The sequence below is a fragment of the Pseudomonas rustica genome (assembly GCF_018336155.1).
Classification (GTDB): domain Bacteria; phylum Pseudomonadota; class Gammaproteobacteria; order Pseudomonadales; family Pseudomonadaceae; genus Aquipseudomonas; species Aquipseudomonas rustica.
The window spans coordinates 173015-230237 of record NZ_JAGYHF010000008.1 but is presented as its reverse complement, the minus strand read 5'-3'; the positions used below and the strand labels follow the sequence as shown (position 1 = coordinate 230237).

At 54.7% G+C, this 57223-nt stretch carries 56 protein-coding genes and 1 pseudogene (2 of these 57 cut by a window edge); 43 read left to right on the top strand and 14 right to left on the bottom strand.

The genetic code is table 11. The features are described 5' to 3' along the window. Positions 1 to 197 carry the beginning of a sigma-70 family RNA polymerase sigma factor gene (locus tag KFS80_RS17485; RefSeq protein ID WP_053125292.1) on the bottom strand. 310 nt of this gene lie to the left of the window's left edge, so only the first 197 of its 507 coding nucleotides appear in the window; the start codon lies at positions 195 to 197; the stop codon falls past the left edge of the window. A gap of 571 nt (positions 198 to 768) precedes the next feature. Here KFS80_RS17485 and mnmG point away from each other — a divergent pair. The 22 genes from mnmG (at position 769) to KFS80_RS17375 (ending at position 25507) form a co-directional block, all read left to right on the top strand. After that, on the top strand, positions 769 to 2667 hold the full coding sequence (gene mnmG / locus KFS80_RS17480) for a tRNA uridine-5-carboxymethylaminomethyl(34) synthesis enzyme MnmG (RefSeq protein ID WP_212545427.1): 1899 nt from the start codon (positions 769 to 771) through the stop codon (positions 2665 to 2667). Then, positions 2664 to 3308 carry a 16S rRNA (guanine(527)-N(7))-methyltransferase RsmG gene (gene rsmG / locus KFS80_RS17475; RefSeq protein ID WP_007911906.1) on the top strand — a complete coding sequence of 215 codons (645 nt, stop codon included), beginning with the start codon at positions 2664 to 2666 and terminating at the stop codon, positions 3306 to 3308. Before mnmG ends, rsmG begins: the two co-directional genes overlap by 4 nt. An 18-nt stretch (positions 3309 to 3326) precedes the next feature. Continuing rightward, positions 3327 to 4124 (top strand): ParA family protein, encoded by a 798-nt coding sequence (locus tag KFS80_RS17470; protein ID WP_007911909.1) that lies wholly within the window; start codon positions 3327 to 3329, stop codon positions 4122 to 4124. Between the two features lie 9 nt (positions 4125 to 4133). Beyond that, positions 4134 to 5006, top strand: coding sequence for a ParB/RepB/Spo0J family partition protein (locus tag KFS80_RS17465; protein WP_008084408.1), 873 nt, complete (start codon positions 4134 to 4136; stop codon positions 5004 to 5006). 148 nt (positions 5007 to 5154) lie between these two features. After that, entirely contained in the window at positions 5155 to 5562 is a 408-nt protein-coding gene (locus KFS80_RS17460; protein WP_008084411.1) for a F0F1 ATP synthase subunit I, read from the top strand. Between the two features lie 16 nt (positions 5563 to 5578). Next, a complete protein-coding gene (gene atpB / locus KFS80_RS17455; protein WP_053125288.1) occupies positions 5579 to 6448 on the top strand; it encodes a F0F1 ATP synthase subunit A in 870 nt (289 codons plus the stop codon). A 133-nt stretch (positions 6449 to 6581) separates the two neighbouring features. Then, positions 6582 to 6839 carry a F0F1 ATP synthase subunit C gene (gene atpE, locus KFS80_RS17450; RefSeq protein WP_003097235.1) on the top strand — a complete coding sequence of 86 codons (258 nt, stop codon included), beginning with the start codon at positions 6582 to 6584 and terminating at the stop codon, positions 6837 to 6839. A gap of 58 nt (positions 6840 to 6897) precedes the next feature. Then, on the top strand, positions 6898 to 7368 hold the full coding sequence (locus tag KFS80_RS17445; protein ID WP_003229781.1) for a F0F1 ATP synthase subunit B: 471 nt from the start codon (positions 6898 to 6900) through the stop codon (positions 7366 to 7368). A 12-nt stretch (positions 7369 to 7380) separates the two neighbouring features. After that, entirely contained in the window at positions 7381 to 7917 is a 537-nt protein-coding gene (locus KFS80_RS17440; RefSeq protein ID WP_053125286.1) for a F0F1 ATP synthase subunit delta, read from the top strand. A 21-nt stretch (positions 7918 to 7938) separates the two neighbouring features. Then, positions 7939 to 9483 (top strand): F0F1 ATP synthase subunit alpha, encoded by a 1545-nt coding sequence (gene atpA, locus KFS80_RS17435; protein WP_007911958.1) that lies wholly within the window; start codon positions 7939 to 7941, stop codon positions 9481 to 9483. 50 nt (positions 9484 to 9533) lie between these two features. Next, positions 9534 to 10394, top strand: coding sequence for a F0F1 ATP synthase subunit gamma (atpG, locus tag KFS80_RS17430; RefSeq protein WP_007911960.1), 861 nt, complete (start codon positions 9534 to 9536; stop codon positions 10392 to 10394). 27 nt (positions 10395 to 10421) lie between these two features. Continuing rightward, positions 10422 to 11801 carry a F0F1 ATP synthase subunit beta gene (gene atpD, locus KFS80_RS17425; protein ID WP_016984062.1) on the top strand — a complete coding sequence of 460 codons (1380 nt, stop codon included), beginning with the start codon at positions 10422 to 10424 and terminating at the stop codon, positions 11799 to 11801. Between the two features lie 45 nt (positions 11802 to 11846). Then, positions 11847 to 12272: a F0F1 ATP synthase subunit epsilon gene (locus KFS80_RS17420; protein ID WP_053125284.1), complete on the top strand. Its 426-nt coding sequence runs from the start codon at positions 11847 to 11849 to the stop codon at positions 12270 to 12272. A gap of 116 nt (positions 12273 to 12388) precedes the next feature. Next, positions 12389 to 13756, top strand: a complete 1368-nt coding sequence (gene glmU / locus KFS80_RS17415; RefSeq protein WP_212545426.1) for a bifunctional UDP-N-acetylglucosamine diphosphorylase/glucosamine-1-phosphate N-acetyltransferase GlmU — start codon at positions 12389 to 12391, stop codon at positions 13754 to 13756. Positions 13757 to 13919: 163 nt separating this feature from the next. Continuing rightward, a complete protein-coding gene (locus KFS80_RS17410) occupies positions 13920 to 14696 on the top strand; it encodes a DeoR/GlpR family DNA-binding transcription regulator (protein ID WP_129386909.1) in 777 nt (258 codons plus the stop codon). A gap of 2 nt (positions 14697 to 14698) precedes the next feature. Further along, a complete protein-coding gene (gene glmS / locus KFS80_RS17405) occupies positions 14699 to 16531 on the top strand; it encodes a glutamine--fructose-6-phosphate transaminase (isomerizing) (RefSeq protein WP_159813293.1) in 1833 nt (610 codons plus the stop codon). Between the two features lie 281 nt (positions 16532 to 16812). Beyond that, on the top strand, positions 16813 to 17667 hold the full coding sequence (locus KFS80_RS17400; protein WP_024014928.1) for a TnsA endonuclease N-terminal domain-containing protein: 855 nt from the start codon (positions 16813 to 16815) through the stop codon (positions 17665 to 17667). Continuing rightward, on the top strand, positions 17664 to 19832 hold the full coding sequence (locus KFS80_RS17395) for a Mu transposase C-terminal domain-containing protein (protein ID WP_158830528.1): 2169 nt from the start codon (positions 17664 to 17666) through the stop codon (positions 19830 to 19832). The genes KFS80_RS17400 and KFS80_RS17395 overlap by 4 nt, the downstream gene beginning before the upstream one ends. Further along, a complete protein-coding gene (locus tag KFS80_RS17390) occupies positions 19829 to 21289 on the top strand; it encodes an ATP-binding protein (RefSeq protein WP_019816907.1) in 1461 nt (486 codons plus the stop codon). Before KFS80_RS17395 ends, KFS80_RS17390 begins: the two co-directional genes overlap by 4 nt. Before the next feature lie 17 nt (positions 21290 to 21306). Then, the gene (locus tag KFS80_RS17385) at positions 21307 to 22974 is read left to right on the top strand and encodes a TnsD family Tn7-like transposition protein (RefSeq protein ID WP_158830529.1); all 1668 of its coding nucleotides are present in this window, start codon (positions 21307 to 21309) and stop codon (positions 22972 to 22974) included. 381 nt (positions 22975 to 23355) lie between these two features. Next, positions 23356 to 24987 carry a TniQ family protein gene (locus KFS80_RS17380; RefSeq protein WP_243753519.1) on the top strand — a complete coding sequence of 544 codons (1632 nt, stop codon included), beginning with the start codon at positions 23356 to 23358 and terminating at the stop codon, positions 24985 to 24987. A 187-nt stretch (positions 24988 to 25174) separates the two neighbouring features. Further along, positions 25175 to 25507: a DUF2790 domain-containing protein gene (locus KFS80_RS17375; protein WP_032872197.1), complete on the top strand. Its 333-nt coding sequence runs from the start codon at positions 25175 to 25177 to the stop codon at positions 25505 to 25507. Between the two features lie 305 nt (positions 25508 to 25812). Here the strand turns inward: KFS80_RS17375 and KFS80_RS17370 are convergent, their stop codons facing one another. From KFS80_RS17370 to KFS80_RS17345, 6 genes and pseudogenes are all read right to left on the bottom strand, one after another. Next, positions 25813 to 26280 (bottom strand): DUF411 domain-containing protein, encoded by a 468-nt coding sequence (locus KFS80_RS17370; protein WP_032872163.1) that lies wholly within the window; start codon positions 26278 to 26280, stop codon positions 25813 to 25815. Then, positions 26270 to 27073 (bottom strand): annotated as a pseudogene (locus tag KFS80_RS17365) (c-type cytochrome). Before KFS80_RS17365 ends, KFS80_RS17370 begins: the two are co-directional and overlap by 11 nt. Positions 27074 to 27082: 9 nt before the next feature. After that, the gene (locus tag KFS80_RS17360) at positions 27083 to 28057 is read right to left on the bottom strand and encodes a copper resistance protein B (protein WP_019816897.1); all 975 of its coding nucleotides are present in this window, start codon (positions 28055 to 28057) and stop codon (positions 27083 to 27085) included. Then, positions 28029 to 28277 (bottom strand): hypothetical protein, encoded by a 249-nt coding sequence (locus KFS80_RS17355; RefSeq protein ID WP_131670796.1) that lies wholly within the window; start codon positions 28275 to 28277, stop codon positions 28029 to 28031. The genes KFS80_RS17360 and KFS80_RS17355 overlap by 29 nt, the downstream gene beginning before the upstream one ends. Positions 28278 to 28289: 12 nt before the next feature. Beyond that, positions 28290 to 30266 carry a copper resistance system multicopper oxidase gene (locus KFS80_RS17350; protein WP_158830531.1) on the bottom strand — a complete coding sequence of 659 codons (1977 nt, stop codon included), beginning with the start codon at positions 30264 to 30266 and terminating at the stop codon, positions 28290 to 28292. A 177-nt stretch (positions 30267 to 30443) separates the two neighbouring features. Next, positions 30444 to 30650, bottom strand: a complete 207-nt coding sequence (locus KFS80_RS17345; protein WP_019816895.1) for a co-regulatory protein PtrA N-terminal domain-containing protein — start codon at positions 30648 to 30650, stop codon at positions 30444 to 30446. A 383-nt stretch (positions 30651 to 31033) separates the two neighbouring features. Here KFS80_RS17345 and flgB point away from each other — a divergent pair, with 383 nt between their 5' ends. Beyond that, positions 31034 to 31447, top strand: coding sequence for a flagellar basal body rod protein FlgB (gene flgB, locus KFS80_RS17340; protein WP_019816894.1), 414 nt, complete (start codon positions 31034 to 31036; stop codon positions 31445 to 31447). Positions 31448 to 31557: 110 nt separating this feature from the next. On the opposite strand, the gene KFS80_RS17335 is transcribed toward flgB, so the two are convergent. Then, positions 31558 to 31758 (bottom strand): heavy-metal-associated domain-containing protein, encoded by a 201-nt coding sequence (locus tag KFS80_RS17335; protein ID WP_019816893.1) that lies wholly within the window; start codon positions 31756 to 31758, stop codon positions 31558 to 31560. 361 nt (positions 31759 to 32119) lie between these two features. On the opposite strand from KFS80_RS17335, the gene KFS80_RS17330 reads away from it, so the two are divergent. From KFS80_RS17330 to KFS80_RS17315, 4 genes are read left to right on the top strand one after another with little or no spacing between them, the layout of a single operon-like run. Continuing rightward, positions 32120 to 32395: a metal/formaldehyde-sensitive transcriptional repressor gene (locus KFS80_RS17330; protein ID WP_019816892.1), complete on the top strand. Its 276-nt coding sequence runs from the start codon at positions 32120 to 32122 to the stop codon at positions 32393 to 32395. Positions 32396 to 32415: 20 nt separating this feature from the next. After that, on the top strand, positions 32416 to 33336 hold the full coding sequence (dmeF, locus tag KFS80_RS17325) for a CDF family Co(II)/Ni(II) efflux transporter DmeF (RefSeq protein WP_212545425.1): 921 nt from the start codon (positions 32416 to 32418) through the stop codon (positions 33334 to 33336). Between the two features lie 39 nt (positions 33337 to 33375). Then, the gene (locus tag KFS80_RS17320; RefSeq protein WP_045061253.1) at positions 33376 to 33747 is read left to right on the top strand and encodes a hypothetical protein; all 372 of its coding nucleotides are present in this window, start codon (positions 33376 to 33378) and stop codon (positions 33745 to 33747) included. A 2-nt stretch (positions 33748 to 33749) separates the two neighbouring features. Further along, the gene (locus tag KFS80_RS17315) at positions 33750 to 33950 is read left to right on the top strand and encodes a DUF1289 domain-containing protein (protein ID WP_019816980.1); all 201 of its coding nucleotides are present in this window, start codon (positions 33750 to 33752) and stop codon (positions 33948 to 33950) included. Between the two features lie 20 nt (positions 33951 to 33970). On the opposite strand, the gene KFS80_RS17310 is transcribed toward KFS80_RS17315, so the two are convergent. The 3 genes from KFS80_RS17310 to KFS80_RS17300 form a co-directional block, all read right to left on the bottom strand. Next, complete coding sequence (locus KFS80_RS17310) at positions 33971 to 36328, bottom strand: heavy metal translocating P-type ATPase (RefSeq protein WP_212545424.1); 2358 nt, start codon at positions 36326 to 36328, stop codon at positions 33971 to 33973. 181 nt (positions 36329 to 36509) lie between these two features. Then, positions 36510 to 37043 (bottom strand): cupredoxin domain-containing protein, encoded by a 534-nt coding sequence (locus tag KFS80_RS17305; protein ID WP_019816982.1) that lies wholly within the window; start codon positions 37041 to 37043, stop codon positions 36510 to 36512. A 157-nt stretch (positions 37044 to 37200) separates the two neighbouring features. After that, a complete protein-coding gene (locus KFS80_RS17300; protein ID WP_024616841.1) occupies positions 37201 to 37554 on the bottom strand; it encodes a co-regulatory protein PtrA N-terminal domain-containing protein in 354 nt (117 codons plus the stop codon). Between the two features lie 204 nt (positions 37555 to 37758). On the opposite strand from KFS80_RS17300, the gene KFS80_RS17295 reads away from it, so the two are divergent. The 12 genes from KFS80_RS17295 to KFS80_RS17245 all read left to right on the top strand — a co-directional run bounded on the left by KFS80_RS17295 (position 37759) and on the right by KFS80_RS17245 (position 52929). After that, entirely contained in the window at positions 37759 to 38445 is a 687-nt protein-coding gene (locus KFS80_RS17295; RefSeq protein WP_019816984.1) for a heavy metal response regulator transcription factor, read from the top strand. Beyond that, positions 38445 to 39833, top strand: a complete 1389-nt coding sequence (locus tag KFS80_RS17290) for a heavy metal sensor histidine kinase (protein WP_070411942.1) — start codon at positions 38445 to 38447, stop codon at positions 39831 to 39833. Before KFS80_RS17295 ends, KFS80_RS17290 begins: the two co-directional genes overlap by 1 nt. 360 nt (positions 39834 to 40193) lie before the next feature. Then, entirely contained in the window at positions 40194 to 40577 is a 384-nt protein-coding gene (copC, locus tag KFS80_RS17285; RefSeq protein ID WP_074759363.1) for a copper homeostasis periplasmic binding protein CopC, read from the top strand. A 3-nt stretch (positions 40578 to 40580) separates the two neighbouring features. Further along, positions 40581 to 41519, top strand: coding sequence for a copper homeostasis membrane protein CopD (gene copD / locus KFS80_RS17280; protein WP_158830534.1), 939 nt, complete (start codon positions 40581 to 40583; stop codon positions 41517 to 41519). Between the two features lie 73 nt (positions 41520 to 41592). Then, on the top strand, positions 41593 to 41934 hold the full coding sequence (locus KFS80_RS27000; protein WP_074759366.1) for a hypothetical protein: 342 nt from the start codon (positions 41593 to 41595) through the stop codon (positions 41932 to 41934). 100 nt (positions 41935 to 42034) lie between these two features. Beyond that, complete coding sequence (locus KFS80_RS17275; protein ID WP_034115515.1) at positions 42035 to 43291, top strand: TolC family protein; 1257 nt, start codon at positions 42035 to 42037, stop codon at positions 43289 to 43291. Further along, positions 43288 to 44772, top strand: coding sequence for an efflux RND transporter periplasmic adaptor subunit (locus KFS80_RS17270; protein ID WP_034115514.1), 1485 nt, complete (start codon positions 43288 to 43290; stop codon positions 44770 to 44772). Before KFS80_RS17275 ends, KFS80_RS17270 begins: the two co-directional genes overlap by 4 nt. Next, positions 44769 to 47912, top strand: a complete 3144-nt coding sequence (locus KFS80_RS17265; protein ID WP_034115513.1) for an efflux RND transporter permease subunit — start codon at positions 44769 to 44771, stop codon at positions 47910 to 47912. The genes KFS80_RS17270 and KFS80_RS17265 overlap by 4 nt, the downstream gene beginning before the upstream one ends. A gap of 352 nt (positions 47913 to 48264) precedes the next feature. Next, positions 48265 to 49431, top strand: coding sequence for an SAVED domain-containing protein (locus KFS80_RS17260; RefSeq protein ID WP_212545423.1), 1167 nt, complete (start codon positions 48265 to 48267; stop codon positions 49429 to 49431). Further along, on the top strand, positions 49432 to 50682 hold the full coding sequence (locus KFS80_RS17255; RefSeq protein ID WP_158830535.1) for a nucleotidyltransferase domain-containing protein: 1251 nt from the start codon (positions 49432 to 49434) through the stop codon (positions 50680 to 50682). Further along, on the top strand, positions 50666 to 52450 hold the full coding sequence (locus KFS80_RS17250; protein ID WP_086794037.1) for a ThiF family adenylyltransferase: 1785 nt from the start codon (positions 50666 to 50668) through the stop codon (positions 52448 to 52450). Before KFS80_RS17255 ends, KFS80_RS17250 begins: the two co-directional genes overlap by 17 nt. Further along, positions 52447 to 52929, top strand: a complete 483-nt coding sequence (locus KFS80_RS17245) for a Mov34/MPN/PAD-1 family protein (protein WP_034115605.1) — start codon at positions 52447 to 52449, stop codon at positions 52927 to 52929. The genes KFS80_RS17250 and KFS80_RS17245 overlap by 4 nt, the downstream gene beginning before the upstream one ends. Positions 52930 to 52957: 28 nt before the next feature. Here the strand turns inward: KFS80_RS17245 and KFS80_RS17240 are convergent, their stop codons facing one another. Continuing rightward, positions 52958 to 53506 carry a 3'-5' exonuclease gene (locus KFS80_RS17240; protein WP_158830536.1) on the bottom strand — a complete coding sequence of 183 codons (549 nt, stop codon included), beginning with the start codon at positions 53504 to 53506 and terminating at the stop codon, positions 52958 to 52960. 227 nt (positions 53507 to 53733) lie between these two features. Here KFS80_RS17240 and KFS80_RS17235 point away from each other — a divergent pair, with 227 nt between their 5' ends. Continuing rightward, a complete protein-coding gene (locus tag KFS80_RS17235) occupies positions 53734 to 54366 on the top strand; it encodes an antitoxin Xre/MbcA/ParS toxin-binding domain-containing protein (protein ID WP_080963325.1) in 633 nt (210 codons plus the stop codon). Between the two features lie 288 nt (positions 54367 to 54654). Here KFS80_RS17235 and KFS80_RS17230 read toward each other — a convergent pair whose 3' ends face one another. Continuing rightward, on the bottom strand, positions 54655 to 55062 hold the full coding sequence (locus tag KFS80_RS17230; protein ID WP_042562261.1) for a MerR family transcriptional regulator: 408 nt from the start codon (positions 55060 to 55062) through the stop codon (positions 54655 to 54657). A 95-nt stretch (positions 55063 to 55157) separates the two neighbouring features. Between KFS80_RS17230 and KFS80_RS17225 the strand changes: the two genes are divergently transcribed. Further along, complete coding sequence (locus tag KFS80_RS17225; protein ID WP_042561910.1) at positions 55158 to 55598, top strand: disulfide bond formation protein B; 441 nt, start codon at positions 55158 to 55160, stop codon at positions 55596 to 55598. Beyond that, the gene (locus tag KFS80_RS17220; RefSeq protein WP_042561909.1) at positions 55595 to 56239 is read left to right on the top strand and encodes a DsbA family protein; all 645 of its coding nucleotides are present in this window, start codon (positions 55595 to 55597) and stop codon (positions 56237 to 56239) included. Before KFS80_RS17225 ends, KFS80_RS17220 begins: the two co-directional genes overlap by 4 nt. Before the next feature lie 81 nt (positions 56240 to 56320). On the opposite strand, the gene KFS80_RS26995 is transcribed toward KFS80_RS17220, so the two are convergent. Then, positions 56321 to 56845 carry a hypothetical protein gene (locus KFS80_RS26995; RefSeq protein ID WP_162184570.1) on the bottom strand — a complete coding sequence of 175 codons (525 nt, stop codon included), beginning with the start codon at positions 56843 to 56845 and terminating at the stop codon, positions 56321 to 56323. Here KFS80_RS26995 and KFS80_RS17215 point away from each other — a divergent pair. Then, positions 56787 to 57223 carry the start of a heavy metal translocating P-type ATPase gene (locus tag KFS80_RS17215; RefSeq protein ID WP_158830574.1) on the top strand. The gene runs 1657 nt beyond the window's last position, so 437 of the gene's 2094 nt are visible here — the first part of the coding sequence; it begins with the start codon at positions 56787 to 56789; the stop codon falls past the right edge of the window. The two genes, KFS80_RS26995 and KFS80_RS17215, sit on opposite strands and share 59 nt — an antisense overlap.

Sequence of the window (57223 nt, the reverse complement as noted above, 5' to 3'; positions counted from 1 at the left end):
GCAATGGTCGCCAGATAATCCCGTGGCTCGCGAATCTGTGCGGCATTGCGCGCCGCCAGAATACGCACGAACGTGTCATGCGCGACATCGGCGGCATCGCAGGCGTCATGCAATTTTCCCTTGAGCCACCCGTATAGCCACGAATGGTGTTGCTCGTAGATTTGCTCGATCGCAGCAGTGTGGGCGGGTAAGGACATAGGAAAATTGGGCGAGTTAATGATAATGCCTATTATTAGCCTTCGTTACGTTCTCTCACAATAGCCCTCGCACTTCCCTCCATCGGCTTCTTTGTCGCCAGCGAACCCTCGTTGGCGATTTTTCTTGCGCCTCGAAAACGCCGTTTTATCGATTTTCTGTGGATTAAGCCCTGTGAATAACTGCCACTAAGGGCAGTTGATAACAGGGCTTCAAAACTGGATATAACCCCCTCTGTGGATAACCACCCCTTTCATCCACAGGCTTAAACCGGTTATCCAAGGCCCTCATTGGCACATGAACACAGGGTTTTGAATCTCTGTACATATTGAATATAAAGGCCTGTAGCGATCTATCCACAGAAAGTAGGCTCAGTAGAAATAAACATAAAAACAAAGGTTTTATAAATTTCTCTCTTTTTTATTCTTTTAACCTTGAGTTCTCCACAGCTGGTTAAATTTTGTGCAAAGGGTTCTTTAGGAAGGGCGAAGTCCCTATACTTGTCGACCAGGTTCAAAAACCTGATCTCAAACTATTCCTGAATTACCTACTTAAGCAGGCACGAGGTGCGTGGTGGATTTCCCTTCCCGTTTTGAAGTGATCGTCATCGGCGGCGGTCATGCCGGTACCGAGGCAGCACTGGCCTCAGCACGTATGGGGGCAAAAACCCTGTTGCTGACGCATAACGTGGAAACCCTCGGTGCCATGAGTTGCAACCCGGCCATCGGTGGCATTGGCAAAAGCCATCTGGTCAAGGAAATCGACGCCCTCGGCGGCGCGATGGCCACGGCTACCGATAAGGGCGGCATCCAGTTTCGCGTGTTGAACAGCCGCAAAGGCCCAGCCGTACGGGCGACCCGTGCGCAAGCTGACCGGATTTTGTATAAAGCCGCTGTCCGCGAAATTCTGGAAAACCAGCCCAACCTGTGGATATTTCAACAAGCTGCTGATGACCTGATCGTCGAGCAGGAACAAGTCCGTGGTGTTGTCACGCAAATGGGTCTGCGGTTCTTCGCCGATTCCGTGGTGTTGACCACCGGTACGTTCCTCGGTGGACTTATCCACATCGGTTTGCAGAATTTTTCCGGCGGCCGTGCCGGTGATCCGCCGTCGATCGCCCTGGCACACCGTCTGCGTGAAATGCCACTGCGTGTCGGTCGCCTGAAAACCGGCACACCGCCACGTATCGACGGCAAGTCTGTGGATTTCTCGGTAATGACCGAGCAACCCGGTGATACGCCGATCCCGGTGATGTCGTTCATGGGCAACAAAGAACAGCATCCACGCCAGGTCAGCTGCTGGATTACACACACCAACGCCCGCACCCACGAAATCATTGCCGCGAACCTCGATCGTTCGCCGATGTATTCCGCTGCCGGTGAAATCGAAGGCATCGGCCCGCGCTATTGCCCGTCGATCGAAGACAAGATCCACCGCTTTGCCGACAAGGAAAGCCATCAGGTGTTTATCGAACCGGAAGGTTTGACCACCCATGAGCTGTATCCGAACGGGATATCCACAAGCTTGCCGTTCGACGTGCAATTGCAGATCGTGCAATCGATTCGCGGCATGGAAAACGCACACATCGTGCGTCCGGGTTATGCGATCGAGTACGACTACTTCGATCCGCGCGATCTGAAGTACAGCCTCGAGACCAAAGTCATCGGCGGTCTGTTCTTCGCCGGGCAAATCAACGGCACCACCGGTTACGAAGAAGCCGGCGCCCAAGGTTTGCTCGCTGGTGCGAACGCGGCACTGCGTGCCAAGGGCAAAGAAGCCTGGTGCCCGCGTCGCGATGAAGCGTACATCGGTGTGTTGGTCGACGACCTGATCACCCTCGGTACCCAAGAGCCGTACCGTATGTTCACTTCCCGTGCCGAATACCGCCTGATCCTGCGCGAGGACAACGCCGACCTGCGTCTGACCGAAAAAGGTCGCGAGCTCGGTCTGGTCGATGACGCGCGTTGGGCGGCCTTCTGCAAGAAACGCGAAAGCATCGAACTCGAAGAGCAGCGCCTGAAAAGCACCTGGGTTCGCCCGAATACTCAGCAGGGCGATGCGATTGCCGAAAAATTCGGTACGCCGCTGACTCACGAATACAACTTGCTCAACCTCTTGAGCCGTCCGGAAATCGACTACGCTGGTCTGGTCGAAGTGACCGGCAACGGCGCCGAAGATCCACAGGTTGCCGAGCAGGTTGAAATCAAGACCAAATACGCCGGTTACATCGACCGTCAACAGGACGAAATCGCCCGTCTGCGCGCCAGCGAAGACACGAAATTGCCTGTGGATATCGATTACACCAACATTTCCGGTCTCTCCAAGGAGATCCAGAGCAAGCTCGGCGCGACTCGACCAGAGACGCTAGGCCAGGCTTCGCGGATCCCTGGCGTGACCCCGGCAGCGATTTCGCTGTTGATGATTCATTTGAAAAAACGCGGCGCGGGCCGTCAGTTGGAGCAAAGCGCTTGAGTTCTAAGGTCACTTCGCAACACGCCGAAGAGTTATCCACAGGAGCCCGCGAGCTCGGTGTCAATCTCACTGAAACCCAGCACGAATTGCTGCTGGGTTATCTGGCCCTGTTGATCAAATGGAACCAGGCCTACAACCTGACCGCTGTGCGTGATCCGGACGAAATGGTTTCGCGCCACTTGCTCGATAGTCTCAGCGTGATGTCGTTCATCGAAAACGGTCGCTGGCTCGACGTCGGCAGCGGCGGCGGCATGCCGGGGATCCCGTTAGCGATCCTGTACCCGGACTCGCAAGTGACCTGTCTGGACAGCAACGGCAAGAAAACCCGCTTCCTGACTCAGGTCAAACTCGAACTCAAACTGGATAACCTGCAAGTTATCCACAGTCGTGTCGAAGCGTTCCAGCCTGCGCAACCGTTCAACGGGATCATTTCCCGGGCGTTCAGCAGCATGGAGAACTTCACCAACTGGACTCGCCATCTCGGCGATGCCGATACACGCTGGCTGGCAATGAAGGGCGTTCATCCGGCTGATGAGCTGGTAGCATTGCCGGCAGACTTCAAACTCGATAGCGAACACGCCCTGGCCGTACCCGGTTGCCAAGGCCAACGCCATCTGCTGATACTGCGCCGCACGGCATGATTGGGAACATAAGCAAGAATGGCTAAGGTATTCGCGATAGCGAACCAAAAGGGTGGTGTGGGCAAGACCACCACCTGCATCAACCTCGCAGCATCCCTGGTCGCGACCAAGCGCCGGGTGCTGTTGATCGATCTCGATCCACAAGGCAACGCCACCATGGGTAGCGGTGTGGATAAACACGGCCTGGAAAACTCGGTTTACGACCTGCTGATCGGCGAATGCGATCTGGCCCAGGCCATGCACTATTCCGAGCACGGCGGTTATCAACTGCTGCCGGCCAACCGCGATTTGACCGCGGCAGAAGTGGTGCTGCTGGAAATGCAGATGAAGGAAAGCCGTCTGCGCAGTGCGCTGGCGCCGATCCGTGAAAACTACGATTACATTTTGATCGACTGCCCGCCGTCGCTGTCGATGCTGACTCTGAACGCATTGGTCGCTGCTGACGGGGTGATTATCCCCATGCAGTGCGAGTACTTTGCGCTCGAAGGTCTCAGCGACCTTGTGGATAACATCAAGCGCATCGCCGAATTGCTCAATCCGAACCTGAAAGTCGAAGGCCTGCTGCGCACCATGTACGACCCGCGCCTGAGCCTGATGAACGATGTTTCGGCGCAGCTCAAGGAACACTTTGGCGAGCAGCTTTACGACACGGTGATCCCGCGCAACATCCGTCTGGCCGAAGCGCCAAGCTACGGCATGCCGGCGCTGGCCTACGACAAGCAATCGCGTGGCGCCCTGGCTTATCTGGCCCTGGCTGGCGAGATGGTTCGCCGTCAGCGCAAAAATTCACGCATCGCCGCCGCTCAGGCAACTTAAGGAATCCCCATGGCCGTCAAGAAACGAGGTCTCGGACGTGGACTGGATGCACTGCTGAGTGGTCCGACTGTCAGCGCGCTGGAAGAACAAGCCGCGCAAGCTGACACCCGTGAGCTGCAGCACCTGCCGCTGGATCTGCTCCAGCGCGGCAAATACCAGCCGCGTCGGGACATGGATCCGCAGGCGCTGGAAGAACTGGCGCTGTCGATCAAGGCACAAGGCGTGATGCAGCCGATCGTGGTGCGCCCGATTGGCGGTGGCCGTTTTGAAATCATCGCCGGTGAACGTCGCTGGCGCGCGAGCCAGCAAGCCGGGCAGGAAACCATTCCGGCGATGGTGCGCGACGTACCCGATGAAACCGCAATCGCCATTGCGCTGATCGAGAACATCCAGCGCGAAGACCTCAATCCGATCGAAGAAGCGGTGGCCTTGCAGCGTTTGCAGCAGGAATTCCAGTTGACTCAGCAGCAGGTTGCCGAGGCTGTGGGTAAATCCCGCGTCACTGTGGCTAACCTGTTGCGGCTTATTGCGCTGCCGGAGGTCATCAAGACGATGCTGTCCCACGGCGACCTGGAAATGGGTCATGCCCGTGCTTTGCTCGGTTTGCCCGAGAATCAGCAGGTTGAAGGGGCGCGACATGTTGTCGCACGCGGCCTGACTGTGCGCCAAACTGAAGCACTGGTTCGCCAGTGGTTGAGTGGCAAACCGGAGCCTGTGGAAGCCAGCAAACCCGACCCGGATATCGCCCGCCTCGAACAGCGTCTGGCCGAGCGCCTAGGCTCTGCGGTGCAGATTCGCCACGGGAAGAAGGGAAAGGGTCAGTTGGTGATCGGTTATAACTCGCTCGATGAGCTTCAAGGTGTGCTCGCACACATCCGCTGAAACATTTCCTCATGTAGCGCGCAGTCGGAAATCACTACCTGACAGTTGAATAGGGGCAGAACCGCCCCTATACTCTGCGCGCATTTTGTCGGCACAAATTATGCCAAGTTATTGAATTCTGGCAGCCGACCATTGGAGAGCAATAGTGATGGAAACCCGCAAGCCAAACCGCCTGCCGTTCCATCGCCTGGCGGTATTTCCGGTGTTAATGGCTCAATTTGTCATTTTGCTCATTGCCGCTTTGGCGCTCTGGCAATGGCACGGAGTCGTTGCCGGATACTCGGGACTTTGCGGAGGCCTGATAGCCTTGCTGCCCAATGTTTATTTCGCTCATAAGGCATTTCGGTTTTCCGGCGCCCGAGCAGCCCAGTCCATCGTCCGGTCTTTTTATGCCGGCGAGGCAGGCAAACTGATTTTGACAGCAGTGCTTTTTGCGCTGGTGTTTGCAGGTGTGAAGCCGCTGGCGCCGATAGCTGTATTCGGCGTGTTCGTGCTGACTCAGTCGGTCAGCTGGTTCGCTCCCCTGCTGATGAGAACAAGACTTTCGAGACCTTAGGGCGTTTGAGGCAACCATGGCAGAAACAACCGCTTCGGGCTATATCCAGCACCACTTGCAGAACCTGACCTTCGGTCAGCTACCTAACGGCGGCTGGGGCTTTGCCCACACCGCAGCAGAAGCCAAAGAAATGGGCTTCTGGGCTTTCCACGTCGATACTCTCGGCTGGTCGGTCGCGTTGGGTCTGATCTTCGTTTTTCTTTTCCGCATGGCGGCCAAGAAAGCGACTTCGGGTCAGCCGGGTGCTTTGCAGAACTTCGTTGAAGTATTGGTCGAATTCGTCGATGGCAGCGTGAAAGACAGCTTCCATGGCCGTAGCCCGGTGATCGCACCGCTGGCACTGACCATCTTCGTCTGGGTGTTCCTGATGAACGCCGTCGACCTGATCCCGGTCGACTGGATTCCTCAGCTGGCCATCCTGATCTCCGGTGACCACCACATCCCGTTCCGCGCCGTGTCGACTACCGACCCGAACGCAACTCTGGGCATGGCGTTGTCGGTTTTCGCACTGATCATTTTCTACAGCATCAAGGTCAAGGGCATCGGCGGCTTCATCGGCGAACTGACCCTGCACCCGTTCGGCAGCAAGAACATCTTTGTTCAGGCCCTGCTGATCCCGGTGAACTTCCTGCTGGAATTCGTGACCCTGATCGCTAAACCGATCTCTCTGGCTCTGCGTCTGTTCGGCAACATGTATGCCGGTGAGCTGGTGTTCATTCTGATCGCTGTGATGTTCGGCAGCGGTCTGCTCTGGCTGAGCGGCCTGGGCGTTGTTCTGCAGTGGGCTTGGGCTGTGTTCCACATCCTGATCATCACCCTGCAGGCGTTCATCTTCATGATGCTGACCATCGTCTACCTGTCGATGGCGCACGAAGAAAACCATTAAGACCAGTCTCGACTAGTCTGATGTCCTTCCCGGTCAAACGGGAAGGGGCTCTTCACAGGGCACCTGAAACGATTTGTTTTACCGCTTTAATCTAAAAAACCTAAACCATACGACGTAAAAGTCGGGAGGAAAGATGGAAACTGTAGTTGGTCTAACCGCTATCGCTGTTGCACTGTTGATCGGCCTGGGCGCACTGGGTACCGCAATTGGTTTCGGCCTGCTGGGCGGCAAGTTCCTGGAAGGCGCAGCGCGTCAGCCAGAAATGGTTCCAATGCTGCAAGTTAAAATGTTCATCGTTGCCGGTCTGCTCGACGCCGTAACCATGATCGGTGTTGGTATCGCGCTGTTCTTCACCTTCGCGAACCCGTTCGTTGGTCAGATCGCTGGCTAATTACTCGGATATTCCGGGTAATTTGGTGTGATGGACAACGTAACTGCGAGGTGTTGGCGTGAACATTAATGCGACCCTGATTGGCCAGTCCGTTGCGTTCCTGATTTTTGTACTGTTCTGCATGAAGTATGTATGGCCTCCGGTCATCGCTGCTTTGCACGAACGTCAAAAGAAGATCGCTGATGGTCTGGACGCTGCCAGCCGTGCAGCTCGCGACCTGGAGTTGGCCCAAGAAAAAGCGGGTCAGCAACTGCGCGAAGCGAAAGCTCAGGCAGCTGAAATCATCGAGCAAGCCAAGAAACGCGGTAACCAGATTGTCGAAGAGGCCGTTGAAAAGGCCCGTGTCGACGCTGACCGTGTGAAGGTTCAGGCTCAAGCCGAGATCGAACAGGAACTGAACAGTGTCAAAGACAAGCTGCGCGCCCAAGTGGGTTTGCTGGCTGTCGGCGGCGCCGAGAAGATCCTGGGTGCCACAATCGATCAAAACGCGCACGCAGAGCTGGTTAACCAACTGGCTGCTGAAATCTAAGCGAGGGCGATCATGGCAGAACTGACCACGTTGGCCCGACCTTACGCTAAGGCGGCCTTCGAGCACGCTCAGGCCCACCAGCAACTGGCCAATTGGTCAGCCATGCTCGGCCTGGCTGCAGCGGTGTCACAAGATGACACCATGCAGCGCGTGCTCAAGGCCCCGCGACTGACGAGCGCAGAAAAGGCCGCCACGTTTATTGACGTGTGCGGCGACAAGTTTGATGCCAAGGCACAGAACTTCATCAACGTCGTTGCCGAAAACGACCGTCTCCCGCTTCTGCCGGAGATTGCCGCTCTTTTCGACCTGTACAAGGCCGAACAAGAGAAGTCGGTAGACGTTGAAGTGACCAGTGCTTTCGCATTGAACCAAGAACAGCAAGACAAACTCGCCAAGGTTCTCAGTGCACGACTCAACCGGGAAGTGCGCCTGCAAGTCGAGGAAGATAAAGCCCTTATTGGGGGTGTTGTCATCCGCGCCGGCGACCTGGTTATCGATGGCTCGATTCGCGGCAAAATCGCGAAACTTGCCGAAGCATTGAAATCTTGAGTTTGAAGGGGCAGCAGAGCAATGCAGCAACTCAATCCTTCCGAAATAAGTGAAATTATCAAGGGCCGCATCGACAAGCTCGATGTGACCTCCCAAGCCCGTAACGAAGGCACTGTCGTCAGCGTATCTGACGGCATCGTGCGGATTCACGGTCTGGCCGACGTAATGTACGGCGAGATGATCGAGTTTCCGGGCGGCGTCTACGGTATGGCCCTCAACCTGGAGCAAGACTCCGTAGGTGCCGTTGTATTGGGCGCTTACCAGTCTCTGGCTGAAGGCATGAGCGCCAAGTGCACCGGCCGCATCCTCGAAGTTCCTGTTGGTAAGGAACTGCTGGGTCGCGTAGTCGACGCACTGGGTAACCCTGTTGACGGCAAAGGTCCACTGGGCAACACCTTGACCGACGCGGTCGAGAAAGTTGCACCGGGCGTGATCTGGCGTAAGTCGGTAGACCAGCCTGTACAGACTGGCTACAAGGCTGTCGATGCCATGATTCCTGTCGGCCGTGGCCAGCGTGAGCTGATCATCGGTGACCGTCAGATCGGTAAAACCGCTCTGGCGATCGACGCGATCATCAACCAGAAAGACAGCGGCATTTTCTGCGTCTACGTAGCTATTGGTCAGAAGCAATCGACCATCGCCAACGTAGTTCGCAAGCTGGAAGAAAACGGCGCCCTGGCCAACACGATCATCGTGGCTGCCAGTGCTTCGGAATCTCCTGCGCTGCAATTCCTGGCACCGTATTCCGGTTGCACCATGGGTGAATTCTTCCGCGACCGCGGTGAAGACGCGCTGATCGTTTATGACGATCTGTCCAAGCAAGCAGTGGCTTACCGCCAGATTTCCCTGCTGCTGCGCCGTCCACCAGGCCGTGAAGCTTACCCAGGCGACGTGTTCTATCTCCACTCCCGTCTGCTGGAGCGCGCATCCCGCGTTTCGGAAGAATACGTAGAGAAGTTCACCAACGGCGCAGTGACCGGCAAAACCGGTTCCCTGACCGCACTGCCGATCATCGAAACCCAGGCTGGCGACGTTTCCGCGTTCGTTCCGACCAACGTGATTTCCATCACCGACGGTCAGATCTTCCTGGAATCGGCCATGTTCAACTCGGGCATCCGCCCTGCAGTGAACGCCGGTGTTTCGGTATCCCGTGTGGGTGGTGCCGCTCAGACCAAGATCATCAAGAAGCTTTCCGGTGGTATCCGTACCGCTCTGGCTCAGTACCGTGAACTGGCGGCATTCGCCCAGTTCGCTTCTGACCTGGACGAAGCGACCCGTAAGCAACTTGAGCATGGTCAGCGCGTTACCGAGCTGATGAAGCAGAAGCAATACGCACCAATGTCGATCGCTGACATGGCGCTGTCGCTGTATGCCGCTGAGCGTGGGTTCCTGACTGACATTGAAATCGCCAAGATCGGCAGCTTCGAACAAGCGCTGATCGCTTTCTTCAACCGCGATCACGCCGATTTGATGGCCAAGATCAACGTTAAAGGTGACTTCAATGACGAAATCGACGCTGGCATGAAAGCCGGTATCGAGAAGTTCAAGGCCACCCAAACCTGGTAAGCCGCAGCGGGAGCCGCGAGGCTCCCGCTTGCTAACCTGATAGGTGTTACATGGCAGGCGCAAAAGAGATTCGCAGTAAGATTGCGAGCATCAAAAGCACGCAAAAGATTACCAGCGCCATGGAAAAAGTGGCGGTCAGCAAAATGCGCAAGGCACAAATGCGCATGGCTGCTAGCCGTCCTTATGCGGAGCGTATCCGCCAGGTTATTGGGCATCTGGCCAACGCCAACCCGGAATACCGCCACCCGTTCATGATCGACCGCGAAATCAAGCGCGTTGGTTATGTCGTAGTGAGCAGTGACCGTGGTCTGTGCGGCGGCTTGAATACCAACCTGTTCAAGGCCCTGGTCAAGGACATGGCGGTAAACCGCGAAAACGGCGTCGAGATTGATCTGTGTGTCGTTGGTAGCAAGGGTGCGGCCTTTTTCCGTAACTTCGGCGGTAACGTCGTTGCAGCTATCAGCCACCTGGGTGAAGAGCCGTCGATCAATGACTTGATCGGCAGCGTCAAGGTGATGCTGGATGCCTACCTGGACGGCCGTATTGACCGCCTGTCCGTGGTGTCCAACAAGTTCATCAACACCATGACGCAACAGCCTACCGTGGAGCAGTTGATTCCACTGGTGGCCACCCCGGATCAGGATCTCAAGCACCACTGGGACTATCTCTACGAACCGGATGCCAAAGAGCTGCTTGACGGCTTGATGGTCCGCTACGTTGAGTCGCAGGTCTACCAGGCGGTGGTCGAGAACAACGCGGCTGAACAAGCTGCGCGGATGATCGCGATGAAGAACGCTACCGACAACGCCGGTGATTTGATCAGCGATTTGCAGCTGATCTACAACAAGGCGCGTCAGGCTGCGATCACCCAAGAGATCTCGGAAATCGTCGGCGGCGCTGCCGCGGTTTAACGGTTCAAATATTCAGAGGATCCAGCTATGAGTAGCGGACGTATCGTTCAAATCATCGGCGCCGTTATCGACGTGGAATTTCCACGCGACAGCGTACCGAGCATCTACAACGCTTTGAAAGTCAAAAGCGATGCCGGCACCACTCTGGAAGTTCAGCAGCAGCTGGGCGACGGCGTGGTTCGTACCATTGCGATGGGTTCCACCGAGGGCTTGAAGCGCGGTCTGGAAGTTACCGATTCTGGCGCAGCCATCTCCGTACCGGTCGGTAAAGCGACCCTGGGCCGGATCATGGACGTCCTCGGTAACCCGATCGACGAAGCTGGCCCGATCGACACCGAAGAGCGTTGGGGCATTCACCGTCCAGCGCCTTCGTTCGCTGAACAGGCAGGCGGCAACGACCTGCTGGAAACCGGCATCAAGGTTATCGACCTGGTTTGCCCGTTTGCCAAAGGCGGTAAAGTCGGTCTGTTCGGTGGTGCCGGTGTAGGCAAAACCGTAAACATGATGGAACTGATCCGTAACATCGCCATCGAGCACAGCGGTTATTCCGTGTTCGCCGGTGTGGGTGAGCGTACTCGTGAGGGTAACGACTTCTACCACGAGATGAAGGACTCCAACGTTCTGGACAAAGTGGCACTGGTTTACGGTCAGATGAACGAGCCGCCGGGTAACCGTCTGCGCGTAGCACTGACCGGCCTGACCATGGCCGAGAAGTTCCGTGACGAAGGTAACGACGTTCTGCTGTTCGTCGACAACATCTATCGTTACACCCTGGCCGGTACTGAAGTATCCGCACTGCTGGGCCGTATGCCTTCGGCAGTAGGTTACCAGCCGACCCTGGCTGAAGAGATGGGCGTTCTGCAAGAACGTATCACTTCGACCAAGGAAGGTTCGATCACTTCGATCCAAGCGGTATACGTACCTGCGGATGACTTGACCGACCCGTCGCCAGCGACCACCTTCGCCCACTTGGACGCCACCGTCGTTCTGTCCCGTGACATCGCTTCCCTGGGTATCTACCCAGCGGTAGATCCACTGGATTCGACTTCGCGCCAGCTGGATCCGAACGTAATCGGCCAGGACCACTACGACACCGCTCGCGGCGTTCAGTACGTTCTGCAACGTTACAAAGAGCTGAAGGACATCATCGCGATCCTGGGTATGGACGAGCTGTCGGAAGCCGACAAGCAGTTGGTAAACCGTGCTCGTAAGATCCAGCGCTTCTTGTCGCAGCCGTTCTTCGTGGCTGAAGTCTTCACCGGTGCTTCGGGTAAATACGTTTCCCTGAAAGACACCATTGCTGGCTTCAAAGGCATCCTCAACGGTGACTACGACCACCTGCCAGAACAAGCGTTCTACATGGTTGGCGGCATCGAAGAAGCGATCGAGAAAGCCAAGAAACTGTAATCCCGGCGCCCGGCAACGGGCGCTAATTTAGGTTGAGGCAATCAGATGGCTATGACAGTCCATTGCGATATCGTCAGCGCGGAAGGGGAAATCTTTTCCGGCCTGGTCGAGATGGTGATTGCGCACGGTGCACTGGGTGATCTTGGTATCGCTCTGGGTCACGCGCCGCTGATCACTAATCTGAAGCCAGGTCCGATCCGCCTGATCAAGCAAGGCGGGGAAGCCGAGGTGTTCTACATCTCCGGTGGTTTCCTCGAGGTTCAGCCGAACATGGTCAAAGTGCTTGCCGATACCGTGCAACGTGCTGCCGACCTGGATGAAGCTCAGGCTCAAGCAGCTCTCAAGGCTGCCGAGCATGCTCTGCATGAAAAGGGCGCTGATTTCGACTACAGCGCTGCGTCAGCTCGTCTGGCCGAGGCTGCAGCTCAGCTGCGCACCGTCCAGCAGATCCGCAAGAAGTTTGGCGGTTAATCCGTCAGCCGCTTGTTGTGCGATTGATAAAAAAGGGTAGCCTCGGCTACCCTTTTTTCTTTTTCCGAATTCAAACCCGGTCGCAGTTGCTGACCACCCAGGATTGGTAGCCAGTCATGTCTCTTGAAATCGTTATCCTCGCGGCCGGTCAAGGCACTCGTATGCGTTCGGCCTTGCCGAAGGTTTTGCACCCGATTGCCGGCAATTCCATGCTGGGCCATGTTATCCACAGCGCCCGCCAACTCGATCCACAACGCATCCATGTAGTCATCGGTCATGGCGCCGATGTGGTGCGCGAACGTCTGGCGGCTGACGATCTGAATTTCGTCCTGCAGGACAAGCAGCTCGGCACCGGCCACGCCACCGCTCAGGCCGTACGGTTCATTTCCGCGGACACCTTGCTGATCCTTTACGGTGACGTGCCGCTGATCGAAGTCGAAACCCTGCAACGTTTGCTCAAGCATGTTGTGCCGGGGCAGATGGGTTTGCTCACCGTCGAACTCGACGACCCGACCGGCTATGGCCGTATCGTGCGCGACTCTGACGGTAAGGTCGCGGCCATCGTTGAGCACAAAGACGCCAGCGAAGCGCAGCGCGCAATCACCGAAGGCAACACCGGCATTCTCGCCGTCCCGGCCGATCGTCTGGCCGACTGGATGAGCCGCCTGTCGAACAATAACGCTCAGGGCGAGTACTACCTGACCGACGTGATCGAAATGGCGGTCAACGATGGTCTGGTAGTGGCCACCGAACAACCGCACGACCCAATGGAAGTGCAGGGCGCCAACGATCGCAAACAACTGGCCGAGCTGGAGCGTCATTACCAGTTGCGCGCCGGCCGCCGTTTGATGGCGCAAGGCGTGACCCTGCGTGACCCGGCGCGTTTTGATGTGCGCGGCGAAGTGACCGTGGGTCGCGATGTGCTGATCGACATCAATGTGATCCTCGAAGGCAACGTTGTTATCGAAGACGACGTGGTGATCGGCCCGAACTGCGTGATCAAGGACAGCACCCTGCGCAAAGGCGTGGTGATCAAGGCCAACAGTCATATCGAAGGTGCCGTAATGGGCGAGGGCAGCGATGCCGGTCCGTTCGCGCGTCTGCGTCCGGGCACCGTGCTTGAAGCGCGCGCGCATGTGGGTAACTTTGTTGAACTGAAGAATGCGCACATGGGCGAGGGCGCGAAGGCCGGTCACTTGACCTATTTGGGCGATGCCGAAATCGGTGCGCGCACCAACGTGGGTGCGGGCACCATCACCTGCAACTATGACGGCGCCAACAAGTGGAAAACCGTGTTGGGTGCAGATGTGTTCATCGGCTCCAACAATTCGTTGGTCGCGCCTGTGGATATCTCTGATGGTGCGACCACAGCGGCCGGCTCAACGATTACGCAGAATGTGGATAACGCGCAGTTGGCGGTTGGCCGCGCGCGGCAGAAGAACATCGATGGCTGGAAGCGTCCGGTGAAAATCAAAAAGGACTGAGTTATCCACAGCGGCTTTTTGAAGATCAAAAGATCGCAGCCTTCGGCAGCTCCTACGGGGACTGTCGGAGGGCTGCGATTTTTTTATGAGCAATGGGTTGACGATTTATGGCCAATAGGTTTTGATTGCTTCCGTTATCTTTCGAATCGAAACTTAAGCCGCCATGTCGAAACGCAACACGCCCCAACGCCGCCACAACATCCTCGCCTTGCTCAATGAGCAGGGCGAGGTCAGTGTGGATGAGCTAGCCAAGCGCTTCGAAACTTCTGAAGTTACGATTCGCAAGGATCTCGCCGCACTGGAAAGCCATGGCTTGTTGCTGCGCCGTTACGGCGGGGCGATCACCATGCCGCAGGAGCTGGTCGCGGAAACCGCGCAGAGCGTTTCCAAATACAAACAGGCGATTGCCCGCGCGGCGGTGAAACGCATCCGCGAGCATGCGCGCATCATCATCGACAGCGGCAGCACCACCGCCGCGATGATCCCCGAACTTGGCCAGCAGCCAGGTCTGGTGGTGATGACCAACTCCCTGCATGTCGCCAATGCCTTGAGCGAACTCGAACACGAACCGGTGTTGTTAATGACCGGTGGTACCTGGGATCCGCATTCGGAATCCTTTCAGGGCCAGGTTGCCGAGCAGGTACTACGCTCTTACGACTTCGACCAGTTGTTCATCGGCGCCGACGGTATCGACCTGGTACGCGGCACTACGACCTTCAATGAACTGCTCGGCTTGAGCCGGGTCATGGCAGACGTGGCGCGGGAAGTTATCGTCATGGTCGAGGCCGACAAGATCGGCCGCAAGATTCCCAATCTGGAGCTGCCATGGAGCAGCGTCCATACCCTAATTACCGATGATCGCCTGCCTATCGATGCACGCGATCAGATCCAGGCCCGCGGTATCAACTTGATTTGCGCGGCTGTCAGTCAGGAGAAATAAGCATGTGTGGAATTGTCGGCGCAGTCGCTGAACGTAACATCACCGCCATCCTGCTCGAAGGCCTCAAGCGCCTCGAATACCGTGGTTACGACAGCGCCGGTGTGGCGGTGTACACCAATGACGAAACCCTCGAGCGCATGCGTCGCCCGGGCAAAGTCAGCGAACTCGAAACCGCACTGGCCGAGCACCCGCTGGTGGGTCGTCTGGGTATCGCCCACACCCGTTGGGCCACCCACGGCGCGCCCTGCGAGCGTAACGCTCACCCGCATTTCTCCGGCGACATCGCGGTGGTGCACAACGGCATCATCGAAAACCACGAAGCCCTGCGTGAACAACTGAAAGCACTGGGCTACGTGTTCACCTCGGACACCGACACCGAAGTCATCGCTCACCTGCTCAACCATAAACTCAAGGATCAGCCTGATCTGACCGTGGCACTCAAAGCCACCGTCAAAGAACTGCACGGCGCTTATGGTCTGGCGGTGATCAACGCCAAGCAGCCGGATCGTCTGGTGGCCGCGCGCAGTGGCAGCCCGCTGGTGATTGGTCTGGGACTGGGCGAGAACTTCCTCGCTTCCGACCAACTGGCGTTGCGTCAGGTGACTGACCGCTTCATGTACCTGGAAGAAGGCGATATCGCCGAAATTCGCCGCGATAACGTGCAGATCTGGGACGTGAGCGGCAACGCTGTCGAGCGCCAGACCGTGCAGTACACCGACGGCGCCGAAGCTGCCGACAAAGGCGAATTCCGCCACTACATGCTCAAGGAAATCCACGAGCAACCGGCCGTTGTCCAGCGCACCCTCGAAGGTCGACTGAGCAATGATCAAGTGCTGGTGCAAGCTTTCGGTCCGCAAGCCGCCGAGCTGTTCGCCAAAGTGCGCAACGTGCAGATCGTCGCCTGCGGCACCAGCTACCACGCCGGTATGGTCGCGCGTTATTGGCTGGAAGAACTGGCCGGCATCCCGTGCCAGGTCGAAGTGGCCAGCGAATTCCGCTACCGCAAAGTCGTGGTACAGCCGGACACCTTGTTCGTGACCATCTCGCAGTCCGGCGAAACCGCCGACACCCTGGCCGCCCTGCGCAATGCCAAAGAGCTGGGTTTCCTCGCCAGCCTGGCGATCTGCAACGTCAGCATCAGTTCGCTGGTGCGTGAATCCGATCTGACCCTGCTGACCCAGGCCGGCCGCGAAATCGGCGTCGCTTCGACCAAAGCCTTCACCACGCAACTGGTCGGCCTGTTGCTGCTGACCCTGTCGCTGGGTCAGGTTCGCGGCACGTTGGCCAAAGGCGTTGAAGCAACATTGGTCGAAGAACTGCGTCGCCTGCCAACCCGCCTCGGCGAAGCGCTGGCGATGGAAAGCACCGTGGAAAAAATCGCCGAACTGTTCGCCGAGAAAAACCACACCCTGTTCCTCGGCCGTGGCGCGCAATTCCCGGTAGCGATGGAAGGTGCCTTGAAGCTCAAGGAAATCTCCTACATCCACGCCGAAGCCTACCCGGCCGGCGAACTGAAACACGGCCCGCTGGCGCTGGTGGATAACGACATGCCAGTGGTCACCGTTGCGCCCAACAACGAACTGCTGGAAAAGCTCAAATCCAACCTGCAGGAAGTCCGCGCCCGTGGCGGCGAACTGATCGTGTTCGCCGACGAAAAAGCCGGAATGACCAACGGCGAAGGCACCCACGTGGTGCAGATGCCGCACATCCACGACATCCTTTCGCCGATCCTCTACACGATCCCGCTGCAGTTGCTGTCGTACTACGTCGCGGTGCTGAAGGGCACGGACGTGGATCAGCCGCGTAATCTGGCGAAGTCGGTGACGGTGGAATAAGTTATCCACAACTGAGTTAACTGCTGGTTTTCAACAATAAAGATTGACACAAAACAATAAAGTTTGACACGCATGAACATAGATTGACACAAGGCTCAAACCCCCGTATCTACGGGGGTTTTCCTTTCCAGGCTTTCCCTTTGGTCTGGATTCATCGCTTCAACTTTCAGCGGGTGTAGTCTGGAAAATGTTTTGAATGCGGCCGCTTTGGCGGTCGTGTCCTTCTACGACTTTTTCTCGACGCGAGGTGAAGCGGTCCGCATCGACTGAGGAGGCGTGGGTTGCGAGGTCGTAAATTTGCATCACAGCAGGACATTGAACGGCACATTGCAAATGGATTTGGCGAAGGCGCCGGGGCAAGCTACGTGCCTTGGCTGCGGGTACAAGATGTCCCGTCGATAGGTCGTTCGCACAAGATTCAAGGTGTGAAGATCGAGAGGATTCATCACCTCCTGTCAGATCTCGAGCGTTCCTACTTCCTTGTGTGTGAATTTTCTGAAGACGTCGTGGATATCCGGGAGCAATACCCTTTACTACCCACAGAGCGTGCGCAAGCGATAGCGTCGGCGATCGATGTACGCTATCCAAGATACCCTAGAACAACACTGCCTTATGTGATGACAACAGACTTCCTGTTAACTGTTAAGGACCCGAGCGGAAACTTCAAATCGGTAGCTAGGACGGTGAAGTATCGTTCAGATTTAATTGGCAACGGAAGTAAAAGAACGCTTGAAAAACTTGAAATTGAAAAGCGTTTTTGGGAAAGCCAAGGTGTTGATTGGAAAATCGTAACAGACGAGTTTTTTACACGAGATTTGATTAAAAATCTTGGACTAATCAGGAGGTACTCGAAGCTCTCTCGTGATTTAATGAAAGCGCCGTTGCATTCGAATTTTATCGAGTGCCTTGTAAACAGCCGGGAATATTCGTGGACCTTGGCCACCTGTCTAAGAAAAATAGCATCACTTCTGTCCATTTCCTATATAGACGCTCAAGCAATTTTCTTTCATCTGGTTTGGAACAAGATACTGAAAATCGATTTGGTTAACACTCCTCTCCACCTTACTGGTCTAGTTCCTGGCTTCGAAGTTTCACCGAGCCCTGTCCAAGTATCGTTGAAGGAGAAAATGTCATGACTGTTCTCGTTAATGACGTTTTCGAGCCTGTAACCGATCTGTCGGTCATCGCTACGATAGCCAGGCTCCTTTACCAAGATGAAACGCATGACTTAGCAGTTGTGATGGATCTATCTGACCCACCCCGGCAGCCATACGCTGTGGGTCTGGAGGAGCTTCGTCGATCGTTAGCGTCTGGTCACACCAAACCAGCAGCCATTGCCACGCCCGAGTTCATGCTTGTGCTTGAGGAACAGTTGGATGAGAGAGCCAAGCAAGGCCGGGACGAAAAGTGGGCCGTCATCGCCCCTCTGCTAGATCCTGAATACCCAGGACAAATATTTGTACGAGGTGAGTTAGGCCGACTTGTTAGCAAACGGGCGTCAGAGCTCGGAATCCAGCGGAAAACGATCTATCGACTTCTTTACCGCTATTGGTTTTATGGTCAAGTTCGCAACTCATTGCTTAACAATTATACGGCAGTAGGGGTTGCCGATAGAAAATATGATCCGAGCAGGCCACCAGGGCGAAAGCCTAAATTTCAAGGCGTTCTTACTTCGCCTTCCAAGATGCTCAGTGCAGTTGATAAACGATGCATCCGTGTTGGATATGCTCTTTATGTAAGAGATAAGAAATCATCTATTTCGAGCGCATATGACGAAATGTTGAGACGATTCTACTCTGTTCGAGACATCTCTAAAAACAGTGAAGAAGAGCTTCGTTTGTTGCCTGGTTCAGAACTCCCCAGCTTGAGGCAGTTCCAATATTGGGGACAGATTTTTTTCGACGAGATTGCAACCGAGCGTGGCCGTAAAGGATTGAGGAGATGGTTAAAGGACTGCCGTCCGCTTTCAGGTACCGTTCGCGATTGGCTGCGTGGACCCTGTCATCAGTTCGAGATCGACGCGACTATTGCCGATATTTATTTGGTCAACAGCTACTCCAGGCGGATGCTCATTGGCCGGCCCGTAGTTTATATCGTTGTGGATAGCTTCTCCGGAATGATTGCTGGTCTCTATGTAGGATTGGAGGGCCCTAGTTGGAATGGGGCCAGGCAAGCGCTGTTCAACGCGTTTACCTCCAAAGTCGAGTTCTGCGCTCAGAACGGCGTCGAAATCAATGCAGATGATTGGAATTGTCACCACCTGCCCCACCAGATTTACGCCGACCGAGGAGAGATGCTGTCACTCGCAGCAGAGGGGCTATCGTCAGGATTGGGAATTGAGATGGGCACTGCTCCGCCTTATCGGCCGGATTGGAAGCCTATGGTGGAAAGTCGGTTTGGCATTTTGAATGATTTGACGGGTATCAGATGGCTACCTGGCGGGGTAGCAGCGCGAGACAAAGAGCGAGGCGAGCGAGATTACCGGCTCGATGCCACGCTGAATCTCAAAGAGTTCACCCAAATCCTCATCAAGTGCGTACTCCACTATAACGGGCACCATCGACAGCCTGAACGACTGACGCAGGCGATGATGAATGACGGCGTTGAACCTACACCCAACGGGATATGGAATTGGGCCTGCGACAACGACCTGATCGAATCCAACAAACGTCCTGACGAGCTGGTTTACCTCCATCTCTTGCCTCGCGAGCGCGCGACCGTTCAAAAGGGTGGGGTTATGTTTCGCGGCATGCACTACGTGTGTGATATGGCCATAGAGAAAGATTGGTTTGCCAAGGCTCGCAAAGGGGGCGTTTGGTCAATAGAGTGTTGGTTCGATCCGAACTCGGCGGCACACATTTGGATTCAGGGAGAGGCCAAGCAGTTTATCCGTTGTGATCTTCGACGATCGGATGCCGGTTACGCGAATTACCGCTCGGACGAGATTTTTGATCTGCTCGAAGCCTATCGCCAAAAACCGCCTACTCGCCGGCGAGCCGAGCTGGAAAGCCGTGTGCAGCTTAGCGATCAGGTCCACCAGATCATCAGTCATGCACTCGCAGAACGAAAACTGGAACCTGCTCCGCCCACCAAGGCAGAGGCCACTGGAAACATCCGCGAGAACCGCGCAGAAGAACGTCTCCGTGAGCGTGAAAATGCGGTTGTTCCTGAAGGCGTTAGGGCGGAGCCAGCTTCACTTCAATCTGAATTGACACCGAAAGCGCATGATTCATATGCCGGCGAGCGGACTGCGCAGGTTATCGATTTGCTCAAAAGAATTCGGCCAGGACAGGCAAAATGAAAGGTGCACAGACGTTCGCCAATTACGTCAGACAGGACATTAGTGAGTATGCGGGTAACCCGCTTATCGAAGCTTTGCCTCCGATATTGTCGGAGGCGGCGGCTGTTGAACTGATTTCGAACTTTCCTCAGCCGGTGGATCCGAAAGAGCTGACGCTCGAAGGAGCCACTCGAATTCACTGTATCGACAGGCTGAGAACCGTCGTACAGCCGTTCTTGCTACATCTGGAACTGGAGGCCCTGTTCTCACTGCTCATCCGTCGAGGGTATGTCGGGCGTAACCCGATGTCGCCCGCTACCGTCCGGCATTTGCATTCTTTATCGGGAGCTCAGCGTTACCACGATGCGTTCAAGTCCACTGCAGAAACGTTTACGGTCGTCGGCCTGAGCGGCATTGGCAAGTCAACGGCACTCCACGCCATCTTGAGCCTTTATCCACAGACAATCCGTCATGAGCGCTATGAGGGAAAGCAGTTTGTTCATACCCAAATCACATGGCTGAAGCTTGACTGCCCTCGGGATGGATCGCTGGCTGGATTTTGCCAGCAGTTTTTTTATGCGGTTGGAGACGCTCTAGGAGACAAGGACTACCACAAGCGCTACCGGCATCGAAACATCAATGATGCGCTGCAACAGATGGAGCAGGTGGCCAGCACGTTTTTCATCGGCGCCTTGTTGATCGACGAGCTGCAAAACCTCCACCTGGCGAAAACCGGTGGTAAGGAGAGCATGCTGAATTTTTTCCTGCACTTGGTAAACAACATCGGTATCCCGGTGGTTTTCAGTGGCACGAACTCGACGATTAGCCTGTTCTCAGAAGCCATGCGGACTGCCCGCCGAGTTTGTGGTGCTGGTACGCTCGAATTCAAACGATTCGAAAAGGATGATGAGGAGTGGCGGTTGTTGGTCGAAAATCTCTGGAGCTATCAGTGGTGCAAACAGACGGCTGAGCTGACCGACGAGATTTTTGACACGCTGTATGAGCACACTCAAGGCGTCACGGATTTCCTGGTCAAGCTGCTGGTATTGAGTCAGCGTTATGCGGTCCAGAGTGGCTCGGAGTGTTTGACTGCCGAGATCCTGGTGAAGGTAAGCAACTCAAAAATGCAGATTCTAAAGCCAGCCCTTTCAGCTCTGCGTAGCCGTGATCCGAAGCGGATGCGACAGTTTGACGATTTGCTGCCGATTGAGGATCAGCTGAGCGAAATGATGGTTTTCGATGGATTGGCACGAGAGGATCGCCTCACCTTGCTTCGAAGCGTTGTATCCCGTGAGAAGCCGGTAGACCCATCTCCGACCATTTTTGCGAAAGATCACCCATCGCCGATTGCTACTGCTGTGGAAAACTCAGAGGCTAAAGCGCTTAGCGAACATGACGCTCCCCTCGACGCTCTGCGCGCTGCGGGCTGGCTCAACGAGGACCTGTTTGAGTTCTCACCGATGTATCACAAAGCGTGAGTCGGAGGGGGGGTGAAGTGCAACTTAAACTCCATTTCTTCCCCGCCGCGTTTCCCGACGAGACGCTGCACAGCGTGATTTCTCGTTATGCCCGTCTTTGCGGTGTTCGTAATTGCCAAGCAGCATTTGCCGGACTGAAATCGGCGGCAGCTTTTTCGCAAAATGTGGCATTCCCGAGTCATTTAGGGGATTTTGTCGATGCGCTACCCAGCGGTACTGAGCTATCGGTAGCCGAGGTCCTCATGCGCCACACATTATTACCCTACTATGCGCCGTTTTTGAGGATGAGCCAGGTTGAACACGCTCGGACACTGATGACCGCTGATGGGAAAGGCTTGATGTTAAAGCTGGGCGTCAACGCGAGCCGTATTGGATTCGCCTCCCGAGTGCGGTTATGCCCAGAATGTATTGCCCAAGATCAGGCTCAACGGGGAGTTGCTTACTGGCACAGGGTCCACATGCTTCCAGGCGTGCTGGTATGTCCGCATCACGGTACGTCACTCAGGATCCTTGATCCTCGCTGGTTAAGCCGCAGCTCTCGACAACTTAATCTGCCGAGTGATGAGAATGTGCAAGCACACACGGTACATCTCGACACCCCGTTGCGGTGCATGCCACCGCTTCACGAAATAGCGTTGCGCTCACTTCAGGTCCTCGAGTCTGAAGTCACTGCTTTGTCGGCGGAGGCGGTGCGCTACACGCTTTTACAAAGGGCAACGCAGCTCAACCTTGCTTCTGATAACCATCGCTTGCACCTGCACATGCTGGCGCAGCACATGGCCGATTTTTTTGCCACACTCCCGCGAGAATGGGAATTTTCTATACTCGGAGATGTTCGTGCAGGTACACCCGCCTCATGGGTCACGAAGCTGCTTCGTACGCCTATAACCTCTCACCATCCGCTCAAATACATCTTATTGGCCGGTGCTCTGGGCGTTGAAATGGTGAGCTTGCTGCATGGTCAATGCCCTGTGAAACAGGCGGTGGCATGTGATCCGAAAGCTCACATTCGGCTTCACGCGCGCCTTTCTCAGGTGATGCCAGGTGAAGGCCTGGACTGTTCGTCAGCCGCTGTGTGGGAACATGCTCTTGAAGGAGCTGATGCCAAAAAGATCGCTGTCGTTCTAGGCGTTTCATCAGCGTATGTCTATCGTCACATCCGAAATGTACCCGGCGGGCAAGATGCTTGGAGGGAGGCGCGATTTCACATTGAGCTATGCGCAAGACGCGCGGCTTTCGAGGCTGATTATCGATTGTACAAAGCACATGCATGCAGGGGGTATGCGTGGCTGTATCGTCACGACAGACAGTGGCTTTCGGAGTCAACTGCAAACCCAAGCCCCCATCGTACGCCCCGTCTGAATAGCGCCGAAATGTTCGCTGCCCTCGATGCGAGACTGTCCGGCGAAGTCCGTCAGTGTGCCGACACGCTTTATGCTCTTGCGGGTAAGCCTGTCCGCATTTCGCGTACCAGGATTGGTCGGGAGCTTCATGTTCTTTCTCGCTTCGAAAAGCAGCTCTGCAAGCTTCCTCTCTGTGCAGCAATGCTCGAAAAAGTATGTGAACCAATCGAAGGCTTTCACGATAGGCGTCTGCAATGGGCTAGACGCCAATTGTTCTCGGAGGGCATGCCTATATCACGTTCTTCGCTCTACAGAGTCGCGAGCATTCGGCCCCTGCTGTAATCCAGCCGGGCATTCTCTCCATCTAAAAAAGTTCTAAATCAATTCACCGTGAACACATTGTTTTTCTGTTAATGAAAATTTGCACCCACCAGAATAGCGTCGGCATACGCTGGATCATCACAATCATCATCTAAAACGTACTAACCCGCGATCACCCGAAATAGTTTTGCAATCGCCATTGGCTGACCTACACGGGTTATCGATACGTGTTCTGTATTTCAAGGAGTACGGGCGCGGCGGGGTTTAGATGAATTTACTACGATTCAAAGTTGAGCGGCTGTGTCATTTCCAAATCCAGACCGGATACAGAATTTTACGGGTTGCATATATACTGCCCCCGGATGCACGTTCTCTTCGACCCCTACCTTTAATTGGTAAATGATGTCTGATCTATTATTTTTTCCCGTGTCGATGCCGGATGAAATGCTGCACTCTCGTGTCACCCGCTATCACTATCTGTCAGGCAATAGAACCGCGACAGAAACCTACCGCGATTTGTTCGCATCGAAACCCTTTTGCATTGGTGGCATCGTACCCAAGCAGATCGAGAGGCTCGCACACAGGCTGCCGGGGCAATCGGAGAGCAATCTCGCAGAGCTGATCAGTAGCAATACTACTTTTCCTGCTTACCGGCCGTTTCTTGGGGTTAAGCAGGGGCCGGAGAACAACGAAGGACCGCTGGGTTATGACGGGGTGGTACGGGTGCCCCGCAGAGAAGAGTCCACCCATGGCAAGGCTAAGCTTTGTCCTACCTGCGTTCAGGAAGATTTGATTGAGCGGGGTTCTGCCTACTGGCATCGATCTCACCAGATACCCGGTGTTGCCGTCTGTTGGCGTCATGGCGACGCATTGATCCATGCCTGCCCCGAGTGCTCTCGCCCGTTCTACCGTAAATTGAAGCTGCTTCCCAATCTGACTGAGCCATGCGCATGCGGCTGGAGCCCGTTAAACAGCGCAGCAATACACAAGGGGTCAAAGATGGAACAGAAAGTCGCTCTGTTCGCACACGATATCCTGCAACGCAATATCCCTCCGATAGGCAGTACGGTATTAAGTTCGTGCTACGTCCGCCAATGCAAGAAACGCGGATTCATTTTCGGAAAAAATGCGGGTATCGCAAAACTATTCGACAGCATCCAAAGCGCTTACGGCGATGAGCTTTTGGCGCAGATTGATCCAGCCTACAACACCGGAAAGCATGAGCAATGGATCCGGCTCAAATCAGATAAAGGTCAGCTAAATATGCCGCTCGCGCGGCATTTGATCATTGCTCTTCATTTGTTTTCCAGTGCAGATGGCTTTGAAGAGGCTCTGAAGAATGAGTCTATTCTGCTGAGTGCCGCTGTTTCTCCGCGAGCGCCCAAAGTCGAAGAATCGCGTCTTAGTCAAAAAACTAGATATCGCCAAAAAATCGAGTTGCTTTTAGCGCTACGTACCGATGCCAATATCGAGTACCTCTGGAAGAAGGCGTACAAACCTACGCAATGGATTCTAGAAAATGATAACGCATGGTTAATGGCAAAACTCCATGCCCCTAAAAAAGCTACAGTTAAGGTCGAAAAGTCCGTCGACTCAAGAGACGACGCCTATGCAGCCCTTATCGAAGCGGGCGTAGATGAGCTGTATAAAGTTACGAAAGATCCGAAGAGAGTGAACATTCGGAATTTGCAATCGCTGCTCCCAGGTTCGTTACCTCATGAGCTGGATCTACGCAAGCAGAGGTTCCCTCTTACTTATCAACAGATCAAGATTCATCAGGAGTCAGTATGGCATTTTCGTCTAAGAACTTTGGTGTGGACTGTCTCTGAACTCATCAGGATGAAGCTCCCCGTGAATTACTCGACGGTAAGATTGACCTCAGCGGTATCAAGCAAGGTTTTCCTGGTTTTTTGCAGTTTCTTCGAGTGGGATCTGGAAAGCCTGGCAAGAACCGGGGTCGACGCGGAGGCCCTGCTCAGGTCTACCGGCGTATCGAGGAATTGGGAGGGACCACCGGTTCAAATAAGCTTTTGAGGGCATCTTTGTTCCGTCAGCGTCTGCCAACCTTTGGTGTTAACAAAAATCCCATCTGGCTTGAAAGCGTAAATGCGGGGTAGCGTCCACCTTTCACATTAGTAACCTTCGCGGCAGCTTTCTGAAAGCTTTCACTTGTTACTCTTTAACTCAGTAAATTGAGCTTTAGGAGAAAATCATGAAAGCAATGACAGCAGTGAAAGCGTTTTGCGCCGCTTCGATTTTGACCTTATCTTCATTAGCCATGGCTGAAGGTGGCGGTGACCGCGTGTATGGTCGAATGATGCAAGAGAACCAACAAGCAATGGAGCAATATGCCTCAAGGAACGGCAAGACTCCTCCTGAAGTTGTTCATTATGAATATGGTATGAACCTCGATATCCACAAGGTCGTCAGTGTCACGCAAGCCAATAAAACCTGTGGGGTTGCTCCTTCGCGCATGACCTATGAAGACTCTACGGGCAAGCTTAACACCGTGGAATATAAGGTCATGGCCGACAACTGCCCCCATGGAAGCTAGACAATGAAAATTATTTAAGAACTGCATAATTCTCCTTTGTCCGAAACTAGCTTACTGCTCGCTGACGTAGAAGTAATTTTCAGGAAAGGCTGAAGTTATCCATTTTATGAAATCATGTCCGTCAGTTGAAGTGTTTCTAACGTACAGTAAACAATTGCTCGACCACCTGATACATCCCGCCTCCTTGTTTTTCCTTTGGTTTGGGAGGTGGTTTAGGCGCCCTAGTGGCGCCTTTTTTACGTTCGAAATGAGCTATGTCCTCTGCACGGCCATGACCTTCACCATGCAGGAGTGAGATTAGAAGATCAGTTTTCGGGGTATTCAGCAACGACGTGGTCTGTGCCTGCCTTTGACAAGCCGATTACGTTATACGCGTCATGTTTCCCGTCCACTTCCATTCCTGGGGAGCCGGCCGGCATGCCTGGAACGGCAATCCCGAGCAGGTCATCACGTTTGCTCATCGCAATGATTTGCTCGGCGGGCACGTGACCTTCAACAAACTTTCCGTTGATGGTTGCTGTGTGACAGGACGAGAGCTCAGGAGAAATCCCGAGACCGCGCTTGATCGCGCTCATGTTGGTTTCCACGTGATCAACGACGGTAAAGCCGCTGGCTTCAAGGTGCTGGACCCATTTCTTGCAGCATCCGCAATTAGCGTCGCGATGTACATCGATCGTCAATGGCTCTGCTGCGTGACTGGCTGAACTGATGAACAGAGCCACGAGAGCAGCGAGACGAAGTGCCCGTCTGCGACGAAGAGAATTATTTCGCATGGGTATGTTCCTTCCCATCAGTATGTGTATGTGATTTGGGCTGTACGGTTGGAGTCGGGGCCGCGTCATCTGAAGCTTCCCTACCCTTATGATCGGCGTGGTCCGCAGGCTCCTTTGCAGACGGCGCTGCGGAGGGGCCATGGGCATGTGCCGTGTTTTTCTCGTCATCATTAGCGCGGACTTCCGCCCTTTGGTTGGCAGCACCTGCGCCACTTTGCCCCTGGGTCGTTCCATGTTGACCCTCATGGTTGTGCATCACGCTTTCGCCACCACCGTGTTGATGGCCACCGCTACTCGTGATCAGGGCTTTGTATTGCTCTGTATCAAGTGACGGAAGCTGCTGGAGAAATGCGACCATCCCCTATATGTACGGATCGGCCATGCTTTTGCCCCACGCGGGCATGCCGGTGGATTTGATGCCGTGCTTGATGATCCAAAAAGCTGCGGCTGGGTGCCCATCGACGCCCAGTTTTGAAAGGTTCGGAGGTGCGGGGTAAAGGCTGTTACTCAGTTCGGTGCCTGTAAGGCCCGGAGCCAAATGGCAACCGACACACATCGAGTTGTAGTTGCCAGCACCTTCACGGATGAGGGCTTCTTGGCTCAGGTCGGGGACCTGAATGTCGCGCGAGCGCACTTCGATCGAGCGATCCCGAGCAATAGAAAGTAGCGCGTAGACAGGGGCAGAGTGGGGATCATCCGCCCCGACATTGATCACGCCGAAATATACCACGCCGGCAGCCGCTGCTACGGTGGCCAGACCAGCAGCTATCAGTGCCTTCAGTGTAATCTTCATGCCCGGTTCTCAGAACCACATCCGGATACCGGCGACAAAGCGTGCCTCGCTGGCATCTTCACCTTCCTCACGTGCAAAGTCTGCCGTATTGCCATAGGAACGGCTCCAACTCACCCCGATATAAGGGGCAAATTGGCGGACAATCTCATAACGCAATCGGAGCCCCACTTCGGTGTTGGCTAATCCGGACCCGATGCCGCGCTGAGGGTCATTCTTCCCATAAAAATTGACCTCGGCCGTCGGCTGCAAGATCAATCGATTCGTCAGCAGAATGTCGTAATCGCCTTCCAGTCGAGCAGCCGATTGACCGTTCTCACCGATGTAGGCAGTCGCTTCGGCCTCGAAGTTGTAGAGGGCCATGCCCTGAATGCCGAGTGCGGCCCAGGTTTGAGGAGACCCTGGTTTGAAATCCTGTCGTACACCGGTGACGACGTCCCACCACGGTCCGATGGAGTGCCCCCAGAGCGCGGATAATTCAGCACTTTCCGTCACGCCATTGGTACGTTCGCCTTCCGAGCGCAACCACAGTCGATCAATGTCACCGCCGATCCATCCTTTCGCATCCCAAGCCAACGCACTACCGTTGTCAGCATCCTGGTATTCAAACTTATCCAGCAGCATGAAAGAGTTGATTGTTTTGTCGTGGACACCATGACCAGCGACATCTGGAAAGGCGGCTGCACGGTCAGCATCGGTAAGTACGGGGACAGGGGTTCGACTGGTTGTCGTCGTCCCTTCATCCATACTTTCCATGCCGGTCATTTGACCGTCGTCCATTTTCATCTTGCTGTGGTCCATAGCCCCCATGTTGCTATGGTCCATCGCTCCCATGGAGCCATGGTTCATCTTCGAGTGATCCATCTCTTCAGCGGCGTGAGCCACGGCAAAGAAGACAGGACTCGTAGAAACTGCCAATACCATCAACGTTGGGCGTAAAAAATTCTTGGTCATGATCTCAATCCGCCTTCTTGTTTTCATGGTCATGATCCATCGACTCATGGCGCATCTTGGTATGAGGTATCGTCGCGTGATTCGGCGTTGCCTCGTTTGACGTGGTCGCAGTCTTGTTCGGCGCATCCGCAGAAGTAGCAGGTGAAGGATCACCACGTTCTTCGACTGCCAATGCTACGCAGGAGAATCCACCCATCAGGCCAAAAGCAAAGAGGCAACCGATCAGCGATTTACGATTTAGGTGTGTGCTCACAGATCGTCTCCTTTACTCATCAACCCGTACTTCACGGAACATGCCCATTTCCATATGGAAAAGCAGGTGGCAGTGATAGGCCCAGCGACCTAAAGCATCGGCGGTTACTCGATAGCTGCGCTTGGTACCCGGTGGCATGTCGATTGTGTGCTTACGTACCATGAACTTGCCGTTTTCATCTTCAAGGTCGCTCCACATTCCATGAAGGTGGATGGGGTGCGTCATCATGGTGTCGTTTACCAAGGTGATGCGAAGACGCTCCCCGTACTTGAGACGAAGGGGCTCAGCATCAGAAAATTTGATGCCGTTGAAGGACCAGGAAAACTTTTCCATGTGACCGGTCAGATGCAGCTCAATGGTGCGATTGGGCTCTCGGCCATCAGGGTCCTGGAAAGTGCTCTTCAGATCTGAGTAAGTGAGCACCCGTCGACCGTTGTTCCGCAAACCGATACCTGGATCGTTCAGTTTTGGCGTTGGGTTCATGGCCTGCATGTCAACCAACGGGTTGTTGGTTTCGGACGCTGGGTGAGATTGCATCTCGCCTCCCATACCGCCCATCCCTGCCATCTGGCTGTGGTCCATGCCGGCCATGTCGGACATGTCGCCTTTGTCCATCCCCGCCATCTTGCTGTGGTCCATGCCGGCCATGTTGGACATGTCACCTTTGTCCATCCCTGCCATCTTGCTATGGTCCATGCCGGCCATGTTGGTCATGTCACCGCTGCCCATGCCGGTCATCCCGGTCATGTCACCTTGGTCCATTCCCTGCATCTTGCTGTGATCCATGCCAGCCATACCTGACATGTCACCCTGTTTCATATCGCCGCCGCCCATGCCAGCCATGCTGCCATGGTCCATGCCAGCCATACCGCCCATGCCCATGTCATCCATGGTCAACAGCGGACGCGGATCGATCGCCGGTACCGGTGTTTTCAGTCCTTCACGAACTGCCAAGGTCCCCCGCGCATAGCCGGTTCTATCCATGGACTGGGCAAAGATTGTGTAAGCCTCCTCGGTGGCAGGCTCAACAATCACATCATAGGTTTCTGCCACGGCGATTCGGAATTCATCGACACTGACTGGTTGGACATATTGGCCGTCGGCCGCCACCACGGTCATTTTCAAACCAGGAATGCGAACATCGAAATAGCTCATCGCTGAGCCATTGATAAAGCGCAGGCGTAGCTTCTCGCCAGGCTTAAAAATACCGGTCCAGTTGCCGTTCGGCGCTTGGCCATTCATGAGGTAGGTGTAGGTATCCCCGCTGACGTCTGCCAGATCAGTTGGGTTCATTTTCATTTCGGCCCACATTTTCCGGTCGGCGACGGCAGCAGACCAACCTTGCTTGCTGACGTCGTCGATGAAGTCGCCCACGGTACGTTTGTGGTGGTTGTAGTAGTCCGATTGTTTCTTGAGTTTGGCCATGACGCGCCCAGGATCCTCATCGGTCCAGTCAGTCAGCATCACCACATAGTCGCGATTGTATTGAAACGGCTCAGGCTCTTTCGAATCGATGACTATTGGCCCGTAAACACCTGCCTGCTCTTGCAACCCAGAATGGCTGTGGTACCAGTACGTGCCGTTTTGATGCACCTTGAACTTGTATTCGTACATGCCGTCGGGCGCGATGCCGTGGAAGCTCAAACCCGGTACGCCATCCATGTTGGCAGGCAAAATAATGCCGTGCCAGTGGATGGAGGTGTCTTGATCCAGACGGTTCTTCACGCGCAGAGTGACCGTCTCCCCTTCGCGCCAACGCAGCAAAGGCCCCGGCAACGAGCCATTGATGGTCATGGCTGTGCGCGGCGAGCCAGTGATGTTTACCGGCGTTTCACCAATAAACAGATCAAATTCGTTGCCGGTGAGGACGCTCGGCAGGCCGGGACTGGTCACTGCCCATACAGGAGTGCGCCACAGACCAAGGCCGCCAAGGATGCCGCCGGCGGCCAGGCCTTTAACGAATGTCCGTCTAGAGGTTTTGGAATGCATGCCGTTTATTTCCAATCAGTCAAAAGGGAGCCGTTCAAATCAACCCGTGAGTTGGCAAGATGAGCTTCGCGTACCGAAAAAAAGACGAATTTTTCATTGCAAGCGAGCTCAGAAATTGCCACATCTAAACCACCTTCGTGATTACATTTCTGTCAGCTTGGCCGCGTGCCTGATCGTTCAGCAGTTTTTATGGTCCATCGCTTTGGCTTTGCTTTCAGCGACAGGCGGTTGAGCGCTCTGCGTTTGAGCTACCTGGTACGATTCCATCGAATTCGTCCTGGCCACTTCCATACGTGCGAAAGTCCGGTCACCACCGCCTTCAGCCATGGCCAGAGTGGAAACAGTCAGCGCTGCGACGACGAACAAGGTTTTGATGGTGTTCATATGGGCTACCTCAGATGTGTGAAAATATCCCCTCTGAATCACATCATGGATTGGACTCTTTGGGGGTGAGCAAAAGACTCAGTTGGACTATAAGAGACACCCCCTGTCAGGAAGCTTAGGCCAATATTACAGTTGTGTCAGTTTGGAATATTTTTCTTGAAGTACACGCTATTTAATACGTATGGTCTCCATCTTTTCGCATTGCGCGACTTTTATTGAATATAAGATTGAAGTGTAATCATTGCTTTGGGTTCCATTAATTCTCACGGAGGCGATGTTCTAGGTCTCTGCATTAAAATTAATAGGAGACTTGAATGCTCTGCTGCAACAGCTGGGTGTTCAATGATCAAAGAAGATAGTAATGCCACCGAGGGTGATTAATTGTGAGTATTAATTTTGAGAAAGCATTAGGCTCCGCAGAAAGAGCGTTAGTTTATCGTGGCCAAAGAGCTGAGATCTTAAGTAACAATATCGCGAACGCTGACACTCCGAACTTCAAAGCCCAAGACTTGGATTTTTCTACTGTGCTCGCCAGCCAAACCAAAGAACCTGCTACCACTGCGTTTTCTTTGAAAACAACAAACGCAAAGCATTTTCTTAAGAAAGAATCGGCGGTGGCTATATACGGGCGCGACTTGCTTTACAGCACGCCGGCTCAGCCTGCCTTGGACCAAAATACTGTCGATCAGCAGGTCGAGGTCGCGAAATACACGGAAAACGCGATACGTTTCGATGCCGCTTTTACTCGGCTAAATGGAGCATTCAAGGGTTTGCTCAAAGCTCTGCGCGGTGACTAGCAGCATAGGCGCATGCGAGCCAACTTTGGCCGATACAGCGGCTCAGGTACTTTCGGATTCAAAGGTATTCACCATCAGACGACGCTCTACTCAGGAGCAGGCGTCTCCATTCAATGGCTGATCTTGGAAGGAAAACCAACAGCCTCCACAGCTTTACGGAGCTGTTCAGCGTTTTCGCTACTTTCAACACTCACCTTACCGGTTGATCGATCGACGGAGACCGTAGCGTTGTCGTCCAGTGCCTGGATCGCTCTGGTGATTTTGCCGACGCAGCTGCCGCAACCAATGCCTGATACATCTAAGACGACCATGTGAATTACCCTCGTGCTGAGCGGTGTCTTTTCCCCGCAGCGACAGCATCGACGTTGACACCATGGCAAGGTCAACGATTATCTAATCAAAGCCGTGAGCGCAGATTTCGAGAAGTTTTACGGGACTTGACCACTCGGCTGCTAATTAGCTCGCTACCATTTGAACGGTTTCCAGGAGTGCGCCCTATTGTTCTCGTCGGTAAAGGTCGGCTAACGGCAACATTGCGGCTCTCTCGCTTGATCCAACGATTTTGTATGCCTCTCGTTTCGTCAACGGCTTTGATCTGTCCTCCCGCGAACCTTGCATAGGTATAGGGGGGAGGCCTATCATGCGACCCTATATAGGTAGGGGGGGTATAGCGTGGGTCATATCGCATCACACAAAGACGATCTTCTTAAACGTGTAAAACGTATTGCCGGGCAAATTCAAGCTGTTGAACGAGCATTGGAATCGGACTTCGACTGCGCCAAGACACTACATCTTGTTGCGGCCACTCGGGGTGCCATCAACGGGCTGATGGAGGAGATCATCGAGGATCACGCACGAGCACATGTCGCGAACCCCGCGCTCAGCGAAGAAGAGCGTAACAAGGGCGTCGAAGAGCTTCTTGAAGCTATCCGCCGGTACTCCAAGTGAATGCATCCAGGTAAACACGTATGAGCAGGACCGACATCGATTACACACACGACCACGTGTTTCTAGGCTCAGCGCACGATGAGAATGCCAAGCGTACGCTTTGGGTTGTAGCACTCACGGTGGTAATGATGATCGGGGAGATCACCGCCGGCTATATCACGGGTTCGATGGCGTTACTGGCCGATGGCTTCCACATGGCAACCCATGCCGGCGCATTGGGCATCGCGGCGGCCGCTTACGGATACGCAAAACGCCACGCTACCAGCCAGCGCTACAGTTTCGGTACAGGAAAGGTTGGAGACTTGGGCGGGTTCGCCTCGGCGCTGATTCTTGGCATGATTTCGTTGGGCATTGGCGTTGAATCGTTCATGCGTTTGTTGCAGCCAACACCGGTTCAGTTTGGCACCGCGACCCTCATCGCCGTTGTCGGTTTGCTCGTCAACATTGTCAGTGCCCTGCTGCTGGGTCATGGGCATGGACATGGACATGGGCACGACCACGATCACCCTCATGCCTACAACGGAAACGACAACAACTTGAGGTCCGCCTATGTCCACGTCGTTGCAGACGCGCTGACGTCGATTCTGGCCATCGCTGCCTTGCTTGCCGGTCGATATCTGGGTTGGGTGTGGCTCGACCCGGTCATGGGTATCGTCGGCGCTATCGTTATCGCGCGTTGGGCCTGGACCTTGATGGGGGTAACTGCGGGCGTGTTGCTCGATCAGACCGACGCGCACGTTGCCGAGGAAATCCGCGAACTCGTTGAGAAACCTGGTGGCGCTACCATTACAGACTTGCACGTTTGGAGGGTGGGACCTCAAGCGTGCGCGGCGATCGTCAGCGTTCTAGGTGAAGCCACTGTGAACGCCGAGAGCATTCGTGAGCGTCTCAAAACAGTTCACGAAGTCAGCCACCTGACCGTCGAGTTCCGGCAGACATGACTCAGCGCCTGTCCAGCACAACCTCTATAGGACACACCGATGCCGCCCGGTAAACGTGAACTGGCTCGGATCGAGCGCCAGTTGATCGTCACGCTCACCGACGCGTGCGAAACAGCAAAGGACGAGATAAAGGGGTTTATTTGGCTCACTCACACCGCTGACCTAAGTGCGTTGGCTGAAACCCTGAAGGTCATCTGGGTGTTCGAAACCCTGGCTGACAGGAAGCGGGCCGAGATTGACGCGAAGGCCCGCATCTTTGAGTTGACGGCGATCGCCTTGAAAGAGGCCAATCTTGACCTGCCTGTTTCAGACCGCAATGTCCGCTTTGACTCGGAGCAAGAGTGCCAACGCACGCACATAGGCGACTGGAAACGTCGCGTGGCTCAACTACATAAAGCTAAGGGGGACTGACCATGGCAAAAGAAATCGAGAATCCTTGTATCTCGGTTTGCCAACTCAGTGGTGATCTGTGTGTGAGCTGCGGGCGGAATAAGGAAGACATCAGAAAGTGGAAGCGCATGAAGCGGCCCGAAAAAATGGCCGCTGTGCAAAGGGCGAATGCGCGCTTAAAGGGATTGAAGAAAGCACATGGATCGCCATTCCCCCCGAGTTAAAACCGCTGCAATTTTGAAGGTCAGTCAACTCGGGTATTCCTCAGCCTCAATGCATTGAAAACTACCGACGCGGAACTGACGCTCATGGCTATGGCAGCGATCATTGGCGACAGGAGGTGCCCCGTCAATGGATAGAGCAAACCAGCGGCAAGAGGTATACCCATTGAGTTGTAGAGAAAAGCAAAGCCCAAATTCTGGCGCATGTTTTTAACTGTGGCGACCGAAAGAGCTCGTGCTCGTAAGATCCCCATCAGGTCACCTTTGACCAGCGTGAGTTGCGCGCTATTCATCGCCACGTCAGTCCCCGTTCCCATGGCTATCCCCACATCTGCTCGCGCCAGGGCCGGAGCATCGTTGATACCGTCACCTGCCATGGCCACTTTTCGCCCGTGTTGCTGTAGGTCTGCCACCAGACGTTCCTTGTCTTGGGGTTTGACTTCACCGTGGACCTCTTCAATCCCCATCTCCCTGGCGACAGCCCGAGCGGTAGTAAGCCCGTCCCCAGTAGCCATGATGATTTTCACGTTGTGAGCCTTAAGCTTGGTGACGGCCTCTTTTGAGGTTGGCTTGATCGGATCTGATACGGCCAACAAACCTGCCAATGCGCCGTCGACGGCGAGGTAGATAATACTGATGCCGTCAAGTCGCAACACCTCAGCGCGCTCTTGTAGGGAGTTGGTGCTCACGCCTGCGGCTTCCATCAACGCTGTGTTCCCCAGCTGGAGCTTCTTGCCATCGACAACGCCACTGACGCCGATACCCGAATCCGACTCAAAGGATTCGGGCTTGGTGAGCTTTATGTTCTCGGCTCGGGCGTGATCGACGATCGCATGTGCTAAAGGATGCTCACTGCCCTGATCAAGGCTGGCAGCCAGGTGAAGGACGTCGTCGGGATTGAAGGTGGGAGTGGCCTCCACGCTGTGAAACACGGGCCGTCCCTCTGTCAGGGTGCCTGTCTTGTCGACAATCAGCGTGTCGATTCTGCAAAGGCTTTCAATTGCACTGGCATCTCTGAACAAAACACCCATGCTGGCTGCTTTACCTGTCGACACCATGATCGACATAGGCGTAGCAAGTCCCAACGCACAGGGACAAGCGATGATCAGCACGGCGACAGCGTTGATTAGACCAAACACCCAACTGGGCTCAGGGCCGAAAAGCCCCCAACCGATAAATGTCATTATCGCAATCGCGATAACACCCATCACGAAGTAGCCGGCAATCGAGTCGGCCATTCGTTGCATCGGCGCCTTGGAACGCTGAGCTCTCGCGACCATCTGTACGATCTGGGACAGCATGGTTTCGGCACCGACCTTCTGGGCCTCCATCACCAGGCTCCCATGCGTATTCAGCGTGGCGCCGATCAGGCTATCTCCAGCTTTCTTCATTACCGGGACTGGCTCGCCAGTGAGCATCGACTCATCCACCGCACTTTCACCCTCAAGTACCGAACCATCAACTGGCACCTTTTCACCCGGTCTGACCCGTAAGTGGTCTCCCAGGTGCACATGTGTGAGAGGAATGTCTTCCTCCTGGCCATCGGCATTGATCCGGCGTGCAGTTTTGGGCGAAAGGCCGAGAAGAGACTTAATGGCGGCGGAAGTTTGTGATCGGGCTTTGAGCTCAAGGATCTGGCCAAGCAACGTGAGCGAGATGATGACCGCTGCCGCTTCGAAGTAAACGCCGATACGTCCATCTTGCATGAAATTGGAGGGAAAACTTTGGGGGAAGAGCGTTGCTATGACGCTGTACAGATAAGCTGCGGCGGTGCCCAACCCAATCAGAGTCCACATGTTGGGACTGCGATTTTTAACCGAGGCCAGTCCCCTTACAAAAAAAGGCCATCCTGCCCATAAGGTCACGGGTGTCGCCAGAGCGAACTCGATCCAGTTTTGAGCTGAACCATGAAGAAGTTGTAACGAGTGACCCGCCATCGCGAGCACGGTTACGACCACGGTTAAGGGCAGCGACCACCAGAAGCGGCGATTGAAATCCCGGAATTCAGGATTTTCTTCTTCATCAAGCGCCGGCATGACAGGCTCTAGTGCCATGCCACATTTAGGACAGTTACCGGGTCCGGTCTGCCGTATTTCAGGATGCATCGGGCACGTAAATTCAGCGCCCGTTTGTACCGCAGACTCCGGCGTTGTGCTGCCTGACTCGTCGCGCACCACGTGGCCACTGTAGCGCTCAGGGTCCGCTCGAAACTTCTCCTGGCATTTCAGGCTACAGAACCGATACGTCTGTCCCTGGTAAGTCTCAGCAAATTTACTCGACGAAGTGACTGCCATTCCACACACCGGGTCATGTAGATCAGCATCATCCCGGGAAGCAGCATGGGTGTGATTATGGTCGTGATGGCCAGAGGTGGTAGGCATGTCTATTCCCCTTGTAAGGTGCTACTAGAAATGAGCATATTCAGTACAACGATTATTTGCGGCTCCACAGTGGTGCGGTGATGTTTCCGCACGGACCCCGGCTGAGTAAGCGTTGCTATGTTACTTGCGACTTAGCGTAGCCAACTCTTGCGTCGGGCCGGCAGAAATAGCCGACTCCGGTTTATTTCAGATCAAACTCGCCGACCATTCCCGATTGGTAATGCCCCGGCACGTTGCAGGCAAACTGAAGCCCTGCACTGTCGTTGAAGGTCCAGATCAGCTCTTGGGTTGAGCCAGGCTCAATCAGGACACTGTTAGGGTCGTCATGCTCCATTGCGACCATCTTCATTCCGCCCATGCCGTGGCTCATGCCGCTCATCTTCCCGGTACCGGTAGGGCTTAGTGTTCCGTTCTTGAACATGCTTGCCATTTCTTTCTGGTGTGCTGCATGAGCAGCGGCTTTGCCGATGTTGAACTCATGCAGCAGCGAACCCTCGTTGCGAAGGACAAAGCGGATTGTTTCACCAGGTTTTACGTCGATGCTTTTAGGCTTGAAAAAAATGTCGCCCATCTCGACCTCAACCGTGCGGGTAACGTCAGAGGCCACACCAGGCTGGCCTATGTCGTCTTGTCCATGCCCTGCATTAGCCATAGCCGTGGCAGCGAAAAACAGGGTCATTGCTGCGATGAACGGAGTAGCGAGCGTAGTTTTCATGGTGACCTCAGGAATACGTGGGAACATTGGCTATGCTAATGATGCTCAGCTGCCAGCTAACTGACTTGGGCATTACTTCTTTGTCAGTTTTCTAAATAGATACGGCGTCCAATTGACGCCGCAACAAGATGCTGACAAGAACTTATCCAGGGGGCGTTTATTGATGGTTTTCTGAAAGCATCAATTTGTGCTCGCGCTGCATCTGGCGCAAAACGTCATCAACGATTTTGTCGTGCTTCTCCATCCAGGCTAGATGCTCTTGGGGTGACATTGAGGCATCTGGGTGATCGTTGTGGAGCTGGCTCATGATGTCCCCAAGCATCTTCATGTGTTCTGCCATGTGGACGTGACGCTCTCCTTCAGGGGCTTGTTCAGCTTTCATCAACGTGGCTTCGGCCTTGTCGCGCAAACCTTCCATACGCTCAATGACTCGATCTCCGCCGCTTTCAGCCCACACAGAAGCCGAGACCAGTATCGAGCTTACAAAAAACAGCATTTTCAGGCGGTTCATAGGGGTAGCTCCTCATGAGGGAATCCGACTTCCATACGATTCATCGCTCAGAGGTCGGTCGAGCACCAATAAAGTACTCATGTCTGAACCCTAGCCAGCACTCGCTGACATCTACCTGAAGCCAAGATTACTTTTCTGTCAGTTGCTGGTTGGCTGCCAGTTTTCGTTGCAGACTCCGCTTAACCATTATCTGAGAACGACCTCATGAGACTTCTTGTCGCTGAAGACGAACCAAAAATAGGTATCTATTTGCAGCAAGGGCTCAACGAGGCCGGGTTCAATGTCGACCGTTTCACGAATGGAAAAGAGGCGCTTCAGCACGCTTTGAGCGAAGCCTATGATCTGCTGATTCTCGACGTCATGATGCCGGGTTTGGATGGCTGGGAAGTCCTGCAGAAGGTTCGCGCTTCCGGGAAAGACGTCCCGGTGCTTTTTCTCACCGCCAGAGACCGCGTTGAAGACCGAGTGAAGGGACTTGAACTCGGTGCGGATGACTATCTGATCAAACCCTTCGCGTTTTCTGAATTGCTTGCTCGAGTCAGAACGTTGCTGCGTCGCGGTAGCAGCGCACCTTCGCAAACCTTTATGAAACTGGCTGACCTTGAAGTGGACCTGCTCAAGCGTCGAGCCATCCGAGGAGGCAAACGCATAGACCTTACGGCCAAAGAGTTTGCGTTGCTTGAGCTTCTGCTGCGTCGTCGAGGGGAGGTGCTGCCAAAGTCTCTTATCGCCTCCCAGGTTTGGGATATGAACTTCGACAGCGATACCAACGTTATCGAGGTTGCAGTGAGACGGCTCAGGGCCAAGATAGACGACGATTTTGAGGTCAAGTTGATTCATACCTCAAGGGGAATGGGTTACATGCTCGATGCACCAGATTCGGAGTCGTGATGAACCGGATGTCCCTGACGACTCGTATGAGTCTGATGTTTATGCTCGCGGTAACGGCTGTGCTCACGGTCGCCGGACTCAGTTTCAATAACCTCAGCCGGCATCATTTTAAGATGCTGGATCAGCAGGCATTGTACGAAAAACTCCACTCGACTCAGCGGATCTTGTCCGGGCTGAGCAACATCGATCAATTCAGCGAGGCTAAACCGGAGTTAGAAGCGCTGCTGGGCGCACACCGTGATTTGACTGCGCTTATCATCGATGGCGACGGCAAGGTGCTGTTTGCGGATCCCGGCCCGGTCGACGTTCCGAAGGCGTTTCGCACAACCACAAACACAACCGTCTGGGAATGGCGGGAGCAAGAGCAGATGTTCCGTGGTGTGACTGCCCAATCCGTAGTGACGGGACAAGAAAGGCCATTAACTGTCATGTTGATTTTTGACGTTACTCAGCATATGTCCTTTTTCGAGACGCTCGAACGATGGTTTTGGATAGGGTTGGTGATCAGCGCATTGGTCAGTGCTGCACTCGGCTGGATGGTAGCTAGCAGTGGCATGCGGCCTATCCGCCAGGTCACACGGGTAGCTGCCTCCATGTCAGCAAAATCACTCAAGGAGCGTATTCCCCTGGCACCCGTTCCGAAAGAGCTTCAACAGATGGTGTTGTCGTTCAACGCCATGTTATCCAGGCTCGACGATGCATTTGTCCGGTTATCCAACTTTTCGGCAGACATTGCCCACGAACTACGGACCCCCGTGAGCAACTTGATGACCCACACTGAAGTGGTGCTTTCGAGAAAAAGAAACATCGAGGACTACGAAGACAATTTGTACTCCAATCTTGATGACTTGAAGCGCATGAGCCGGATGATTGATGACATGCTTTTTCTGGCGAAATCTGACAATGGTCTAATTACGCACGAGAACAAGCCAATAGACCTGGTGGCTGTCGTGGAAAAATTGCTTGAGTACTACCGCCTGTTGGCTGATGAACGAGGGATCGAGCTTAAGGTTTCAGGACGGGGGAGCGTGCGAGGTGATGTCCTTATGCTCCACCGAGCGATTTCCAATCTACTCTCAAATGCGCTGCGCTACACCTATGAAGGGACGTCAATCAGTGTCGATATTCAGCACAAGGACGCGTCGGTAACGGTTGTCGTGGAAAACCATGGTGAGCCCATTGCCCCCGAACATCTTGAAAAGCTGTTTGATCGTTTTTATCGCGTGGACCCAGCGCGGCGAGAAGGAAGTCCGAGCAACGCAGGGCTAGGTCTGTCGATTACCCGATCAATTGTCGAAGCGCACAATGGCAAGATCTGGTGTACGTCAGGCGACGGGAAAACGGCTTTTCATCTTGAGTTTCCGGCCGTCGATTCCACGGTTAGCTGAGCGAGGAAACATTTGTGATCAACGGCGTCTTGGCGTTCTGCGGTTAGCTACGCCTCTGCGAATTTGCGGAGTGATTGAACTCCCCGGTCCTGCGGTACGCCGTCTCTTCTCCAGGCCTTGCTACGCTCAACGATTAGATGCCAAACATCGTATCAAGCTGACTGAAATGTAATCGAACAGTTTGTGATCGTGTGGCATCGTGTTCTCGCACTGTGACGTTAGGGCTAGCGAGTTTCTCCTGTTCAACTTGGCGAAGAGGACGGGGGCTCCGAGTTAATCAACAGTGGTTTTTAACGAAATTAAAAACTAGTTCCTCCCAAAAAACCTCGAATCAACAGCGCTTGCTGTGAGGAGTCTTGCATGTCATTCCTTAAAACTACGTCCGTGGCGGTTGCAATCACTGCTGGTTTGCTTCTGAGTGCAGTGGCCCAGGCACATCCAAAACTTCTTGCTTCCACTCCGGCAGAAGGCTCGGATGCGGCGGCTCCGTCGAAAATCGAACTGCATTTTTCTGAGAATCTCACCACTCAGTTCTCCGGTGCAAAGCTGATCATGACCGACATGCCTGGCATGCCTAACTCACCAATGGGTGTAAAGGCCGCCGTCGCTGCTGGTGGTGATCCGAAAACTATGGTGATTACGCCGGCTGCACCGCTGACCACCGGCACCTACAAAGTTGAATGGCGTGCAGTGTCCTCGGATACTCACCCGATCACCGGCAACTTTTCATTCAAAGTGAAATGATCCATGAGCGACTCATTAAATATCGTGGTTCGCTTTACTCTCTATTTTGACCTGATGTTGTTATTTGGACTGGCCATATTTGGCTTGTACAGCCTCAAGGGAAAGGAAAGGGTATCGGGCACGGTCTTGAACTTTGAGTCGCTTCTTTACGGTACCTCTGTTGCAGGTGTAGCTCTGTCCCTTGCTGCGATGTTGTTGCTTGCAAAAGCAATGAGCGGTGTATCGGAGCTTATGGAGCTACATCATCACATTTTTGAAATGGTCATCATGGGCACCGATGTTGGGTTGACCTGGATGGTTCGGATAGCCGCCTTGGTGGGGGCAATTCTGGGCGTCGCGTTGAATAAACGATTTCCGACACCCAGCCTCTGGATCGTCACCGTCTGTGGAGCAATCGCGTTGGCCACGCTAGCCTGGACAGGGCATGGTGCCATGGACGAAGGCAGCCGCCGCTACTGGCATTTTCTCAGCGATATTTTCCATTTATTAGCGGCGGGTGGCTGGTTGGGTGCTCTAGCGGCCTTCGCCCTACTGCTGCGGTTGAAATCACTGAAGGGTGAAGAGGAAGCACGAATTCTTGCCCGCGTGCTGACTGGCTTTGAGTCGGCCGGCGGTGTGGTCGTTGCGATCATAAGCGTAACGGGAGTAGTAAATTACCTTTTCATCGTCGGTCCCAACCTTGATGAGGTCATGCTGAGTACCTATGGTCAGTTGCTGTTTTTGAAGATCCTGCTCTTTGCTGGAATGATCGTTTTAGCCACGCTGAACCGCTTTCACTTAAGCCCGCTATTGGAGCGCTCAGTTCGCAATGGTCAATACTCTGTAGCGGTCAATGCCTTGCGCCGCAGCATGAAATTCGAATTCCTGATGGCAATCCTCATCATCTGTCTTGTCGCATGGTTAGGCACGCTAAGTCCTGAAATGGAAATGAGCGCGGAATAGAGGTGTCTGGCACCTAACCAAGAAGCCTGGAACGTGATTGTTAGCACCATTTCTACTGGCTACACTTCAGCACATGACACGCTATCTACGGCTTTGCCTGATTTTACTGATTAGCCTTGCGCTTCCCCTCAGCGGGATGGCGGGTGTTCAGGCGCCGACAGAGCCGTGCCCCATGCAAACCATGGGCATGGCAATGATGGACGGCATGGGCCAAGACTGCTGCCATGACATGAAAAGTCCCACCGAGCACGGAAAACCCTGTAAGCCGGGCCAGGAGTGCAAGACCGGCGGCATGCTGCAAGTCTCCATCGTCAAGCCTCCGGTGACCCTATCTAGCCCCCTCGAAGCGTCCATCTCCATAGATTCCCATCCTGTGCAAACCCCATCAGGGGTATGGCGACCTCCCCGCATTTGATTCCTGTACCACACTGAGCCTCATTCCGCGTCATGCGGGATGGCATATCTGCGCGCATGTCTCATGAGGCGCGCGGTGGATCATCACAGGAATCGTGACCATGAAATCCAAGTGCTATTGCACAGGGTGGCCCCTCGTGACCATCTTGGCGGCAAGCGTACTGGCCTTGCCGAGTCTCGCTGCTGCATTGACACTCGATGAAGCTTTGCAGCTGGCTGAAAACAATGCGCCGTCGCTGACTGCACAAGACGCGAAAATTCAGGCTGCCAGTAGTGCGGCCATCCCCGCTGGTGAACTACCCGATCCCAAGTTGCTGCTAGGCGTACAGAACTACCCCATTGGGGGCCCGGATCGTTGGAGCATCGACCAGGACTTCATGACTATGCGAATGGTCGGAGTCAGTCAGGAGATGCCCAACAGCGCCAAGCGCAAAGCCCGAGTCGAGGTCGCTGATGCGGCCATTGACCGCGCAGCCGCTGAGCGCCGGGTCGAACGTCTAAAGGTTCGTCAGGCCACGGCGTTGGCCTGGATCAACAGCTACTCGGTTGAGCGCAAAGACACGCTGTTTCAGGACTTCTACAAAGAAAACCGTCTGCTGGCCGATACCGTCCGGGCACAAATTGCCGGCGGCGGCGCTCAACCTGCTGATGCAGTAACGCCCAAACAGGAAGCGGCACAACTGGAAGAGCAGCAGGACGATCTGATTCGCCAGAGAGCGCAGGCCCGAGCGGCCCTGAAGCGCTGGATTGGACCGGCCGCCAACGACAAACCTGTGGGTAGCTTGCCTGAATGGCCTGTCGACGCATCTGGTTACTCTCATAAGCTGCAACATCACCCAGAATTGGCAGCGTTTGAACCAATGACCCGCGAAGCGCAAGCCAAGGTCCGTGAAGCCGAAGCGGAAAAACAGTCGGATTGGAGCTGGGAAGTCGACTATCAGAATCGCGGCCGAGAGTTCGGCGACATGGTCAGCGTGCAATTTTCATGGGATCTACCGCTGTTTCCTGACTCACGACAAAACCCCAAAATTGCAGCCAAGCACGCGGAACTCAACCAGCTTGAGGCTGAGCGTGAAGTCCTTTCACGCGAGCACACCCAGCAACTAGAAGATCAGGTGGCCGACTATGAGCGCCTGAATCGCGCCGTCCATCGATCCCAGAGCAGTCTGCTCCCTTTGGCTAAAGAAAAGGTCGAGCTCACTATGGCTAGCTATCGCGCCGGCAAGGGCGATTTGAACTCCGTCGTGGCCGCTCGGCGCGAGCTTATCGAAGCCCGACTCAAGCAGATTGATGTTGAAGAGCAGCGTGCTCTCACCAGCGCTCGCCTGTATTTCGCCTATGGGGAGTCCGCTCAATGATCTCTCGAACATGGAAAGGGGTTTTTGTTGTCAGCATCTCAATTGCTTTGGGAGTCGCCGGTGGTTACTGGTTGGCCCAACCGAGGGTGAGCGCAGTACCGGATGCAGCATCGGAGCAGAAGCCGAAGCCATCAGTCGATCGCAAGGTTCTGTATTGGTACGACCCCATGTACCCACAACAGAAATTCGATAAGCCGGGTAAGTCGCCCTTCATGGACATGGAGATGGTCCCTCAGTACGCGGATAGCAAGGGGGACAGCGCCACTGTTCGCATTGATCCAAGCCTGACCCAGAATCTTGGCGTGCGACTGGCTACTGTCAGTCGAGGTGTGTTTGATTCGAGTCTGGATGTTGTGGGTGTATTGACCTTCAACGAGCGCGACGTTGCCGTCATCCAGGCCCGTACGGCGGGTTTCGTCGAGCGTGTGTATGCCCGCGCTCCTGGCGATGTGATTAAAGCCAACGCCGCTTTGGCGGATATTCTTGTCCCGGAGTGGTCTGCGGCTCAGGAGGAGTTTCTCGCACTCAAGCGTAGTGGCGATGCGGGCTTGCTGGCAGCGGCTCGCCAGCGTTTGCGGCTCACCGGGATGCCGGCGGCATCGATTGCTCAAGTAGAGCGCAGTGGCAAAGTCCAACCAAACCTGACCCTCACCAGCCCCATCAGTGGGGTGTTGCAAGAACTCGATGTGCGCGAAGGTATGACAGTTGCTGCCGGCGAAACACTGGCACGCGTGAATGGTTTGAGTAACGTCTGGCTGGCTCTGGCGGTCCCGGAGACTGAATCGGGGTCGATTCAGCTGGGGCAAGTGGCTGAGGCGCGTTTGCCCGCGTTCCCAGGCGTCGTGCTCAATGGCGTGGTAAGCGCGATTCTTCCAGAAACCAATCCCGATAGTCGCACCCTTCGCGTGCGCGTCGAATTACCTAACCCAGAAGGCCGTCTAAGGCCGGGTATGACTGCACGAGTGAGCCTCAATCGCTCAACGGAGCAAAGTGTGCTGTGGGTGCCGAGCGAGGCGGTCATTCGCACCGGTCGACGTGCCCTAGTGATGCTCGCTGAAGGCGCCGGTCGCTATCGTCCCGTGGAGGTGCAACTTGGGCAGGAAGGCGATGGCAAGACGGCCATATTGAAAGGGTTGGAAGAGGGCCAGAAAGTGGTTAGCTCTGGCCAGTTCCTGCTCGACTCGGAGGCCAGTCTTAAGGGCATCGTGGCCAAATCAGAGGAACCTTCACCCACCAGTGCAGCTGCCGCGGGTTTGCATGAAGCGGATGGGCAAATCGTTGAGATCAACGATAAGGAAGTCACTCTCGCTCACGGCCCTTTCAAGACGCTGGGCATGCCTGGCATGACGATGACGTTCCCGCTCGCCAATCCCGCTCTGATGCAGGGCCTTAAAACGGGCGACAAGGTCCGGATAGGCGTGAATCAGACCGACGACGGATTGCGTGTTGAGCGTCTGGACAAATCAGGGGGCCAGCCATGATTGCTGCCCTTATTCGTTGGTCAGTAACCAACCGATTCCTGGTGCTACTGGCGACGCTGTTTATCACGGCCTGGGGCCTTTGGTCGGTGCAGAGCACGCCCATTGATGCGCTACCAGACTTGTCCGATGTGCAGGTGATCATCCGCACCCCTTATCCGGGACAAGCACCCCAGATTGTCGAGAACCAGGTCACCTATCCGTTGGCCACCACCATGCTCTCAGTACCAGGTGCCAAGACGGTGCGTGGTTATTCCTTTTTCGGTGACAGCTTTGTCTATGTGCTTTTCGAAGACGGCACTGACTTGTACTGGGCTCGCTCGCGGGTGTTGGAGTATTTGAGCCAAGTACAAAGCCGCTTGCCGGCCAGCGCCAAGCCGGCGTTGGGGCCAGATGCGACAGGCGTAGGATGGATCTTCCAGTACGCGCTGGTGGATCGCAGTGGCGGGCATGATCTGGCACAGCTACGCGCCCTTCAGGACTGGTTTCTCAAGTTTGAACTCAAGACCCTGCCCAATGTGGCGGAAGTGGCCACTGTGGGCGGCATGGTCAAGCAGTACCAGGTACAGCTAGATCCGCTCAAATTGGCCAGCCTTCGTATTACGCAGGCCGAGGTGAGCGAAGCGATCGGCAAGGCTAACCAGGAAACTGGTGGTGCAGTGCTGGAGATGGCAGAGACCGAGTTCATTGTGCGGGCTTCCGGCTACTTGAAAACGCTCAATGATTTTCGGGCGATCCCACTCAAGCTGGGATCGGGCGGTGTGCCGGTGAACTTGGGCGATGTCGCCACGATCCAGTTGGGGCCGGAGATGCGCCGTGGCATCACCGAACTCGACGGCGAAGGCGAGACGGTTGGCGGCGTGGTGATTTTGCGCAGCGGTAAGAATGCTCGCGAGACCATTGCGGCGGTCAAAACCAAACTCGACGAACTGAAAAGCAGCCTGCCGGCCGGGGTGGAAATCGTCACCACCTACGATCGCAGCAAGCTGATCGACCGTGCTGTGGAAAATCTCAGCCACAAGCTCATCGAAGAGTTCATCGTTGTCGCATTGGTTTGCGGGATCTTTCTTTGGCACCTGCGCTCGTCCCTGGTGGCGATCATTTCCCTGCCGGTCGGTGTGCTGATGGCCTTTATTGTCATGCGCTACCAAGGGATTAACGCGAACATCATGTCCTTGGGCGGGATAGCCATCGCCATCGGCGCCATGGTCGATGCTGCTGTGGTAATGATCGAAAACGCACACAAGAAGATTGAGGCCTGGCACGTCGCCAATCCTGGTGAGGAACTGAAGGGTGAGCGTCATTGGCATGTAATGACCGAAGCAGCGGCTGAAGTTGGACCAGCTCTATTCTTCTGTTTGTTGATCATCACCCTTTCGTTCATTCCGGTGTTCACCCTGCAAGCGCAAGAGGGGCGGTTGTTCGGCCCGCTGGCTTTCACAAAAACCTACGCCATGGCCGCCGCAGCAGGATTGTCAGTGACCTTGGTGCCGGTATTGATGGGCTATTGGATTCGAGGACGGATTCCTAGTGAAAAAAACAATCCGCTGAACCGCTGGCTCATTCGGATCTACCAGCCGGCTCTGGATGCAGTGCTGCGGCGACCGAGGATCACGCTGCTGGTGGCAGCGTTGGTGTTTTTTAGTGCGCTTTGGCCAATGTCGCGCTTAGGTGGCGAGTTTCTTCCGCCTTTGAATGAAGGCGACCTGCTCTATATGCCTTCGGCTCTGCCTGGATTGTCCGCACAGAAAGCGGCCCAACTGCTGCAACAGACCGACCGCCTCATCAAAACCGTGCCGGAGGTCGAACATGTCTTCGGTAAAGCGGGACGTGCCGAAACTGCCACCGACCCGGCGCCGCTGGAGATGTTCGAAACCACTATCCAGTTCAAGCCACAGGAGCAATGGCGCCCAGGCATGACTCAGGAAAAACTGGTGGAAGAGCTGGACCGAGTCGTGCGAGTTCCTGGGTTGACCAATATCTGGATACCACCGATTCGCAACCGAATCGATATGCTGGCTACGGGGATCAAAAGCCCCATTGGTGTAAAGATTGCCGGCACCAATCTGACGGAGATTGATTCCGCGACTCAGGCGGTCGAGCGAGTGGCCAAGAGCGTACCCGGTGTCAGTTCGGCGCTGGCCGAGCGATTGACCGGTGGACGTTACATCGACGTGGATATCGACCGAAAAGCCGCCGCCCGATATGGACTGAATATCGCCGATGTGCAGTCGATCGTGTCCGGCGCTATCGGCGGTGAAAATGTCGGCGAGACCATTGAAGGGCTTGCACGCTTCCCAATCAACGTCCGTTACCCTCGGGAATGGCGGGATTCGCTTGGCGCTTTGGAGCAGTTGCCAATCTACACCCCGCTAGGCAGCCAGATCACCCTTGGCACAGTGGCGAAGATCAAGGTCAACGACGGGCCGCCGATGCTCAAAAGTGAAAACGCACGGCCTTCAGGCTGGGTGTACATCGACGTGCGCGGCCGGGATATTGCCTCCGTAGTCGCCGATTTGCGCCGGCTCGTCAGCGAGCAGGTCAAGTTGCAGCCCGGCATGAGCCTGAGCTACTCAGGTCAGTTCGAATTTCTTGAGAGGGCCAACGCACGACTAAAACTGGTGGTCCCTGCCACGCTGCTGATCATCTTCGTCCTGCTTTACCTGACATTTGCCCGCTTCGACGAGGCCCTGCTGATTATGGCCACGCTGCCATTTGCCCTCACGGGCGGTGCATGGTTTCTTTATCTGTTGGGATTCAACCTGTCGGTTGCCACCGGGGTTGGCTTTATCGCCTTGGCCGGCGTTTCTGCCGAATTTGGCGTGATCATGCTGCTCTACCTGAAAAATGCCTGGGCCGAGCGTCAAGACCTCGGTGACAACACAGAACGCGGGTTAATGGCCGCGATTCGTGAAGGCGCTGTGCAGCGCGTTCGCCCCAAGGCCATGACCGTGGCGGTGATTATCGCTGGTTTGTTACCTATACTTTTGGGAAGCGGTACCGGCAGCGAGGTAATGAGCCGCATTGCCGCCCCGATGATTGGCGGTATGGTCACGGCGCCTTTGCTGTCGCTGTTTGTGATTCCGGCTGCCTATCAGCTCATGCGCCGTCGAAACCTATCCGCTGAGCTTGGCAGGGACTGACGCGGAGAAAATGCACAAAAGGGGCTGCTCTTGCAGCCTCGTTTGAGCTGCACAGCTCGTTTTCATCAGGCCTGTGCGCGATGTGTATTGAAATTAGCGAGTTTATGTCTTTTGCATAAACTCGCTAATTTCGATACATACGCTGTGGTCAGTGCCATTAACCCACCAGCACTTGCCAGAAAACGAACGCTGCCACCACTGCGTTTCGATGGGCCAAGAGCATTCTGGCTCAAAGCCGACTCAGCATTCGTCACCCTCATATCTCTCTTGAAATTGAGGCAAATGACCTTAATATGATCTTATCTTGCCATCATCGTTTTCAATCATGGATGTTTCTCGGGGGTAGGTCGGAATGGCAGAACAAGAAGACGCTAAGCCCGCAAGCGGGCGCTTCAACACAAATGATGAGACGAAGCGGATCGTATGGACACAGACCGCTGGTCATTGTGAACTGTGCGGTACGGATCTGACGTTCGACTATCGTGCCGGCAAGCCAATGAGATGGGGCGAAGTGGCGCATATTCTGCCCGCCAGTCCCAAAGGCCCTCGGGGACGCGCGGATCATGATGCTGAGGCGCACACAAACGATACCGCTAATCTGATGCTCCTGTGCCCAGGTTGTCATGACAAAATTGATCGTGACGCAGATGGGTATCCTGAAAATGATTTGAGTGGTTTACACCAAGCGTACCTGGAACGCATCCGACTCGCCGCAACGACCCCCGATGGTGGTAGAGCCATTCCTCTCATCGTCCAAAGTCAGCATTTTCAGACAATCAACGATATTCCCGTTCGCGATCTGTTGACTGCGATGTCCGCCGAGGGATTAACCGCCTTCGATCAAGGCATCAAAATCACTTTCCCTGCGCCAGGACCACGCGGCCGCGACACTACCTATTGGCTGAACGTCAAAGACAGCATCCAGTATGAGCTGGAACAGCAACTCAAGCGTCGCGGCGGTACCTACGGCGACTCGCCCGCGCTGGCAGTAGTCGGCTTGGCCGACATCCCGGCTTTGATGATGCTGGGCCAGAGTATCGGCGACCGTTCCAAGCGCTTGATCTTCTCCTTTCACCGCGAACATCGTTTGCGCTGGCCCGATCAGTCCGCTGAGCCGCCCGTTTTTTTGTTTACACCTCCCCCCGAAGGCGACGGGCCACTGGCGCTGGTGCTCTCCATTTCTGCGCAAGTCCCAGTTCGCGACGTGACCGACGCTCTGCCGGGTGCACGTATTGCAGAGCTGTCGATCCCAGAACCAAGCTATGCGATGGTACAGAACCGTCGAGTGATTCATGCCTTTCGCGACGCACTTCAAATACGACTGAGTCAGCTTGAAGCTCTGACTCCTGACCCTATCCACGTCTTCGCCGCTATTCCTGCGGCATTGGCCATCGAGTTTGGCGCGTTGCTCACAACGCAGCATCAACATACGTACCTGATCTTCGATCGGGACAAAGAAAACCAGGATCGGTTTACGCAAACACTGCAATTGGGCTCGGTGGCCCAGGAGGTTAGGTAAATGCTATTGAGCAACGAACAGACCAAGCGCAGCAGTTGGGAATATTTTCTGCTTCGCGCCGCGCGGGAAATCTCGCTGTCGGAAGCGCAGTACGAAAAAATAAATGACCGCTACTCCCAACTGGAAAAAATCCTCTCGGCTTCCGACAACCCGCTGCTCGCTGAGGCCCATATCTTCGTTCAAGGCTCGATGCGGCTGAAAACGACCATCAAGCCAATCCCCGGCGCGCCTGCGGATCTGGACACCATTGATGCGGACGCGATTATCTGGCTCCCTCACGCTCAAGGCGCTAGTGCGAAGGAAGTTCTAGAGGCGATTGAGCAGCGTTTTAGGGAAGGCTCCCGCGTTCAGGAAGAAGTTAAACAATTACGTCGGGGCATCCGCATCGTTTATGCCGACGAAAATCCAGGCTTCCACATCGACGTCACACCTGCACGCGCGATCAACGGAAATGGCGAAGCAAACGGCGAGGGTAAGCTGGAGGTTCCGGATCGGGTCACAGGGTGGAAAGCAAGCAGCCCTATTCCTTACTCGAATTGGTTGCAGGTCGCTTCCGCCCAGGAAATCTTTCTGGAAAGCTTGGTGATTGCCAAAAGCCAGAGAATGCTTGATGCCGCGACACAAGATCCTTTGCCGCACTATCAGGATTACATCGATCAAGATCCCCTGCGCGCGACCATAAAGCTGCTGAAGCGGCATCGCGATGAATGGGCTATCAAGACAAAAAGCGCTGATACTCGCCCAATTTCTGCGGTCATTACGACCCTGGCCACTCACGCATACCTGGATGTCGTGAAAGAGTCCCAGTCAAAGCCATTGGCACCGCTCGATGCAATTTTGGAAATCGTTCGCAGAATACCGCAGCACATTGCGTATAGAGGTAGCGATTGCTTTGTCTGCAACCCTGCCGATAACGGCGAAAACTTTGCAGAGAAGTGGAATCGACCGGGTGAGGGGCAAGGCTATCGTCAAGCATTTTCCAAATGGCATGCGGACGCCAGTGCTTCTGTGTCATTAGGTTTGGAAAGTTTTGAATCCAATGATTCTTTTGCCGAGGCAGTGAAAAAGAACTTCGGTATTGCGCCGGCGTTCATCACAACAGTAAACAATGAAATCCCTGCGAATTGGACGATGCCTGGCCGACCGGATGGCACTACTCGAAACTCTGCTTCGATGGGTTCGCTCTTCGGAGGGGCCAGCGGTGGCGGAACCTCTCAGTCGAGCGTAAAGCCAGTTGGACGCCTTGGCTGATCCTCTTAAGACGCCATTGCAGCGCGGAATCGCCGCACTGCGAGATACCCTAGGTCAGGATGCAGCTGATGCATTGCTCCAGCCCGCACCCATGCGGGCTGACGAAGCGGCGTGCTTTCACTTCCCCTTGCCCATCGATTACACGGGGCAGGAGCGGCGACTGCGTATTGGTTTCCCCTCCAACTTTCCCCGTGGGCTCTTGCGGCTGAACGTCGAACCTTCTCCATGGCTGGTTTGGCCGCATGCCACTAAGTCGGGGCTTTGCCTTCATGGCTTTCAGGAACGCCCCATTATGGGCTCCCCGGAGGTCGTGGTAGAGGACAGCCTTGCTCGCTTGGCCCAGATCGTTTCGTTGTCCAAGATGGGATCAAGTCAGGCAGCGCGCGATATCGAATTTCAGAATGAGATCACTACCTACTGGTCTTTTCAGCACGGACAGTCGTACCAGAACCTTTTACTTTTGGATCGACCTCAGGCTGCCTCGCAGTTGTTTGCTCTCAGCGATCCGCGCCGGGCTGTGCCATCCGGTCAGGAAACGGTTTGGCTAGCATCGAACATAGCTGCACTCAAAGGGCATTACCGACGGGTTGTCGGGCGCTCCGCTGTCATTCGCGCGGCCGAAACTCCTGGTTTTTACGTTAAGCTTCAGACTTATCCGGATATCCGCACCCCGGATCCAGAAGATTTATTGCTGTGGCTCACGCCACACCTTCAACCAGACGATGCCGAGCAATTGCTGGCATGGTTTGAGCTGCATGGAACGTTGGCGAGTCGATGGATTGTCCTGGAGCTTCCTGGGGGGACGGATGCTCCAACTTATTGCCTCAATGTGCGCTCGCTTGGCGTACAGCAAGAGCGGGGGGCAAAGTTTGGCTTGCGCACAGCGCGCCGCCGGCCAGCCATCGCAAATGCACATCCTCCGGCACTTGTCCGCGCAACTGCCCTAGACGTGCTTGATCGTGCGTCCATTCTGTCCCGCGATATAAGCGGCACTGCAAAGCACCTTGAAAATGCTCGGGTCGTTTGTGTTGGCGTTGGCTCGTTAGGCAGTGCGGTGGCAATACAACTGGCACGCTCCGGTGTCGGCCACCTTACCCTCATCGACCCTGACACTCTGGTGTCAGCCAATCTGGGTAGGCACGTTCTGGGAGCGGATAGCCTAGGGAGGCTGAAAGCCTCAGCGTTGAGGGACAAGATTCTGTTAGATCTTCCGACTACAGAATGCACCGCTTATTCGACTTTCGCCGAAGTAGTTATGAGCAGCAAACCAGAAGTGTTCGATAACGCAGATCTTGTGGTGATTACGACAGCGGACTGGCAGTCGGAGGTCACTGTATGGCGAGCCAAATCCAGCGGCGTTTCTTGGGGACTTTTACAAGCCTGGAGCGAACCGTATACCCAGGTAGGCCACGCGCTATTCGCACCAGCCGGTACCTTTGATGGCCGTCATTTATTCACGGACATCGGCGATTTTCTTCATAAGTTTACCGAGTGGCCGGGAGGAGGTGTGGTTCCACTGCCCGCTTGTGGGGAGAGCTTTATTCCAGGCGGATCGCTGGGGATGACCAATATCGCCTCTATGGTGTCGCACACGGCTTTACGTGCATTGACCTGCAACATCACCACTGCATCTTGGGTCAGCAGTATCTACAGGCCTGAAGATGTGCCGAGCCTAGGAGGCCAATACCATGGGCCCAAACTTCCAGAGGGGGCGCAGCAACTCCTACTCGAGCGCGGATGGCCGGAACATAAGGATGAAATGGTATGACGGATATCGCATGGCGCTGGCGATGGCCGGAGGTGAATACCGAGCTATTGGTGTCCCAAGCTGTCGCGAACATCTTCGATAGTCATCGGCAGGGCCTTTTTGGCGTGGAGCGAGGGGGACAGTTATTCGTCAATCCGGTTGATCCGAAAGGTCTGCTGTTGGCCTTGGCCACGGTGCCTCATCGCGCCGATCGGTCAGGTTGGTCTTGGCTAGAGTTGGATGCGGAGCGGTGCCGTCAGGAGATCAGGGCTGCCAACGAACAAGGGTTACGTCTGGTGGGCTACTGGCATACACACCCCCAATCCGTTCCGGTGATCTCTCCGGCAGATATCGGAAGTTTCTCCAAATTTGCTGCACGTTACACGCAGGATTTGCCGCACCCGATAGCCGTTATTGTCGGCAAGTCCGAAAAACCTGAAGGTATCAAGGCGTGGTCGTTCAGGGACGGCCGATATGTTGAGGCAGCCTGGGTCAGATGAGCTTTAAGTCCGTGAGGTGGAAGGCAGGTCAGCGTTTATCTTTACCCGCTAGCATCAGGGCGAAGAGCTCTGCCTGAAAGCGGGCATCATCCAATGCGTTATGGTTCGGCTCGCTGAGTGGCTTCAGCGCAGCGGTCATCTTGGATGATTTTGTTTCCTGCCAGCTGCAACCTAAAGCGCCCATAAAGTAGGCCTTCATGTCGATGGCGGTAAAACCAAAGGGGTTGGTTTCCAGGTATTTGTGGAAGTAGTAATTGACGAATGACCAGTCAAACGGCGCATTGAGTCCTACGAAAATGACCTTTTGCCCCGTTTGGCAGGACGATTTCAGCCATTCACCAAATGTCAGCATCGCCTGTTGCGGAGTGAGTCCTTCGCGCTCCAGCTTCTCCAGACTCAGCCCCGATACTGCCAGTGCTTCTGGGTCGTGTTTTGGACTGTCAGGTCGTAGTTCAAGATAGATGGACGTGGCAGGTTGATCTACAAGGCAAGCTCCAATGGAAAGCAGGCTGTATTCGCCTGGTATAGGTCCAGAAGTCTCGACGTCGACGGAAACATAAAGCTCATCAGGGTTCATGTCATATCCTTTTCGTGTAGTTGCCAGATCACGCTCAAGCTCGTAACCATGTGACGGTGGAAAGGCGGCAAAGCCATTGCCCCATTTTTTGCTGTTGCACTCGCTATCCGGCGTTCGAGCAGCGGCAGTGCATGTCTACTGGAGGAGTGCACGTTCCTTTGGTCAGCTCTGCGCCCGAGCATAATGATGTGTGTCATTCTCTAGTCGCGGATGAGGGCCGGACAATCATGAGCGAGCATTGGATAGTCAAGTGCCAGAATACTGAGGACGGTACTGGCGACATCATCATTGACCTACCTCCAGAGTTGCTTGACCAAATGGGGTTAGGTGTTGGTGATCATTTAGAGCTAACGATAGCAAATGGCACATTAGTGCTGACGCCCATGAACAGTGCAATATCAGTACGGCCGATGTTTGCTGGAGTCCTGCGTGAGGATGCCTATCATGCTTACCGCAAGCGGTTGGCTGCGTATCTCCATATCCCTTCCAACGCTTCGGATCAAGACATTCACGACATGATAGTAGCTGGCTTTTCGGCCGGCCTGATTTCATCGCTTTGTGCTGATGGCACCGTAAATCCGCAAGAACGCGACATAATCATTCACCCCAAAACGCTCAAAACAAAATTGGCAAGCGATCAGCTTTTAACGTCGGATGAGAGCGATCGCCTGTTCCGGTTCGCACACATTACCGCCATGGCCGAGATCATGTTCGGGGACGAAGGGAAGGCCAAACAATGGCTTTCCAAACCCAAAGCCCGTTTTTTGGGAAAAAGCCCACTGGCAATGGTCACTACGTCTCACGGCACACATCTAGTTGAAGAAATGCTGATTCAGGTGTCTGAAGGCATGTCATTTTAATCCTGCCACAGTTAACAGTGTGGACGGAAATAACGGGCAGCAGCATGCCCACTTCTATGACTATCACTGAATCTGAGAGTCAATCACTATGATCAACGCAAACGCTCTAGCCGGTATAGGCATCAAAGCCCAAGCGTTGGTTCATCCCTCAACGGCGTGCGTTACGTCATTGCACCTGCGACTCTTGATACCGCCAAGACGGAGTCGAAACCACCACATAGTCGATATAAATGATCAGTTCATTCAACAGGACTCCCGCCAAAATTGTGGGGTGGCCGGTTAGCATCCTTAACGGGGATTGGACATCGACTCGATAATACGGCACTGCTCGATCACGCCGCCCTCGCAACAAGCAATCAAACGCTCCAACTCCACCTCCAAGCCTTGCAGGTCTCGGATGCGCATTCGAACCTGCTCTAACTGCCCCTCGATTTTTGCGTCCACCCTGGCGCAGGAAGCGTCGCGGTTATCCGCAAAGCCCAGCAACTCTCGAACATCGTCAAGGCTGAAGCCCAGTGTGCGGCTACGTCGGATGAACAATAGACGGTCGCGCTCCTCGTCGGTGTAGAAGCGATAGCCTGATGCTGAACGCCCTGCAGAAGGCAGGAGGCCGACCTGCTCGTAATAGCGGATGGTCACCGCTTTGGTATCAGTCGCCTTCGCCAGATCACCGACTGTGTATTTGGTCGAACTCATTTCGCTTGACCTTATAGTTGCTAGAATCTTCATTCTACGCGCCTTAGGCGATAAGCAAATCTGCGTGCGCTCAATAGAAAAGTGGACTGAATCCTATGGAAGCCCCCTTAAAACAACATCAATCCGGAGCTTGGGCGCTGTTGCTCTGTGCCTGGTTGCTTGCTCTGGTATCAACAATCGCCGTGCTATTCGTTGGTGAAGTCATGGGGCAACTGCCCTGTGTGCTCTGTTGGTTTCAACGAGCCTTCATGTTTCCACTCGTCCTGGTATTGGGCGTCGCCTGCTGTTTATCGGACACCGGTGTTTGGCGCTATGCACTGCCATTAGCAGTCATGGGTTGGCTCATCGCTCTGTATCACAACCTGCTTTATTTCGGACTGATTCCTGAAAGCATCAAACCTTGCGGGGCCGGCCCTTCCTGCTCCGGTGCCGACATGACCATCCTCAGTGGTGTTCCGCTGCCACTTTTATCGCTGGGCGTGTTCAGCCTGCTGATCATTTTTCTCGTTCTTATCCGTCGGAGATTTACCGTATGAGCAGACGCGCCGTCGTCCTCTCCATCAGCGTGCTAGCCATCGTAGGCTTTGCCGTCGCAGCATTTTTCTACAATCGTGCTGCCACTGTGCCCCAGGCTACAGCACCTGTACCGCAAACCAGCGCGCTAGTGCGGTTTAACTCACCAAGCTTCGGCCCTGCCGACGCCCCGGTGACAATCGTAGAATTCTTCGATCCATCTTGTGAAAGCTGCCGTGCCTTCTACCCTATCGTCAAAAAGATGATGTCACAACACCCAGGCGATGTTCGCTTAGTGCTGCGCTATGTGAAGCTTCACGTAGGGTCTGAAGAAGCCATACGTCTGCTCGAGGCTTCACGTAAGCAGGGTGTTTTTGTGCCGGTACTTGAAGCTGTCCTCGCTGCTCAACCGCAGTGGCATGACGATGCGAAAGCATCAGCAGCTTGGGACGTAGCGGCCCAAGCGGGCTTGGACGTGGCTAAGGCTCGTGAGGACATGATGTCGCCGGAGATCACCGCCACGATAGAAAGAGATGCCGCTGATGCCAAAACTGTAGGTGTGAAGGGAACACCGACATTTTTCGTTAACGGTAAACCCCTGACTAACTTCGGCGCTCAACAGCTCTACGATCTGATTTGGAGCGAAATCAACCAAGCTCGTTAATAAGGGCGCGTGCGGAATGCGGAATGAAAAAAGCTCACCGGGCTCGACAATCCGCTTGACCTTATAGTGGCTATAGGGTGTTCACTCTTCACAATAAATTGTGGAGAGTGCCTTTATGAAAAGCTGTTGCGGTGATGAACAAACACCGAAAAGTGACGCCGCCGTTGAGGTATTTGACCCGGCAGCACCGACCGGCTGCTGTGCACCTGCCGCGACTATGTGTAATACAACTACAGCACAGTCCAACAGTAGTTGCTGCTCCGCGAAAACTTTGGACGTCAGCTCAGCGCCTTCTTCAGTAAAGGGCGCGGGTTGCTGCTCCCCCGGCTCCGATATCAGTAAATCGAACTGCGCTGTCGTAGCACCGCCATCTGCCCTGTACAGCCTTGCCGAGCCGAGCCAGCCTGCTGCTACGGTTGATAATGACCTTTTTATCGATGCTTGCTGCCCACCATCTGCTGCGGGTAGTCCCAAAGTCGGCATCGAAAACGTGTCTCCCACCAATACCGACGAAGCGACTCGTTTCAGCAGTTTCAGGATTGGGCAGATGTGCTGTCCTTCCGAGCAGACCATGATCGAGGACAAGCTCGCGAAGATGAGCGGCATTCAAAAGCTCGAGTTCAACATGATGAACCGCACGATGGCTGTCTGGCACGAGCTACCCGACACCTTGGGTATCGAGGCAGCAGTGCTATCGCTGGGCATGCACGCCGAACCTTTGACGGCTAATGGCAATGCAACCAGCGCAGATACGCCAGAAGTCCTTCCCCAGGCGGAATCACCTAAGAGCACATGGTGGCCATTAGCGCTTTCCGGTGTCGCTGCCGTGGGTGCTGAAGTCCTGCACTTCACTAACTCCGCGCCTGAATGGGTGATAGCGGTCATAGCCTTGTTCGCCATCGTGCTCTGCGGGCCTACGACCTACAAGAAGGGTTTGATCTCGATCAAACACCTCAACCTGAACATCAACGCGCTGATGAGCAT

Coding starts and splice junctions, on each gene's coding strand:
- KFS80_RS17470 (WP_007911909.1), top strand. CDS start 3,327: ATGGCTAAGGTATTCGCGATAGCGAACCAAAAGGGTGGTGTGGGCAAG.
- KFS80_RS17465 (WP_008084408.1), top strand. CDS start 4,134: ATGGCCGTCAAGAAACGAGGTCTCGGACGTGGACTGGATGCACTGCTG.
- KFS80_RS17460 (WP_008084411.1), top strand. CDS start 5,155: ATGGAAACCCGCAAGCCAAACCGCCTGCCGTTCCATCGCCTGGCGGTA.
- atpB (WP_053125288.1), top strand. CDS start 5,579: ATGGCAGAAACAACCGCTTCGGGCTATATCCAGCACCACTTGCAGAAC.
- atpE (WP_003097235.1), top strand. CDS start 6,582: ATGGAAACTGTAGTTGGTCTAACCGCTATCGCTGTTGCACTGTTGATC.
- KFS80_RS17440 (WP_053125286.1), top strand. CDS start 7,381: ATGGCAGAACTGACCACGTTGGCCCGACCTTACGCTAAGGCGGCCTTC.
- atpA (WP_007911958.1), top strand. CDS start 7,939: ATGCAGCAACTCAATCCTTCCGAAATAAGTGAAATTATCAAGGGCCGC.
- atpG (WP_007911960.1), top strand. CDS start 9,534: ATGGCAGGCGCAAAAGAGATTCGCAGTAAGATTGCGAGCATCAAAAGC.
- atpD (WP_016984062.1), top strand. CDS start 10,422: ATGAGTAGCGGACGTATCGTTCAAATCATCGGCGCCGTTATCGACGTG.
- KFS80_RS17420 (WP_053125284.1), top strand. CDS start 11,847: ATGGCTATGACAGTCCATTGCGATATCGTCAGCGCGGAAGGGGAAATC.
- glmU (WP_212545426.1), top strand. CDS start 12,389: ATGTCTCTTGAAATCGTTATCCTCGCGGCCGGTCAAGGCACTCGTATG.
- KFS80_RS17410 (WP_129386909.1), top strand. CDS start 13,920: ATGTCGAAACGCAACACGCCCCAACGCCGCCACAACATCCTCGCCTTG.
- glmS (WP_159813293.1), top strand. CDS start 14,699: ATGTGTGGAATTGTCGGCGCAGTCGCTGAACGTAACATCACCGCCATC.
- KFS80_RS17395 (WP_158830528.1), top strand. CDS start 17,664: ATGACTGTTCTCGTTAATGACGTTTTCGAGCCTGTAACCGATCTGTCG.
- KFS80_RS17390 (WP_019816907.1), top strand. CDS start 19,829: ATGAAAGGTGCACAGACGTTCGCCAATTACGTCAGACAGGACATTAGT.
- KFS80_RS17380 (WP_243753519.1), top strand. CDS start 23,356: ATGTCTGATCTATTATTTTTTCCCGTGTCGATGCCGGATGAAATGCTG.
- KFS80_RS17375 (WP_032872197.1), top strand. CDS start 25,175: ATGACAGCAGTGAAAGCGTTTTGCGCCGCTTCGATTTTGACCTTATCT.
- KFS80_RS17370 (WP_032872163.1), bottom strand. CDS start 26,280: ATGCGAAATAATTCTCTTCGTCGCAGACGGGCACTTCGTCTCGCTGCT.
- KFS80_RS17360 (WP_019816897.1), bottom strand. CDS start 28,057: ATGACCATGAAAACAAGAAGGCGGATTGAGATCATGACCAAGAATTTT.
- KFS80_RS17350 (WP_158830531.1), bottom strand. CDS start 30,266: ATGCATTCCAAAACCTCTAGACGGACATTCGTTAAAGGCCTGGCCGCC.
- KFS80_RS17345 (WP_019816895.1), bottom strand. CDS start 30,650: ATGAACACCATCAAAACCTTGTTCGTCGTCGCAGCGCTGACTGTTTCC.
- KFS80_RS17335 (WP_019816893.1), bottom strand. CDS start 31,758: ATGGTCGTCTTAGATGTATCAGGCATTGGTTGCGGCAGCTGCGTCGGC.
- dmeF (WP_212545425.1), top strand. CDS start 32,416: ATGAGCAGGACCGACATCGATTACACACACGACCACGTGTTTCTAGGC.
- KFS80_RS17320 (WP_045061253.1), top strand. CDS start 33,376: ATGCCGCCCGGTAAACGTGAACTGGCTCGGATCGAGCGCCAGTTGATC.
- KFS80_RS17315 (WP_019816980.1), top strand. CDS start 33,750: ATGGCAAAAGAAATCGAGAATCCTTGTATCTCGGTTTGCCAACTCAGT.
- KFS80_RS17310 (WP_212545424.1), bottom strand. CDS start 36,328: ATGCCTACCACCTCTGGCCATCACGACCATAATCACACCCATGCTGCT.
- KFS80_RS17305 (WP_019816982.1), bottom strand. CDS start 37,043: ATGAAAACTACGCTCGCTACTCCGTTCATCGCAGCAATGACCCTGTTT.
- KFS80_RS17300 (WP_024616841.1), bottom strand. CDS start 37,554: ATGAACCGCCTGAAAATGCTGTTTTTTGTAAGCTCGATACTGGTCTCG.
- KFS80_RS17295 (WP_019816984.1), top strand. CDS start 37,759: ATGAGACTTCTTGTCGCTGAAGACGAACCAAAAATAGGTATCTATTTG.
- KFS80_RS17290 (WP_070411942.1), top strand. CDS start 38,445: ATGAACCGGATGTCCCTGACGACTCGTATGAGTCTGATGTTTATGCTC.
- copC (WP_074759363.1), top strand. CDS start 40,194: ATGTCATTCCTTAAAACTACGTCCGTGGCGGTTGCAATCACTGCTGGT.
- copD (WP_158830534.1), top strand. CDS start 40,581: ATGAGCGACTCATTAAATATCGTGGTTCGCTTTACTCTCTATTTTGAC.
- KFS80_RS27000 (WP_074759366.1), top strand. CDS start 41,593: ATGACACGCTATCTACGGCTTTGCCTGATTTTACTGATTAGCCTTGCG.
- KFS80_RS17275 (WP_034115515.1), top strand. CDS start 42,035: ATGAAATCCAAGTGCTATTGCACAGGGTGGCCCCTCGTGACCATCTTG.
- KFS80_RS17270 (WP_034115514.1), top strand. CDS start 43,288: ATGATCTCTCGAACATGGAAAGGGGTTTTTGTTGTCAGCATCTCAATT.
- KFS80_RS17265 (WP_034115513.1), top strand. CDS start 44,769: ATGATTGCTGCCCTTATTCGTTGGTCAGTAACCAACCGATTCCTGGTG.
- KFS80_RS17260 (WP_212545423.1), top strand. CDS start 48,265: ATGGCAGAACAAGAAGACGCTAAGCCCGCAAGCGGGCGCTTCAACACA.
- KFS80_RS17255 (WP_158830535.1), top strand. CDS start 49,432: ATGCTATTGAGCAACGAACAGACCAAGCGCAGCAGTTGGGAATATTTT.
- KFS80_RS17245 (WP_034115605.1), top strand. CDS start 52,447: ATGACGGATATCGCATGGCGCTGGCGATGGCCGGAGGTGAATACCGAG.
- KFS80_RS17240 (WP_158830536.1), bottom strand. CDS start 53,506: ATGAACCCTGATGAGCTTTATGTTTCCGTCGACGTCGAGACTTCTGGA.
- KFS80_RS17235 (WP_080963325.1), top strand. CDS start 53,734: ATGAGCGAGCATTGGATAGTCAAGTGCCAGAATACTGAGGACGGTACT.
- KFS80_RS17230 (WP_042562261.1), bottom strand. CDS start 55,062: ATGAGTTCGACCAAATACACAGTCGGTGATCTGGCGAAGGCGACTGAT.
- KFS80_RS17225 (WP_042561910.1), top strand. CDS start 55,158: ATGGAAGCCCCCTTAAAACAACATCAATCCGGAGCTTGGGCGCTGTTG.
- KFS80_RS17220 (WP_042561909.1), top strand. CDS start 55,595: ATGAGCAGACGCGCCGTCGTCCTCTCCATCAGCGTGCTAGCCATCGTA.
- KFS80_RS26995 (WP_162184570.1), bottom strand. CDS start 56,845: ATGCCGCTCATCTTCGCGAGCTTGTCCTCGATCATGGTCTGCTCGGAA.